Below are 57,671 nucleotides of genomic sequence, written 5' to 3' on the forward strand. Positions count from 1 at the left end.
CCACGATTTCGATTTCATTATCTACAGTCCATGCTTCGTCATACACAGGCCATTCGGCATAAGTCACTGAGCCCGAATGCCCCAGCTTCTCCCACAGCTCTTCAGCGATATGAGGTGCAATCGGGGAAAGCATTTGGACAAAATGCTCCATCGCTGCTTTGGGCAAACGATCTGTTTTATAAGCCTCGTTCGTAAAAATCATCAATTGGCTGATTGCCGTGTTAAAACGCAGCGCTTCAAAATCCTCGGTAATTTTTTTGATCGAACGATGCCAGGTACGCTTGAAGGATTCACTTCCCAAGGTCTCGTCAGAAGAAATCTTGGAATGAAGCTGACCATTATCCCCGACAAACATCCGCCAAATCCGGTTCAGGAAACGGAAGTTGCCTTCAACGCCGTTAATATTCCAAGGCTTCGTTGCTTCTAGCGGTCCCATAAACATTTCGTACATCCGCAGTGTATCCGCGCCGAATTCATTAACGATCTCATCCGGGTTAATCACGTTACCACGCGATTTACTCATTTTTTCATTGTTTTCACCCAATATCATGCCTTGATTGACCAGCTTGTGGAAAGGTTCTTTCGTTGCTACCACACCCAAATCGTACAACACCTTATGCCAAAAACGTGCGTACAGCAAGTGAAGCACCGCATGCTCGGCACCACCAATATACAAGTCCACCGGCAGCCATTTTTGTTGAAGCTCCTGTGAGCACAGCTCCTTGTCATTCTTTGGATCGATAAAACGCAGATAATACCAGCAGCTGCCTGCCCATTGCGGCATCGTATTTGTTTCGCGGCGCGCTTTCATGCCGGTCTCAGGATCTATGGTTTCTACCCATTCTGTGACAACAGCCAGTGGTGATTCTCCTGTACCCGAAGGAGCGATTTGCTCGATATCCGGCAGCAGCAAAGGCAATTGATCGACAGGAACAGTTTTCATTGTGCCATCCTCAAGATGTAAAATCGGAATCGGCTCACCCCAGTAACGCTGACGGCTGAATAACCAGTCACGCAGTCTATATGTGACCTTGCCATAACCTTTGCCGTTCGACTCCAGCCATTCAATCATCGTGGCAATCGCCTGCACATTCGTCAATCCGTTCAACAGCTCTGAATTAACATGCGCTCCGTCTCCTGAATAAGCTTCCTGCGTAATGTCTCCGCCTGTAATAACCTCAACAATCGGCAGGTCAAATTGCTTGGCGAACTCCCAGTCACGTTGATCATGTCCAGGCACAGCCATAATTGCGCCTGTTCCATAACCAGCCAGCACATAATCAGAAATCCAGATCGGTACCTTCGCCCCATTAACCGGGTTGACCGCATATGCACCTGTGAATACACCGGATTTATCCTTGGCCAGATCCGTTCTCTCCAGATCGCTTTTGTGTGAGGCTTTTTCCTGATAAGCCTTCACTGCTGCGTCCTGCTCAAGTGTTGTAATGCTCGCTACCAAATCGTGCTCAGGAGCCATAACGCAGTAGGTGGCACCAAACAAAGTATCCGGGCGAGTGGTAAATACCTTCAAGCCTTCACCTTGATGACCATCAATCGCAAATACGACCTCGGCACCCTTCGATTTCCCGATCCAGTTCCGCTGCATATCTTTAATCGACTCGGACCAGTCCAGCTCCTCCAGATCATCCAGCAGCCGCTCTGCGTACTCAGTAATTCGCAGTACCCACTGACGCATCGGCTTCCGCACGACAGGATGATTACCGCGCTCACTCAAGCCGTTAATGACTTCTTCATTAGCCAACACCGTACCCAAAGCCGGACACCAGTTCACAGCAACCTCGTCTACATAAGCAAGCCCTTTGTTATACAGCTGAATAAAAATCCACTGCGTCCATTTATAATAATCCGGGTCGGTCGTGCTGACCTCGCGGTCCCAATCGTAGGAGAAGCCTAGTGACTTGATTTGACGGCGAAAATTATTAATATTTTTGATCGTTATGTCACGGGGATGCTGTCCCGTATCCAATGCATGCTGCTCTGCAGGCAGACCGAACGCGTCCCAGCCCATCGGGTGCAGCACGTTGTAGCCACGCATCCTTTTATAACGGGAAACGATATCCGTAGCCGTGTAGCCCTCCGGATGTCCAACGTGAAGTCCGGCTCCCGACGGATAAGGAAACATATCCAACGCATAAAATTTTGGCTTGCTATCGTCCTCCAGCACTTTAAAGGATTTATGATTGTCCCAATATCCTTGCCATTTCGGTTCGATGGCCTGCGGGTTATAGCCCTGCTGTTCTTTAATTTCCTCTGTCATTCTGTTAATCCCCTTTCATTATGTCCAAACAAAAAAGCCCCTCATCGCTAGCGCAACGGCTAGGGACGAGAGGCGTGCTTCCCGTGGTACCACCCTAGTTAACATCGAGCATGCTTTGCCCGTGTTCACTCTTCCCCTTAACGCGGGGGCAACGATCCGGTTAGACTTGTGTGTGCTCTGTTGACGTCTTCAACATCAGCATCGTTCAAGCATTGACCTTCTGGCTCCAAGACGAGTTCACTCTTCCCATATGCCAGCTCTCACCCTAACACTGACTCTCTGAAAAATGGTACGTAGCTACTACTTCCTATCACTGCCGCTAGTTCATATAAGGCGATTATATGTAAAAAACGGCTGCTGTGTCAAGTCACGCCTGCTTGTACACACCGTTTTTTCAATAAAATAGCCATTTGATGATGGCAAGAATGAATAAATGAGCAGGATAAAACGATAACCAGAGCCACCGTGGAATCGTAAAGGGGATTGGTCTCGCTTTGGCTCCCCAAATCAGCCAGATCGTAGATACCATGCTAATATATTGATAAATCACGCCGCCCGTCCAGTAATAGTACAGGTTCAAGAAAAAATGCAATAGCAAGGCAAAATAGGAAGATGTGTACCTGAAGATCAAAATCATCATCAACGCGTAGGTGCCGTAATCCGTTGGAATCCAGCTAAACAACAGGAAAGCCGCACAAGCAATCAGGATTTGCAATAAAATAATCCGCGTACGCTCCATCGCAATCAAGGTCAAAATGCATATAAAAAAAGTACCGATCACATTGACTTCTATATAGTCGAAGGCCCACATAAATGGAAATTGGGAAATGAGCGCTAATAATCCCAACCGCAGCACGTATTTCTGAATATTATGCGTGTAGAGATATCCTTGAACGATACCAAAAGCATACAGCGGAAAAGCAAGACGACCAATAAAACGCAACACCAGAAATTGATCCGGATATAAGGCTGCTCCAATATGATCAATGAGCATGGTCAGCATGGCTACAATTTGGAGCAGTTCCCGCTGCATCCCCAAAGGTTGCGCCTTAACCAAGGGCTGCACAGTGCTGTTTTCATCGCTCATTAGGGTTACCCCCGCTTTCTCAATTAGATAGTGTCCTTCATGCCGTGAATAAACCTCGATAACCACTATATATAGCGGATCGAGGTCTATTTGGCGATAGTCAGCATGATTAGAGAGCTTCCCAAATGGAAAAGATAACAACATCAGCTGTCAATGGAACAACTACAGCAGCTCCGATCACTCAGGAACGAGGTGGGTCATATGTTGGGTATCATGAACGGAATTTTGTTAGCTTTACCACTATGGGGAATCATTTTATGTATATGGAGTCTGCTTATGAAGCTGTAGCAGCGCATAAGCGTTGGTTCAGATTAAGTCCAACTACTTCCTCGCTATAAAAAAAGCACGCTGCGTTGAATCTGTTGCTGGCTTCCACACAAAATCACCGAAACAAAGCACTTCTTTAAAACCAACCGCCAATAGCTGCTGCTTTAGCCATGAAAGCGAATAAGCACGCTGCGAATGATATTCCTCCAAACGCTGGAAATAGCCTCCTTGCTCATAGCCAGATTTTCCAATGCTTGCAGGAACCTGACTAAAGATCGTTAGTGAATGCTCAATTTCACAGCGTTCCTCATCCAGCTCACTCGTCCAAATATAAGCAATATCGTCTTCATTTAGAAAAAAAGGCTGTTCCTCCGCATAGCTTTCCAGCTGAAGGGGAGTGTGGACATCGAACACAAATATACCCTCGTCTTTGAGACCATCGTATGCCTGTCTGAACGCCTGCTGCACATCCTCTTCCTCCAGCAAATAATTCATACAATCACATAAGGAGATGACCGCATCAACCTGGACCGGCAAGGACCAGTCGCGCAAATCCTGCTGCAGCCAAGTCACTCTACCTTTTCCCTGAAAAAAATGCTGAGCTTCAGCTTCCTGCGCCTTTTGCTGTGCTACCGCCAGCATATCCTCAGACAAATCGATGCCATAGACTTCGTAACCTTGCTGCGCAAGCGGCAGCGCTATACTGCCTGTACCGCACCCGAGATCTGCAATCGTTTGTGGAAGCCCATATTGCTTCCAGCACTGCTGCAGAAATTCAAGCCATTCAGCGTAAGGCATGTCCACCATCAATCGGTCATAGTAATAAGCAAATTGATTATAAGCCACACTCATTCAACACCTTTACTAATTGACAATTCACAGCTATTTATTCTCCGTCCGACTGACTCTCAGTCTTGAGCTCCTGATTATCCTCAGGTTGTTGCCCCTGCTTCAGATGAGTCCAGCTGCCTTCCTGATACACAAGGCCTTCACGCATTAATTTACCAATTGCCCGCTTAAAAGCCGATTTACTGATCTGAAACCGTTCATTAATGGCATCCGCCGGGGACTCGTCCGAATAAGGCATGGAGCCGTTTGGTCTTTCACGCAAAAAGGCAAGAATCCGCTCCGAGTCCTCATCCCGTCCAACCTCTTTCACAGCCTTCATTGAACAGTTCACGTTGCCATCCTCGCGAACAAAGCTTATCCGCACATCAACCTGCTCACCGAGACGCAGCTTTCTGGTACGGTCCGTGGAGTGGATCATACCAATGACACCAAATCCAACAACGCCTCCGTCACAAACAACAAAGGTACCCATCTGCAGCGGCTTGTATACTCTTGCGCTAACCCAGGTATTCTTCCAGCTGGTTGGAGCGTCAAAGCACATCGGCTTAAGCTCAGCCTCACCGGCAACTCTGGCCAGCAATCGGCCTTGTCGGTCATGGGCAAGTTCAACGAACACCTTATCCCCCACTTGAGGTCGAAGCTCACGCAGATCGGGTTGTTCCCTGAATGGAAGCAGCAAATTGCGGCCTAAGCCCATTTCCAGAAAACAGCCGAACCGCGGGTGAATATCGACAACTTCCAGAAGTGCAATCTCACCCAGCTGGATCAATGGCTTTTTCATCGTACTGGCAAGACGATCCTGTGTATCATAGAACAAGAACACATCTACCGAATCACCTGGCTTAATCGTTCCTACGACCTCACTGTAATGGAGCAATACTTCCTGAGTGCCATCCGTTACAAAATAGCCGTGTGGAGCGATTTCCTTGGCAACCTTCAGTTTATAAGTTCTTCCTGCATCCAATATCATACGCGTTCTACCACCTTGGCATCTGACCAAAGACGCTCTATATTATAATATTCCCGATCTTCACGATGGAAAACATGAACAATCACATCGCCTAAATCAACCAGTACCCAACGTGCTGTATCCATACCCTCTAATCCACGTACGCGACCACCATTTTGTTCAGCTTTTTTACGAATTTCCGTAGCAATAGCCTGAACCTGTGTTTCTGAATTACCATGGCATATAACAAAATAATCCGTAATCAGCGAAACCCCCTGTAGGTTTAACGCGATCAAATTCATTGCTTTTTTATCTTCAGCCGCTTCGACAACAAGGTCTACTAATTTTTCTGGTGTAAGACTCATTTCATTTCCTCCTCGATCTCACTGTATGGCAATTTCTACTTAGCTGGGTTTACTTTCAATTCAATCTATCCAACGGATTTCACTTCATCCACTAGACCGTTTCTTGCTTCTATCGTTAGCGGATACACCTTTTTTCCCTTTTCCAGCAAAAAAATGATCGTTCCATCAAACGCCATCAAGAGAGCTTTCTCCATACTATATTCGGCGATTTCTCGAATCTTATGCACACCCGGAAAATCTCTTCCAGGTTCGATATAATCTGCGAGACAAACGATTTTTTCCAGCTGGGTCATATGTTTACGCCCAGTTGTATGATAACGGATTGCATTCAATACCTCTTCGTCGTCAACCCCGTAATCCCGCTCTGCAATGAAAGCACCCGCATGCGCATGCCATATTTCCTTATCATACTCTAGTAAATCGGCAGGCAAGCCATGATCGCGAATCACATTACCCTGATCCTTGACTGGCCAATATTTACAAACATCATGCAGTACGGCAGCCAAATGCGCCTTGTCCGCATCACCTTGATAGCTCCTCGCGAGTAACACAGCCGTTTCCATCACACCTAACGTGTGCTCCCAACGGGCAGCAGGCATTTGTACCTTTACCGCATCAATCAGCTGCTTGCGATTCATAAATCCGATTCACCACCATATATTCATTTACTCGATCTGGCACTAAATAGCGAACCGACTTCCCTTCAGCCTGACGCAATCGGATCAAGCTGGATGAGAGCTCAATCAAAGGCATTTCCACAGCAAGTACCGCTTTACGAATAGCTTCTGGCAGCAGGCTCAAATCCCAAACATAACCTGGGCGCTGTAGGCCGATAAATGTAATGTTCTGCACCAACTCATCAATTCTGTACCATTTGGGCAAATACTGTACCATATCCGCACCAATTATATAGGCAAAATGAATGTCGGGATGGATTTGAAGAAGCTCGGTTACCGTATCAATGCTGTATGAAATACCGCCCTTCCTTAGCTCAAAATCAAAAGGACGAAAATGGGGGTGGTCCTCGACCGCACGGCATACCATGTCCCAACGCTGTCCAGGCGTAGCCATAGGGCCTTTTTCCTTATGAGGGGGCACATTGGTTGGCATGAACCAGACCTCATCCAAGAGGGCCTGCTCACACGCGTGTTGGGCAGCAATCAAATGTCCGATATGAATAGGATCAAAGGTACCTCCCATAATTCCAACCTTCATGCTCTCACCTCTTCTAGCTCAAAAATCTATACCGGCAGCACAATTGTTTTGTGATCCTTGGACTCTTTATACAGTACGATGATTTTACCAATAACCTGCACGAGCTCAGCATCCGCTTGTTCAGCCAATTGTTCACCGACTTCTTTGCGATCCTCGCCACTATTATTAAGCACCGTAATTTTGATCAACTCGCGTACTTCCAATGCTTCGTTGATATGTCTGATTAAATGCTCGTTCACCCCACCCTTGCCCACCTGGAAAATAGGGTTCAAATGGTGCGCTAAAGCGCGTAAATGTCTGGTTTGTTTGCCTGTTAGCATAATTATCGTTATCCTCTATTCTTGAGTAAATATAGTTATCTGTGATCGGGCTTAACATGAATTCAAAAATACAGCAAGCTCCGACCCTTATTTACGTGTTAAATGAATCAATGACAGCCTGACGCATAGCCGCTACAGGGGCCGAAGCACCTGTCCAGTACTCGAAAGCGTACGCACCCTGATAAATAAACATACCCAGGCCGCTGTGAATGGTTGCACCCCGAGACTCGGATTCACATAGAAACTTTGTCACCAGCGGGTTGTAAACCAGATCGCTGACCACGGTAGAATCAAGGATCAATGAAGTATCCATGGGTACATCGTTGATATTAGGGTGCATGCCAACCGAAGTATTATTCACGATCAAACCAACCTTACCGACAATGTCACCAATCTCATCAAGCCCTAAACCAGTGGCAGTGGTGAAGCTGGACATGGATTGCGCCAGTTCTATGGCTTTATCACGGGTGCGATTGGCAATATAGATATGAGCCGCGCCCTCCATGGCTAGTGCATATCCGACTCCACGTGCTGCGCCCCCTGCTCCGAGCATCAGTATATGTTTACCACGTAAATCGATTCCGGTTTCTTCTTTCAAGGATCGCACGTAACCGATACCATCGGTATTATGGCCAATAAGACGACCGTCCTCATTGACAATCGTATTGACTGCTCCGATAATCCGGGCGCCTTCATCGATTTCGTCCATGTAATCCATGACCTCTACCTTATGTGGAATCGTAACATTAACACCACGAAATTGCAGCGCACGGATTCCATCGATAGCAGACTTAAGCTGGCCCGGCTTAATATGAAATGCCGCATAAGCCGCGTTAATTCCCGATTCCTCAAAAGCGCGATTCAGCATAATCGGCGATTTGGAATGGCGAATCGGATCCCCGAATACACCATACAAAATCGTGTTGCTGTCCAGTTTCTGTTTCCCCATTATTTCTTCGTTCCTCCCGCTTTATATCATTGCCTCACGAACAGCAACCTTAACTCCCTTGGGAACATGAATAGCCAGATCGGCACCACTGTCACTGTTTACTTTAATCCAGCCGAGGCCTGATATCGAAACATCGTATATTTTACCCTTCGGAATACGTACAGGTACCTTATTCAGCTTCGGCAATAGCTCCAAAGCCTCAAGAGTCGGTGGTGCGAGCATGACACCTTTATGCTCTGCATACAGCTCATCGGCACGCTCCAGCTTGGTCCGGTGCGGGGTGATTGCATTGGATACATAAAAGGTAAACGATTGACGTTCACCTTGAATAAAATCAAATCGCACAAAGCTGCCGAAAAATATCGTCTGCTTTTCATTTAATTGGAATACGACCGGCTTGACGACTTTATCAGGCATTAACGTAGCCAAATCCTGCTTGTTCACGAGCTCTGTCAATCGATGCGGGTAAACAATACCCGGTGTATCGATAATAAAGGTACCGTCATCCATTGGTATTTTCACCAGGTCCAGCGTCGTTCCCGGATATTGAGACGTTGTCAATTCTGCTTCCAGGTCACTGTAATCACGGATCAGACGGTTAATCAATGTCGATTTGCCAACATTCGTGGCTCCAACAACATAAATATCACGGCCATCCCGATGCTCGTCCAATGCCTTGATCACACGGTCAAAGCCCAAATTCACTTTGGCTGAGCACAGCACAACCTCAACAACCTTAAGACCAAATTCACTAGCCTGTTTACGAATCCAGTTAATAATTCTGTTGTAATTCGTTACTTTCGGCAGCAAATCAATTTTGTTAACGACAAGCACAATTGGATTGTCTCCGACAAAACGCGGCAAGCCGCTGATTAAGGTGCCTTCAAAATCGAAGATGTCGACAATATTGACGACCAGCGATTTTGTATGGCCTACGTGACTCAGCAGCTTCAAAAAATCATTGTGGTCTAAAGTGATGCCTGAGGACTCGTTATAATTTTTCATACGAAAACAGCGCTGGCATATGATCGGCGAACGATCCAATGCTTGCGCCGGAACATAGCCCAGCTTGTCCGCATGCTCCATTTGCAGTTTTACACCGCAGCCGGCACAGGCTTTTGCTTCTGCAATCTTTTCTGTCATGGTTTACCTACCTTTTCATCCAACTTGTAGCTACTTTCTCGAGCGAGCGATTGACAACTTTCGTAAAAAAACCTTCATCTCCCTTTGCAATTGGAAGAACCAGAATTGTAAACAGCCCCATTCGGTTCCCGCCAAGCACATCGGTCATCATCTGATCCCCAATAACTACTGTCTGACTTGGCAGCAGTTTCATCATACCAAGTGCTTTGTGAAAGGCCGCACTGGTTGGCTTTTTGGCCCGATAAATAAAAGGCAACAGCAGCGGTTCAGCGAATTTGCTAACCCGCAGCTTATTATTGTTGGAAACAATCACGACTTGAAATCCAATCTGTCCGACAACCTTGAGCCACTCGATTAATTCCGGTGTAGCCAGTGGTGCTTTGGCTCCTACGAGTGTATTATCCAGATCTGTAATAATACCACGCACACCTTTGGCCCATAGTTCATTGAGATCAATATCATAAATCGTGTTGACTTGTAATTGTGGAAGCAGCCTTTTTAACAAAGAAATCACCTCGGGAACGATCATACCTACATACGTCAAACTATACCACAGCCAGTTAGGCGTGGCAAAATAATAATAAAGATAAGCAGTCAAAAGCCTGACAGCAGGCTGTCAGGCTATAGCTTCATGAACTTAACAAGTTCACTCAATCTATCTCTAAATCAAAATTGCGAACGCAGCTTTTCGACCAATTGGGTTGTGCTTTGCCAGTCATCTTCTGTTATTTCTGCATTGCTGTACTTCGCTTTCTCGAAGATGGACAACACCTGCTCCAAATCGGCCTTCATCCATTTGCTCTGCTTGATCCATCTGCGGGTTGCTTCCCGCAGAGTCTCATGCTCATCCCGGGTATAGCCATTACGTCGGCAAATCCGCAGCATTCGTTCACATTCTACGATGACCTTTTGCTTCAAGAGTGAAGCTCTCCGGCGTTCGATCCGCTCTTTGACAAGATCGACTACCTGCAGCTTCCATATCAGAAAAGCAATTAAAGCAATAACAAGCAGAACCAATCCGCTGATACCGGCAATATGACCTGAATTCGAAAAAACGGCCGCCTCTTCTGTAGTTTCCGGAATCTCAGGTAATGTCGAAGGATCAATCACGGTTTCCTGTAATTGCGCGGCACGCGGCAGCACAAAGCCTGAGGTAGGCTCAAAAGGAATCCAGCCATATCCGCTAAAATAAATTTCAACCCAGGAATGCGCATCCGCATTACGAACGGTATATATACCTGCAGCATCAGGGTCCAGCATGCCCTCCTCAACCGACATATTCAAATATTCATCAGGTACTGTCGTAGAGCCAGAGGCATAGCCTTTCACCCAACGAGTAGGAAGTCCGGACGATCTGGAAAGCACGGCCATTGCCGATGAGAAATAATCACAATAGCCTTCCTTGATTTCAAACAAGAAACGCTCTACAAAATCGCGACTTTTTCCTTTGGTGAGATCAGGCTTATTCGTGTAGGGATACGTTTGACGCAAATATTGTTCGATTTTCTTTGCTTTCTCATAAGGACTTACCGTATCCTTCGTAATATCTGCTGCCAACAGACGTACACGATTAGGTGTGTTGTCAGGCAGCTGTAAGTATTCAGCCAGCTCCGCACGGTTCGGCAGCTCCGCAGGCGCTTGACGCAAAGCCTCTTCATCCACAATCGGCATTTGTGAGACGATGGTGTACGACTTAGGAAAAGCCTGACGCTGCTGTTCGTTAAAGCGCAGCTCGGATTGCGATGGCGCCCAGAGCAAAGGTTCAAAGCCTGTCTTGGCACCACCCAGATCGACTACCTTTTGCAAGCTGAAAGCTCCGAATAATACAGGATATTTTTCCTCAGACAAAATCGTTACCGTTTGAGTAACCTCTATGGTTTTCAGCTTGCTGCCGGCAGCTCTTGGATCAGTAGCCAACGCAACATCCGCTCGTACCGTACTCACAGGAGCACGTCTGTCGCCTTCCCCGAGCTCCCAGCCCTTCCCACTGTAAAAGCTGCGTGTTTCGCCACGCCAATAGCTTCGATGTGAGGTTTCTACAGTCATAACCGGAGTGAAATCGAATTCAAATCCCCCGCCAAGAGCCGTGTCGTTGCGACTGTATCCGGAAGAAGCATCACCCGAAGCCGTAGCAGTTGCAACCTCAACACCTTTTCCCGTGGTAAAATTAACCGGTTGGCCTTGAAAATTGCGCCATGCTGTATAGGGATCGGTCAATACAGGACTGACTTCCGGCATGATGGAGCCAATTGATAATGTCAAACAGACCAAGGTAATAACCGGAACCGAGATTGATGTCGGATAATCAGCGAGGTAGCTCCATGCAGTCGGATCTTTTTGACGCAGCCGCTGAAAATGACACAAAATCAACAGGAACAACCCGCAGCCCACCACCATCACTACCTGAGGCCACAAATATACATTTGAGAAGGAATCACGGATACACATGGCGAGAACACTGACGATCATCAGCAAATAAACTCTCCACTTGACCTCTACCCACCAGATCAATGCCAGATAAATAACCCAGGTGCTGAGTGCAAACCATAAATAGGGCGTCAATTGATATAAATTCAGAAAAAGCTGCGAAGAAAAATAGCTGGATACCGACACATCTTCAATGATTTTATAATCAAGTAAAACATGAGCATTAAGAGCAATCACAACTATCATTTGTATCAAGCCGCGCACTAGCCAGTGAAGCCTGGGGATATGTTCCAGAAGAAAGGTTACTAGCAGTGTTAGTTGAACGATGCGTACTGTCTCCGGGAGCCATAATCCATTTTCTTTTGTAATCCAGCTAACAAATTGCAGTAACAGCAAGCCAACCAGCAAAACCGTCAACCGATGCGGCCAATCTGTCAAAAGCATGCGTCGCCACACAGGTGTCCTCTCAACCATCAGCTCACTCATCCACTTCTCCCTCCCAGCACAACCGGAAGCTCATGAAGTGAATGGATCGGATACCCAACCACACCAACCGATTGCAGTCTTTTCAGCCAAGCCTCTTGATCGGTAGCGCCAGAACATATCCATAGGTGACAAGGATTCAACTGAAGCTGCTTAAGCCAATTAAATATTTGTATGATCGGCTCACCATACTGCGGAGTTATTAAGGTAATAAAGCTGCCGGGAACCAGATGCTGCACCTTTTCCCTCAATACTTGACGAAGATTGTAAGAGCCGTCAGCCTCCACATGAATAAAATGCTGTTGAACCGCTTTTAACAGATTTTGACCAGGCTTGGGCTCGAAATACACATCATCCGCTCCTGTAGACACCAGGCCCAGAGCCAGACTGCGACCGGCCCCGTATTGGAACAAAGATGCGGCAACAGAAACAGCGAGTTCAAAATCCTCCGGATCTCCATATGCTTTGCGGCTACGATCCAGAATCAGGTAGGTTTTGGGCAAAGACTCCCGCTCAAATTCCTTTGATTTCCAGGTTCCTGTTTTGGCTGTCGCATTCCAGTGAATACGAGACAAACGATCCCCATAAATATACTCGCGAACGCCATTGATCTGCGTAGTTTCACGCACGGCACGAGTCGTTGTAGAATGGTGATTTGTGCCTTTCATCATTTGATGATATTGCTGCCATTCGCGGATTTGCACGGTTTGCGGCAGGACTACAATGCTATTGGGCAGCTTTAGAGTACCACTATGCTCAAATAATCCAAATATATCTTCCGTTACACATTCGGTCGTACCAAAGGTATACGAACCTCTGCGCAATGCAGGAGTCCGGTATTCCCACTCTCCGCGACGTCTCCAATCGGGAACTATCGTCGATTCAAATGCGAGCTCACTGCCGTTCTTGTGAGTCAAGCGATCTTTAACGAATATATAAGGCATTGGCCAAAATCCAGGAATTTGCAATTGAATCGTGACTGTGAGTGAGCTGCCCGCTTCCATCGTACTGGTCGTTTCGGCATTATGCAGTGTCCGTGCACCCTGTGTCCGTTTGATGCCGCTCCACTGTCCGAGCAACAAATAGATGCTTAAAACGAGCATGACCACAAACAGCATAAGTGCCAGCTTCCCGCCTTGAAACAGCAGAAAGCCCAAACTTCCCAGCAAGCTAAGCAGGACCGCCCAAAATTGTTTGCTCATACGTGGTAATTCGGTAAGCTTCTGAACGATGGCTTCTCGCATCCTGCTCACTTCTCCATTCGTACGGGTACTCTCACCTGTTGAAACACAGACTGCAGTACGGATTGCACCGTAGCGCCGTCCATCCGGGCTTCAGCATTCAGAATGAGGCGATGCCCCAACACGTATGGAGCCAAAAACTTGATGTCGTCCGGGATCACATAATCCCTTTCCTGCAGTAATGCAAAAGCTTTAGCTGCCTGTACCAACGCCAGGGTCGCACGAGGACTTGCGCCAAGAAAAATCGAAGTGTGCTCACGGGTTTGCCTTGTGATCGAAACGAGATAGCTGGCGACGGCATCATCTAAATGTACGCGCTTCGCTCTTTGCTGCATCCCGAGTATGTGTTCAATATCCGCTACAGGCTCCAGCTTCTCTATGGGATGTACGATGCTTTGTGAAATAATCATTTTCGTTTCAGTCGCCTCATCCGGGTAGCCCAGACTGAACTTCATCATGAAACGGTCCAGCTGCGCTTCCGGCAGTGTATAGGTTCCTTCAAAATCAATCGGATTTTGCGTAGCCAACATCATGAAAGGCTGCGGCAGCTCATGCGTGTCACCATCCACGGTAATATGGCGTTCTTCCATTGCTTCCAGCAAAGCTGACTGGGTCTTGGTGGTGGCCCGGTTAATCTCATCTGCCAGTAAAATATGTGTCATAATTGGACCAGGTCTGAAGATGAACACTTCATCTTTTGGATGATATATCGAAACTCCAGTAATATCGGTGGGAAGTAAATCAGGATTGCATTGAATACGTCGGAATTGACCACGGATTGATTTGGCTAATGATTTGATTAATATCGTTTTCCCTGTTCCGGGTACGTCCTCCAAGAGAACGTGTCCGCCTGCTAACATGGCTGTCATAAGTAATTTAATTTCATCTGTCTTACCGAGGATGCAAGACTCCAAATTCGCTTGTATGCGCTTTAGCACTCCTATATCTTCACTGACAATGGCCTCCATGTTCCTGATCCTCCTTGGGGTGTGTATAATAAGTGGGCAGAGCGTTTCTCTTTCTATTTTACAGGATTAAAAAAAGGCCGTATACGTGCAAATACGCTAAAATTGTTTGTAAAATTACACATTTGGAGACATTTTGAAAACAGAAAAACTCCAAAGGACTAGCCCCTGGAGCGTAACAGACCTTATTAAGGATACGTACAATACTTGCATTTGGTTTCATCAAACGGGAACTTTACCCTCGCGGCCTGCAAACGAGAGCGGCCAAAAATGAAAAGATAATCGCAGATGATATACCGGCGCTTGTCACATTAAAAATACCTGTGATAATACCTATGGCACCATCCTCTTTGAGCTCCTGTAGAGCTCCGTGAACGAGTGCATTCCCAAAGCTTGTAATTGGTACCGTCGCGCCGGCACCCGCGAAGCGAATTAACGGATCATACCAGCCGATTCCATCCAACACCGCGCCGCTCACAACAAGTGTACTCATGGTATGTGCAGGGGTAAGCTTACCCACATCCATAAGCAATTGACCAACCACACATATCGCGCCACCGATAATAAACGCCCAGACAAAATCCATAAACGTTTCCAAACTTAGTTCACCCCACTTTCAATAGCTACAGCATGAGCGATACAAGGTATGCTTTCCCCTTGTTGAAACGAGAGCGGTGACAGCAGAGCGCCAGTCGCGATGATCAGAACTTTACGATAATCGCCTTTAATCAGCTTTTTAAGAATATGACCATAGGTCACCACGGCCGAGCATCCACAGCCGCTTCCCCCTGCTATAACAGGCTGCTTCTCACGATCATAAATCATCAGGCCGCAGTCGTTATACGTAGTTTGATGAATGGGTATCTTGTGCTTAATAAGCAATTCATTGGCAATATCATAGCCGACCTTGGCCAAATCACCTGTTACAATCAAATCGTAGTATCCAGGCTCTCTGTCAAAATCCTTAAAATGCGCCTGCATCGTATCGACCGCGGCAGGTGCCATCGCTGCCCCCATATTAAACGGGTCCTTTATGCCCATGTCCACTACGCGACCGATGGTTGCACCAGTGACAACCGGTCCCTTTCCATGTCGTGAAACTACAGCTGCACCTGCACCTGTTACCGTATATTGAGCAGTGGGAGGCTTCTGTGAGCCGTATTCGGTCGGGTAACGGAACTGTTTCTCTGTGGTGCAATTATGACTGCAGGTGCCAGCCATTACATCATTGGCATAACCTGCATCCGTCAGCATGGATGCTACCGCTAACCCTTCCATTGAGGTAGAGCACGCCCCGAAAATACCGATGTATGGGATTGCTAGCGTTCGTGCGGCAAATGTACTGCTTATAATTTGATTCATCAAGTCGCCGCCTACGTAGAACTGCAGCTTTTCTTTCGTCAGTCCTGCATTTTCGACAGCGAGCTTGGCAGCTTCATCCATCAATTGACGCTCAGCCTTTTCCCAGCTATCCTGCGCAAGAATCATATCCCCGTGAACAATATCAAAATCATCACCTAGTGGTCCGGAGCCCTCCTCAGGGCCAACGACAGTGGCAACACCCGTTATGACGGGTCGATTCTGAAATGCCCAGCTTTGATGTCCCTGAAGCATCGCTCATCCTCCTATGTTAAAAACTAAATGAACCAGTCCGACAACAAAGGCAGCCACGATGCCGAACACAATAACAGATCCGGCTAATTTAAACATGTTTCCACCTACACCTAACACAAAACCTTCACTTTTATGCTCGAGAGCTGCCGAACACATCGAGTTGGCGAAGCCTGTTACCGGAACGGCTGAACCGGCACCAGCCCATTGCGCAAGCTTGTCATACCACCCAAAGCAGGTAAGAATGACAGACAATAAAATAAGCACGGCCACTGTAGGATTACCCGCCTTTTCTGCAGGGTACCCAAATGCGTGAATGAACATTTCAGTTAAGCCTTGACCAATTACGCAAATAATCCCACCGACTAAAAAAGCCCTTAGGCAGTTTTTCAGAACTGGCCGGGATGGCTCCTTCTTTTTGGCCAATACTTGATATTCCTGTTGTGTCCAGGTCAATTTTTGCTTGGTTTTTGAAGCCATTTCATCGCTTCCTTTCTTATCTTTTTAATACGGGCTCAAGCAGTCTGATTTGCTTTTGCAGCTGCAAGGTACAGTCCTCGTACATTTTCTTCGCGGATACATCTACTGTTGATAAGCCGTATAAGGTTAAATCTGCCTCGCATTTTTTAATCGTAGCCCACAGCAGCCTTCTTTCGTTATTTACTGGCAGCTTGAGCATATCGTCATACAAATCGACATACAGCGCTCCATACGAATCAACAGTCCCCAGAAACACATTGTCCACAGTGACGCCGATTTTCTCCAATTCCGTCCTGAGCCATCCAGGATTTAAACCTATTGTTGCGAGCGGCTCTTCCATGATATTACCGTCCATGATAACAGCCTGTGAAGCCTGTTCAGGTGCAGTTTGAATACCAAGGTGCTTGGCGGTAAGCGGCTGATTCTCTTTCTTCAACATGACGCTCAGCTCTCCACTTGCCTCCAGCATTGCAAATTCAACCTCCGCCGGATTAAATACGCTTTTGGTTCGAAGCTGCTCCAGCAATTCATCCACCGTATAACGTTCCTTCTTGAGGTTTTTTTCCATGACCTTGCCTTCTTTGATCATGACTGTTCCTTTTCCATCGAACCAGCCCCTCAGCGTAACGCTCTTCAGCGTAATTAATTCCACACCGAGCGGTACCAGAGACCATACCAATAAGGCAACAACACCGTGCATATAATTATTTTCAATATCGGTCGATATAAAACCAGCAAGCTCACCCAAGGTTATACCTGTTATATATTCAAAAAAGGTGAGCTGGGAAATCTGCTTTTTCCCTAATAACCTTGTCAGTATAAACAGCATCGCGATAGCTCCAAGCGACCTGACAACAATTTGAACCCAATCCATCCCCACTCTCTCCTTCCCGGAATAAACCTCACCATAACATTATTTGCATCATTGCTCAGACTTATGGTTTCTAAATTATTCCAGTCATGATTTCAAAAATTGTGAGCACAATGTAAAAGGTGAAACACAAGGAGGTGAACAATCATGACTGTAGCATCAAGCGTAAAAACAACATTGGCCTCTTTAAAAAGTGCACAGGCGAGCTTGGAAACATTTGCTCTGAGTACACAAAATCAAGAAGCCAAGCAGATTTTTGAACAAGCTGCTCAAACGACCCAACAAGTTTGCGATCAAATCAGCGGACGTGTTCAGCAACTGGAAAGTGAAGAACCTCAATACAAAGGCTTTTAACTAATTGGAGCTTGTAGGCTGAACGCCATCCACGAAATTGATTAAAGCATGTCCAAATATAAAAAGCCTTGTGACTGTCAACTTATGGCAGTTCAAGGCTTTTTATATGAATTACATACCATTTTGGGTCAACCCAATATCCATAAAAATATAAGTAATAAAATGTAAAGTACAAGTACTAAGATAAGATTAGTCTGTTTTTTCATATGAACAGGCTCCCATCTACCCATAATGTTCCCGATCTATCCTATGTCACGGTATTTTGTTTGGAATGTGTATATGCCTATATGGAATTTAATGATATAATACGTTCATTGTTCACGTTAACATAAACTTATTTTGCGGGAGGGTTCTCTTCTATTATGACGATTCGTTCGAAGGAGCATCTGTATTCATTTGTTACGGAAACGGTAAGGAATACACAAGTAACCGATATTCACACACATTTATTTGCAGAATCGTTCGGTGACCTGCTTTTATGGGGTGTCGATGATTTATTAACGTACCATTACCTGATTGCCGAAACCTTTCGTTTCAAACCCGAATTATCTTACGATGTATTTTGGGCTATGAGCAAGCAGCAGCAGGCTGATTTAATATGGCAAACTCTATTCATTGAGCACTCACCTTACAGTGAAGCATGTCGTGGTGTTGTCACCGTGCTGAACAGACTCGGCTTTGATTTAAGTACGCGGGATCTGAACACGTATCGTGAATATTACAACAACGTCAGCGCCAAAGATTATATTACTCGCATATTGGATCTTGCCAAGGTTAAAACTGTCGTCATGACGAATGATCCATTCGATAGCTTTGAACGTGAGAAATGGTCTCAAAATCATCCACAGGATCCTCGTTTTCTTGCTGCGCTTCGAATCGATCCTCTGCTGAATGCGTGGGATACGAGCTGGACTCTGCTTGTAGAGCAAGGCTATGAGGTCAAATCCGACTTTTCAGGAAATACAATTACTGAGATTCGTCGTTTTCTAACCGACTGGATTGGGCGCATTAATCCATTGTACATGGCGGTTTCACTGCCTAATGACTTTGCCTATCCTGAGGATTCTTCGCGTGGACGGATCATTGATGAATGTATCGTTCCTGTTGCGCGCGAAGCTAACATTCCGTTTGCCATGATGATCGGTGTTAAACGTCAGGTTAACCCGTCTTTGAAGGGCGCTGGTGACAGCTTGGGAAAAAGTGATATCGGAACAGTGGAACGCATCGTCAGCAAGTATCAGGATGTGAAATTCCTAGTGACTATGCTTTCTCGTGAAAATCAGCATGAGCTCGCCGTTACTGCGCGCAAAAACCGTAATTTATTAATTTTCGGCTGCTGGTGGTTCCTGAACAATCCAAGTCTTATCGAAGAAATTACCCGTATGCGCTTCGAATTGCTCGGTGGCAGCATCATTCCACAGCACTCCGATTGTCGGATTATTGACCAGTTACTTTACAAATGGGATCATTCCCGTGAAATCATTGCAAAAGTATTGTTTGAGAAATATGATGATTTGTTGACGGCCGGTTGGCGCTTGGAGGAAGAAGAAATTCAGCGGGATGTAGATGATTTGCTCGGCGGTACCTTCTGGAAGTTTCTTGGGAAGCCAGACCCGGCAGCTGTGAACTAAATCCAATTTGTAATAACCAGCAAAGGAGCACCTATCCCGTTATAATAGCGGGATAGGTGCTCCTTTGCTTATTGCAGCAACTCTTTATTTATTAGTTCCGTTACTTCCCCTGTGCATTTTTGAGAGCAAGCTCATCAACCGGCAGCACAGCTCCATTATTCAGAGCAAGCAGCCTTTCAATGATCGTAATCGCCTGAGCTCTTGTAGTCGTTTCCTGTGGTGCCAGTTCTCCGTTATTAAGTCCTTGCAGGATTCCTTTTTGGACAGCATTTAGCATCGCATAGGAGCTGTCTACAACAGCAGCCGCATTTTGAAGTTCTTTGTTAGTAACGCGCACAGCGATTTTCGCCATTTCTGAACGGGTAATCGGTGCGTCCCAAATGATTTGGGTTTCTCCTGGACCATATAGCCCCGCTCTGACAAGTGCATCGACATAAGGTTGATACCACACGTTATCTGTCGATGATTGGGCTGGTGACAGTTTAAGTGCAGCTGCCGTCAGCTTGGCAAATTCTGCTCGTGTAACCGTCCCATCAGGCTTAAAGGTTCCATCCGGATAGCCGTCTGAGTAGCCTTTCTCAACGGCTGCAGCAATTTCCGTGCTGGCCCAATGACCATTTGTATCACTAAATCCGTTGGCAAATCCGGATACGATCGCTGGTGTCAAGCGGTTTTTGTAAGAACCATCACCTAATTGACCAATCGTATTTCCTCCCCAAGTCCATACCGCTCCATCAGCCGCCAAAGCGACGGAATGAGCACTGCCAGCAGAAACAGCCTGTGCACCGCTAATCGCTTTTGCTTGAACAGGCATCTGCCTGTTGGTGGTCGTCCCATCACCCAATTGACCATAAACATTCAAACCCCAGGCCCATACAGTTCCATCCTTTTTTACAGCGAGGGAATGATAGCTGCCTCCAGCAATGGCAGTCACTTCGTAAACACCACCAACCTGTGTAGGAATTAACCGATTGGTTGTAGAGTCATCTCCAATTTGACCATAGCCATTGTAGCCCCATGCCCAGACCGTACCATCATTTCTAAGTGCCAGAGAGTGATTGCGGCCTGCCGCTATTGCCTTTACATCGTTTAACCCTGTCAGTTGTACAACTGAGCGACGTACCGATAATGTGCCATCGCCCAGCTGCCCATTGATGTTGTCACCCCAGGACCAGACGGTACCATCACTGGCCAAGGCCAGCCCATGGTTATATCCTGCCGCAATAGCCTTGATCCGCTTCAAGCCGGGAATCTCGATTGGAACTCCGCTTGAATTGGTCGTTCCGTCCCCCAGCGCACCGAAGGTATTATCACCCAGAGCCCATACCGTTCCATCCTTCTTTAATGCGATTGTAAAGGAATTTCCAGCAGCAATGTCTATAATATTCGTTAACAAGGGTGCCGCGGCTGGTGTATTCTTGTTCATTGCCGCGTTATCAGCCAGCTGGCTGTTACTATTCAAGCCCCAGCTCCATAATGTCCCATCGGCTTTTAGTGCCAGAGCATGCCCGGTTCCAGTTGCTATTGAAACAATTAGGTCCGACATAGCCAAGGCAATCGGTGTATTCGTACCACCGTTTCTGCCGATACCCAGCTGACCAAAGGTGTTCTCGCCCCATGTCCATAGCTTGTTGTTTTTCCAAACCATTGTAAAGCTGTCACCTGACGCAAGCTTCCGTGATTGCATCTCACCATTAAAACTTCCCAATGTAGGGTCGGTTATCTCGACAGTTAAGAAAAATCTAGGGACTAGGGCAGGAATAATTCGGCTGGTAGCAGCTCCGTCACCCAATTGGCCCAATGTGCTGTTACCCCAAGCCCATAGCGTACCATCTGCTTTGATCACCATGGAGTGGAACGATCCCGCTCCAATAGCAGCTGTATTTTTCAGACTGTCAATTTTCAATGCAACAACACTATTTTTATAATTCCCTGTTCCAAGCTGCCCATAGTTGTTCAAGCCCCAGGCACTGACTGTACCATCCTTATGTCGAACCAAGGCGTGTGAGTTTCCTGCTGCAATGTTCACTGCGTCATTAACACCAACCACACCGGAGGCGAAGTTCCGATCCGTAGTATTCCCGTTGCCCAGCTGGCCGGCAGCGTTAGAGCCCCAGGTATATACCGTACCATCTTCCTTGAGCGTCATCGAAAAATTGCCACCAGCGGAGATGGCTTTAGTATCGTATGTGAAATTGACTCGTGTCGGTCTGTTAACAATTTCACTGGTGTCTGCATCGCCCGCTTGGCCAAAGGTGTTGTCACCCCAAGCAAGAACATTATTATCCGAAATCAGAACCAGCACATGATTAGAGCCGGAGGAGATCGCCTTCACATTCGTAGGATAACCCAGTTGTGATGGCTTACTCCTGCTCGTAAAGGTGCCGTCACCCAATTGGCCTCTTGTATTATCCCCCCAGGTTACAATGGTACCATCACTTTTTAAAGCGATAGAGTTATTGCTGCCTGCGGAGATGGCAACGACATCTTTTAAATCTTCGATCTGAAATGGGGCCAGACGGTCGTTTAAAGTTCCATCACCTATTTGACCTGCGTTATTTTGACCCCATGCCCATACCGTGCCATCTTTGCGCAGCGCTAGAGTGTGGTTCATACCGGTCGCTATCGCCGTAATATCGAATAGTTCCTTCACCTGTGTAGGGGTGTATCGGGAAACGCCAGCACCTGTTCCGAGCTTGCCATGCAAGCTGTCACCCCAAGTCCATACCGTTCCGTCACCTTTCAGAGCGACCGTATGACTTAAACCACCCATCACCTGGGCGACACCAAGCATAGACGCTGTCGAAGTTGAGCTTGTGGCATTGAGGGCTGAGGATTCTACGCCAGAACTGACGCTAGTTGGAGCAGCCTCAGCAAAAGCAGCACCCGGTATAACCAGGCTTTGAAGCAGAAGTGCCCCTGTCAGTGAAAAAGAAAGCCAGCCTTTAAGCTTATGTTTAAAACGGTTTCGAACCATTATACAATCTCCTCCATCATGATTTATGCGGTTTATACCCTGCTAGACAAGCTATGACTATAATTTGGTTGGCAGGGCTGGAGGGGATTGCCGCTTCCATTTACTACGAAAGAAATCCATCATGCCATCCATTAAAGTGTACACGACAGGTACAAGCAATAATGTAACCATAGTCGATATCGTCAGACCGAAGGCAACAACGGTTGCCATGGACGCTTGCGATTCAGCCCCTTCACCAAAGCCGATAACAAGCGGCAGCATCGCCAATACAGTAGTCGCAGTAGTCATCAGGATCGGCCTTAATCGTACTCTGGCGGCTTCAATTAATGCATCGAACAACGTATAGCCCCGCTTACGCAGCTGATTCGTATAGTCAACTAACACAATTGCATTATTGACCACGACCCCTATGAGCATAATCATTCCCATTACGGAGTTCATATTGATTGTTCTATTCGTTAAATACAAACCGAGAATGGCACCAATAAAAGTTGGCGGCAGCGAGAACATAATAATAAAAGGACCGTACAACGATTCGAATTGTGCCGCCATAACCATGTAAACCAAGACGACAGACAAGATAAGCATCATGTACAGGCTGCTGAATGTACTGTTGGAATCAGCCTGCGAACCCAATGAGATTGCATAGCCATCAGGTGGTTGAATCGTGTCCAGACGTTCTTGAACAATTTTGGCGACATCGCCCACGGGTGCACCTGTAACAAAGGCTTGAACCGTGGTTAAACGCTGCTGATTGATATGTCTGATCTGTGAGGGACCTGAGCCCGGCTCAACTTTCGCAATGGCACTAAGAGGAATTTGTGTCCCCGTAGATGTAGTCAACACGATCTGATTCAGGTTCTCCAGATTGTTCGTAAACTCTGTTGGATATTTAACCAAAACAGAGATTTGGGTATCCCCAGTTTTGAAATTGGTTGCAACCGATCCCTGATAAGCGGTCCGCAGAGAAGTCATAACCTCTCTGGACGAAATCCCATAATAGGTAGCCGCTTCACGATCTATCGTCATCTCATAGGCTGGTATTGTGCGTTCAAGTGTATTTTGTACGTTTCTGAGTGTCGGAATGGCACGTAATTCCTCAGCCACCATATCACCCAGCTTACTCAATACAGCCATATCGGGTCCATTCAGATTAACTTGAATATCGGCACCACCACCTCCACCAATACCAGGAAGACGGATTGAGGAACGGGCGTTAACCGAGATTTGCGCACCTGCATTACCATTAGTCAAATTACGAATTTGTTCAACAATTTGCTCTGTTTTCAATTTCCGCTCGGCCAATGGCTTCAGCGTAACGGAAATATTGGCAGAATTCGTTGATGCGCTCTGAAAAGCGCCTCCCCCTGCACTACCTACATTTGTGAAGATCGATTCAATGTCTGGAATGTCCTTGATAAGTGCTTCGACCTTGGAAGTCAATGCGTTTGTTATTTCAAATTTGGTCCCTTGTGCCAATGAAATATTAATAAATAGTTGGCCTTCATCTGTTTTGGGGGTCAGCTCAGAGCCTACAAATTTAGCCAAATACACACTTCCACCCAGCATCGAAACCGTAATCAGCACAATAATCAAGCGATGCCCAAGTGACCAACGCAGCACTTTTGTATAGCCGTTTGTAAAACGGTTCATCCCTCTGCCAAACCATACAGCCGGGTTGTAAGAACGTCCTTCAGGAAGCTCTTCTTCATGATTTTTCTTCAAAAGCTTCGCTGCCAGCATAGGCACCAGGGTAATGGCAGCAATCAATGCCGCTATATGTGAAAAACTCACGGTGAGCGCCATGGGAGCAAAGAAATTTTTGATAATGCCCGAAATGAATACAGTAGGAGCAAAAACAGCAATTTGTGCCAGTGCAGATGCCAATACGGCTGTTCCCACTTCGGCTGTTCCCTGTTTGGCCGCTTCGACCGGAGACAGTCCTTCCGCTTTTTTGCGGTATATACTTTCAAGAACAACGACCGCAAAGTCAACGAGCGAGCCCAGACCGAGCGCCAAACCACCAAGTGTGATCGTATTGATCGTCTGATGGGAGAAATACATCATACTAAAGGTACTGATGATAGAAATCGGAATTACAACACCAATAATGAGCGTTGCTCTGACACTGTTCAAAAACAACATAAGAATAATAATCGAGAAAATGGCACCTAAAAGTGTATGCTCGATAACCGTATTAATCGAGTTGCTAATAAATTTGGATGAATCATTTAAAATGCCAAGCTTTACGCCTGGAGGCAGCTTGCTTTGCAGCTCTTCCATCGACTTACGAATATTTTTGGCGACGGCAACAGTGTTACCATCGGATTGCTTCAGTACGGATAAACCGACGCTTTGCTCCCCATCACGACGGGAATCAAAGGTTACATCTTGATACGTATCAATAATTTTACCTAATTCACCAAGCGCAATGGACTGGCCGCGGCCTAAGGTGACACGTACCTTTTCAATTTCACTGACGGATTTAAACTCTCCGGCAATGCTTAATGGTACGAGCTGATCACCCTTGTAGACAAAACCTACATCTGTTGATTGATTGTCATTGCTTAAAGCCGAAGTCACCTGACTAAAGGTCAAACCGTATTGGGTCAGCTTGTTCTGATCAAGCAGCAATTGGATTTGTCTGACCCGTCCACCTGTTACGCCAACGGAAGCGACACCATCAGCACGTTGAACTGCAGGGCTAACAATATTATCTGCCAGGTCACGCAAAGTGACCAGATCCACGCTGTTACCGTAGAGCGCGAGGCTCAGAATAGGCTGACTGTTCGGATCCGAGCGTGATACGACAGGAGCATCGGCATCCGTAGGCAGCTGACGCTTTACCCGGTCCAGACGGTCCCGCATCGTTAAAGTTGCATCACTGATGTCCGTTCCAAAGTTGAATTGCACAGTGACGGTGCTCCCTCCCGTTCGAGAGCTTGAGGTCACGGATTGCACGTTGGCTATAGTTGCCATGGATGCTTCTATGCGCTTGGTTACCTGTGTTTCTACCTGTCCAGGGGAAGCACCTGCCCAGTTAACGGAGACCGTAGCCGTCGGAATATCCATATTCGGATACAAATCGACCGGGAGAAGTGGGGCTGCGATAGAACCAATAATGATCATGGCGATCATCATCATCGTTATCGTTACCGGCCTGTTGACTGAAAAATTAGCTAAATTCACTGACCGCCACCCGCTCTCCCTGCTTGGCCGGTTGTTCCGGTATTGGGATTAGCTGTAGCTGGAGTTTGCGAGCTGTTGCCTGCTGGAGCGGTGCCGCCAGACTGCCCTCCCTGATTGCGTTGTCCGCCCTGTCCTTGAGTTCCCTGTTGGCCACTTTGGCCGCCTTGCTGCTGATTGCCACCTTGTCCGGCACCCTGCTGGTTTTGTCCATTTTGGCCTCCGCCTTGTTGACGTTGTCCGCCTTGGCCACCTTGTTGTTGTCCTCCTTGCTGCCCACCCTGCTGCTGAGCACCTTGCGGCTTCTGACCTTCCTTGCCTGGTTGGACGATTTGCACGGCTGCCTTGTCTGAAAGCAATTCTTGTCCTTTAACGACCAACTCGTCGCCTTCGGAAAGACCACTCGTAATCTCAAACATTGCACTCGTCAAACTTCCAACTTTTACAGAAACTTTCTTGGCGCGTCCGTCCTGAATAATAAAAGCAGCTGAACCGCTCGGTTGACTGAGTACAGCATCAGCTGGAACCATAACCGCTTTACGTCCTTCGCTCTTTAAGCTCGATGTTGCAAACATACCCGGGAGCAGTTCTCCATTGGGATCACTGACTTTAATATCAACATTATAAGCTTTAGTTACAGGATCCAATAATGGCTTAATCGTTGCAACGGTTCCGTCAAACGTTTTATTCAAGGTTGGCACGGTAACTTTCATTTCCATACCGATTTTGATTTTCCCAATGTTAGCTTCGGAAATATTTACTGTGGCTTGCGTTGGATCCACAGTTGCAATGGAGAGTATGGCTGCTTGAGTGCTTGCATTTTGTCCTACCGGAATGCTGACCACGGTGACTACTCCATCAATTGGTGAAGATAGTACTCCGTCCTGAAGCTGCTCATTAAGCACTCTCAGATTCGTTTCGGCTTGCTGGTATTGGGCACTGGATACGACAACAGCATCTGTTGATTGTGCAGTCAACAGCGCTTGCTCGGACTGAGCAACCTGCGCTTTAGTAACGTTGAGGTTTGTTTGTTGAGACGCAACAGAATTGGCATAAGAAAGCTGATCCTTTTGCAAGCTTTGTTGATTCGTGTCGAGGATGACCGATAGTGTATTTTGCGCGTTGGCTAATGCAACCGTGTCGCGATTTAATGTTTCCTGGGCAACCTGAACCGTCTGTGAGCTTTGAGCTGCTGCCAAATCCCCTTGTGCTTTAAGCAGGGCTGCCGTTGCCGAGCTGAGCGAGTTCGGTGTAGTCTGTTGCGCTTGATCCAAAGCTAGCTGGGCTGATTGCACTTTTGCCAAAGCTGCGTCTACTTCGGTTTTTTTAGCGCCGGAGGCAGCCTCCACGTTGTTTAAGTTCACGATGGCCTGCTGAAGTGCAAGCTGCAAGGAGGCCTGCGAGTTATTCGTGCTAACCTGCGAGGTTTGAGTCGTGTCCTGCTGGGCATTCAATGTATTTTGCGCATTAACTAGCGTCGTATTATATGTGTTTTGAGCATTGTTTAAGTTTTGTTGCGATATTGCGACCTGCTGCTTGGCAGACGCGATGGCATTTTGCTGATCGCTGATCGCTTTATTATAATTGGCTTGTGATAAAGCCAGCTGCTGTTTGGCTGTTGTTATCGTGTTTTGTTGATCTGCTATCGCTTTTTCCAGGTTTGCACGTTGAATGGTTAATTGCTTTTCTGCCGTTGCCGCGCTGTTAGCCTGATCGTTAGCAGCACGCTGAAGCTGAGCAGCACTAACAGCCAACGAAGTTTCGGATTGAGCAATCTGCTGCTGCAGGGTGCTGGTATCAATCTTGGCTAATGGCTGTCCGACCTTGACCCTGTCACCAGCTTTGACCATTAAATCGGTTACCCTGCCGCTAACTTTGGAGGAAATATTCGTTGTATAGATAGGTGTAATAGAGCCGGTAAATACTTGTCCGCCGCCAACTTCCGCCATTTTTACCAGTTGAGTTTCAACAGGGAACTGTCGGGCTGCAGCCGCGCCACGCTGCTGGCCTGCACCAGGTGCATTTGGCTGAGCTGCTTGAGTACTATTTAAGCCGCCCCAATTCAGAAAGGAGGCTCCTACAACAGCAATCACCGCAATGATCGCAATTGCGGTAATCACCCATTTTTTTGATACATTTTGGATCCACCTGATCATTTCCATACCTCCATGTAGTCTTATCCGTCTCTTCCTTGTAAGGTTAACGCTCCACAAAGAAGCCCTTGTTGTCAAGGCTTTCGTCTAACGGCTCCGGATGCTTTCTTGCAGATGCTCCAGTATAAGATCAACTTAGCGTATATTCATGATTAAACTATGATCTAAATGTAAAAAAACTGTGAATATCAGCTTCAAATAGTACTTTTGTCTGATATGTTTAAACACAAAAAGAGACCCCTTTCGGGGTCTGCTTAGCGATGAAAGGATATAGGTCCAATGTCTTAAGCTCTTTCCAAAAGCCGGGTCAGAAACCTTGGTCACTTTAATGCAGTACGAGTACTACCCTAACGTGTCTTTGGCACATCCCTCCGCTTCTATCTGGAGTCAAGCAACAAATTTCCACGATGTTTCGTTGAATGGTTCAACGGAATCACGCCTCTCTTTTTCATCGCTAATCATAGAATGCACCGTCACTAAGCTTTTTATACATGTACTTCATATCTAATTTATTTGATAATCACTTTAGTACCTAACGGAATGTGACGATAAAGCCATTCTATATCCCTATTGTGCATACGTACACATCCAGAAGAAGCATGACTGCCAATCGAATAAGGGCGATTTGTCCCGTGGATTCCGTAGGTATAACCTCCGGTTCCAGGCACATTGATACCGAGCCACCTTGTCCCTAACGGATTGCGGGGATGACCACCCGGAATTTGCTTGCGCATGTACCAAGGCTTGACGATTTTGGTGACAATATGAAATTCGCCCTCAGGTGTCAAATCATTACTGCGACCTGTAGCTACCGAAAACCGGTAATTCGCCCTGCCATTTACGTAAACGGTAAGCAAATTGCTTTTTTTGTTAATTTCGATATAAACGCCTTCTTCGTGCACCGCTTCAAGCGGCAGCGGAGCTACTGCAGCATTTACTGTAGAACCGCAGATCAAGCTCAACCAGACACTGACAAGAACAATGATCGTACAATTGACAAGCTTCATGAAATCGCATCCTTTGCTAGCCATACGAAGTTATAGTTGCCTGATCGGTATCGATTTATGTGCGCCTGCCATCATTCATCACACCATTTCCCACAAAGTTACGACAATCACTCGGCACTTACCTGATCATGATACCGGACTCCATGTGCGACTTTACCAACCAATGGCTAAACCGTCACCGCGAGGGTCCGCAGCACCGCTATAGCTTCCATCCTTATGAATCATTATCCCTTGCGACTGTCCAACGATTGGATCCCACGGCAGCAGCGTCTCTACAGAATGTCCTCGATGCTCCAGCTCACGAAGCGTCATTTCAAGACCGCGATTCTCGATTTTGAAGGTATCACTATTCTCACCCCAGGTACGACCGTATACCCATCTGGGTAAATTTATCGCCTCCTGAATCGTGCATCCATAATCAAGCACACCGGTCAACAGGGAGATCGTCGTCTGCGGCTGTCCTTCTCCACCTTGTGTGCCCAGCAGTAAATAGGGTTTACCTTCACGCAGTACCATTCCAGGCATCAACGTATGAAACGTTCTTTTGTCTGGAGCCAATACATTCACTTCAGATGGATTCAGCGAAAAAAACGAGCCGCGATTTTGCATAATTATTCCAGTATCCCCCGCCACATAGGCGCTGCCAAAATCAAAATAAAGACTTTGTATGAAGGAAACCGCGTTACCCTCCTCATCAATCACAGCCGCATATGCAGTATCCTGTCCCATTGCTTTGGACAAGTAAACTTCCCCTAATGGCGATGACTTCTGGATTTCGTCGTACAATTCCTGGGCATGTTCTTTGGACAATAGCGTTTCCAATGGAATATCGGCAAAATCAGGGTCGGTTAAATAAGCATCCCGATCCCGAAATGCCTTTTTGATCACCTCAGACATGAGATGGTAAAAATCTGCCGAGCTGCGTGGAATCTCGGAAAGCTCAATAAGCTCCAGCATATTCATCATTTGCAGCGCTGAGAAGCCTTGAGAATTGGGAGGCATTTGAACAAGTGTGCTGCCCCTGTAACTCGTTGAAATAGGGGTTACCCAGTCACTATGATGGGCTTGGAAATCAGATTCGGTCAACCCGCCACCATCCTTGTTCATGGCTTCAACCATCCGATGCATCAATTCACCTTTATAAAAAGCATCTCTGCCTTCCAGGCTGACAGCTCTTAACGTTGCCGCCAACTCCGGCTGCCGAAGCTTGTCACCCATCTTCATAGGAAGCCCTTGCGGCATGAATGTTCGGGCCAATGCTTCTTGTGCCAACAAAAGCTCTTGATCTTTGTATATCCAACGCTCCAGATCACGTGAAACCGGAACCCCTTGTTCAGCATATTGAATCGCCGGCTCCAACAGCTGAGACCAGGATAAGCGACCATGGCTTGACCAGACCTGCCACCACGAATCCACCATGCCCGGCACCGTTACAACACTGTGTACGCCACGTTGAGGTATCATCGTGAAGCCTTGACGGGTAAACCATTCAGGACTCATGTTAGCACCTGACCTTCCAGTACCGTTCAAGCCTTTAAGCGCTCCCTGTTTAGCATCGAATAGAAGAAAAAAGCTATCTCCCCCAAGACCTGTCATGTGCGGATAAACAACCGACAAGGCTGCACTGATCGCAATGGCCGCATCAAAAGCATTCCCACCTTGCTGCAGAATAGAGCTGCCGACACCACTAGCCAAATAATGGGGAGTAGCTACCATTCCTCGATAGGCAACCGGCATCACATTATTCATCGGCCTCCCCTCCCATATACATCAAGTGCAGCTTGGACCGCTTCCCCCGCCGCAGTTCTAAACCCCTGTCGAAGCAAGCAAGCCTCGAGTGCTCCCAAAGTGAGCAGTACATTTCTTTTGTTGCCGCTAAAGCCCATGGAGCCAATCCTCCATATGGTCCCTTTTAAAGGACCGAAGGAGCTTGCAATTTCAATTCCAAAGTCTTGAAGCAGTTGACCTCGAACCTGCTCTCCATCAATTCCTTCAGGAATCTGAATGCACGTCACCATTGGCAGCTTGCATTCGGAATCACCGAATTGGCTAAGTCCCATCGCCTTAATCCCTGCTTCAATCGCCTTACCATGAATAAGATGCCTGGAGAACCTCTCAACCAACCCTTCTTCAAGCACAAGCCTCACACCTTCACGCAGAGCATACAGCATCGACGTCGCTTCCGTATGATGATTAAGACGAAGCGGGCTCCAGTAATCCTGAAGCTGGCTTAAGTCAAAATAATTGCTGCGGATGATCGAACCCTCTGGCAGTGCATCACTTAAAGGATCACGCAAGCCACGTTCTATTCTTTTTCTGCGCATAAGCCTTGCTTCAACGCGGTCATTGTAGGTGATAGGCGCCATTCCCGAAGGAACGGATAAACACTTCTGCGTGCCGCCAATCACTGCATCGAGCATCCATTCATCGGTTTTCACCTCTGTACCGCCAATCGTCGCCACTGCATCGATAACCAATAGCGCATCAATCTCCCTGCATGCCTGTCCGATACCCGTAAGCGGTTGCATCCGCCCTGTTGACGTCTCCCCGTGAACGAGCGCTACAAGCTTTGGACGTGTTTTATGAATTTGATCTATAATTTCATTGGGGTCAAATACGGAGCCCCATTGCTTTTCCATCGTCAATATCTCAGCACCACAGCGCTCGGAAATTTCAGCAAGCAGATAGCCAAATCTTCCATAAATAGGGATGAGAACCTGATCACCCGGCTCAATCAGGCTGGTCAGTACCGCCTCAAGTCCTGATCGGGAGGTACCATCTATTGGAAAAGCCCATTGATTATCAGTTTGAAATAACTTGCGAAGCATGCCCATCGTTTCATTCATAATATCTGTAAATTCAGGATCAAATTGCCCAAGAATCGGAAACGACATGGCACGCAGCACACGTGGATCCACTTCTACCGGTCCAGGAGTCATAATGGTTCGAATCGATGGGGCCAAATCGCGATAAAGTTTCATAGTCTCTCCCCCTTGTAAGCCAATAAGTATAATAAATCAACCAGAACCAGAATGCCAGCGGCAAGATCCTCCGGCTTTGTATATTCTTCAGGTGAATGGCTGATACCACCCCGACTGGGTACAAACATCATCAGCGTCGGACAAATTGGAGCTATTAATTGAGCGTCATGACCTGCCCCACTGTACATCAGCTTGCTGTGTAATCCTCTGGAATCGCATAAACCTCGTGCCAAATTCGTTAATGCACCGTTCATCAAGCTTGGTTCTCCGTCCATCCATAGGCTGCTGTTCAAAGTCAGTCCTGAACGCTCAGCAATAAGCTCAAGCTTTTCCTGTATCCCGGAGCAAAATACTTCAATAATCTCCGGCTCCGGATGACGAACATCCAGTGTGAAGGCTGCAGAACCTGCAACCACATTCACTGTACCGGGATGCACCTGTAAGCGTCCAACAGTAGCCACCATCGGATCACCATAAGCGATAGCCTCATCTCGAATAGCTAAGATCATTTCACTTGCTCCGCAGAGAGCATCCTTCCGGTATGACATGGGCGTCGTACCTGCATGGTTGGCCTCACCACCCACTTCAAAGGTATACCGCCTTTGCCCGACAATGCCCTGTACAATTCCGATCTGCTGCTGCTCTCGTTCCAATACACTGCCTTGTTCAATATGAAGCTCCACAAAAGCGGACCAATCAGATACCGAATTCGCATTGCCAGCAGTAGGACTCCCTTTCCCAAAACCTGCCGAATGCATAGCCGCCTCAAGCGAAATACCCTCGGTATCCTCAATGGATGGCGGAGCGCTTGTTGTATACCGACCTGTTACATTTCCAGAACCCCAAAAGGTTAATGGAAAACGGCTGCCTTCCTCTTCCGCAAAGGAAACCACTTCAATAGAAAGCTGCGGCAATCCAAATACTTCTTGTAAATAGGTAGCTGCGATAATACCCGCTATGATTCCATAAGCACCATCAAAGCGCCCCCCATGTATGACCGTATCCACATGTGAGCCTGTTACAATAACACCCTTACCCGTTCCTTGCAGCCGCCCGAATACATTTCCGGCATCATCATGGTAGGAGAAAAGTCCAATCGACCGCATTCGCTTCGCAATAGCCGACTGAGCTTGCTGCCATGCTTCGGTATACAGAAGTCGAGTCACACCTCCGCTGGGTTCAGCACCGAATTGCGCCAGCCATTCCAGCAGTTCTGCTGCTTCCGTGGCGAATCTGTTGATGAGGACTTCCTTGGACGAAGCATGGTGATTCAGATGTTTAATCATGTGCTCCCTCCTAAACGTTAAGACTTCGTTTGCAAGAGCCGGATTTTGTTAAAACACGGTATCGAATAGCCCTTTCCGCCTCAGGCGCCACCAGACAACCAAATCCCTTGAGGATCAGCGGCAATACGGCCCTTGTTTTCACTTATCTGATCAGCCGCATTGAGCTCATACACCAGTTGTCCACGGACCCATGTAGACATCACCCGGCAGTTAAACCGCTTGCCTATATACGGACTATATGCATGACGCTGTTTCAAATGGCTATTCTCCAGTGTATAGGAATGGTCCAGATCCATCAGAACGAGATCAGCATCTGCTCCCAGCGCGATTTCCCCTTTTTGAGGGTGTAGTCCAAAGCGACGTGCCGGATTCAACGAAAGCATTGCGATTATTAAAGGTAATGGGAGTTTGCGTTGTATATGCCCCTCGTCTACCATAAGCTCCAGCGAGCTTTGCGCACCGGCAATGCCACCCCACGCTTCAAAAAAATGACGTTGCTGTTTCAATTCAAGCGGACATGGCGAATGATCCGACGCAATAATATCCACACATCCAGCAGCCACAACCTCCCACAGCTTCGTTTGCTCATTCATACTTCTTAACGGGGGTGCACACTTGGCCACTGCTCCCTGTCTGACCATATCATCCACCGTTAGAGTTAAATAGTGTGGGCACGTCTCTAAGGTAACATCCATCCCCTTCAACTTAGCCTCTTGGATCAGCCAAACCGCTTCAGCACTGCTGATGTGAACAAAATGCAACGCACAACCGGTTTCCTCAGCCATCAGCAGTGCCTGTCGGACTGCGGCGCATTCGGCAGAAATGGGTCTGGATTCAGCAAAATCATGAGCATCCGTTTTTCCTTTACGGATCGATTCTGCTGCCAGTGCAGCAACCATTTCCTCATCTTCCGCATGAAGGGCAAGAATACGACCCAGCTTGGCAATTCGTTTCATTCCTTCTAATAATGTCGTACGATCCGCACGCTCAAACCGACCAATACCATCGCCTCCGGGCTCAGACATGAAAGCTTTAAAGCCAATGACACCCGCTTCTGCTAATGACTCCAACTGATCAAGATTGCCCGGCACAAGCCCACCCCATAGCGCATAATCGACTAAAGACCGATTCGCCGCTTGCAGCTTGACATTAAGCGCAGGTACGGAAACCGTAGGTGGTAGTCCATTTAACGGCATATCGATATACGTCGTACAACCGCCAGCTGCCAGGGCTGATGATCCACTTTCGAAGCCCTCCCAATGTCCCATTCCTGGTTCGTTAAAATGCACATGCGCGTCAACCATCCCCGGTAACATATATAATCCAGCTGCATGAATGTGCTGTTTGGCCTCCATAGCCACAGTATCGCTCAAACTTACGATCTTTCCGTTCATTACACCTATATCCATACGAGCAACCTGCTGCTTCATGACAACAAAAGCACCAGTGATTTTCAAATCGAGCATTCCCATCCCCCCTTCCACCTAAAACTAGCTGCCTCGGTACGTGCTATATCCACCCGGAGCTACCAGCAGCGGAACATGATAATGCTCCTCAGTATTAGTTATACTGAACCGAATCGGAACCTGCTCCAGAAACATCGGGTCACTCCACTGATCACCGGTACCCCGATAATAATCACCAACATGGAACAGCAGCTCATAGACGCCAATCAGCATGTCGTTTCCAATCAGGAGCGGCGCATCCAGTCTTCCATCCCTATTCGTGACAGACTCGGTCAGCTTGACAATGCCCTCCCCTGCCGTGACTAGAAATAGCTCCACGCGAACTCCTTGAGCCGGACACCCCTGCGATATGTCCAGTATATGTGTTGTCAGACGCCCGCTCATCGTGTAACCCCTTCTTTTTTCCGGGCTTCAATCAAGTCCTCCTGAGTCATCGAGAAGCCTTGAAAACCATAAGGCGGACGTGGCTCTGTATAAACCTGGCCTTCAGAGCCGCTAATGGAATCGATCACTGTTTCCCAGGTTCGGTTATTGGATTCAAACCATACCTGCTCCAGCTGAGGAAACCGCTCCAGTATTTTCAGCCCGATTTGATAAATCAAGCTTTGGATGGAAGCACTGATTTCCTGATGAAACACCGTATGGGCAATATCGCTGATTTGCTCGGGGGCTACATAGCGATAATCGTCTCCTGCTTTGGCATCTTCTGGATCGACATAGATCCAGCCGATATTGAGATAAATAAATAAAGGACGATTGAAGCTTTCCGGCAGGGTCGTGTACTCATCGCGAATAAAATTGGCAAACGAGCTGCCGCTGACTTTGATCAGATGCAGATTGGACATAACCGCTGTCTGTTTGACCAGCTCAATGCCTGTCTCCGAACGTTCTAGCTGTAATGCAAACACACCACTTTCATTGCGTGATTGCCGATACACAAGTCCACTTTCCGTTAATTTCCCATCAACGCCAGGGACCTGTACGGAATCGAAAGGAAGACGTTCAGCCAACAAATCTATCCCCTGCATGTGGGAGTAAGTCTCCAAAAACCTGGCAGCTATATAATGTAGGAATCCTTCAACGGTACTGCCTTCGAAGCCTGCCGCATGTCGCAAAATAAAATTTTTCATCGAGTCGGTCGCTACAACCATGCTATTGTCACCTTCAGTAAAGGAAGTAAGAAAAGCAGCGCCGCTGACAGCGACTTTGATATTTAGAGCAAAGATCACATTGTCCGAGCCGGTATAGGCAGATTCGGGAATCGGCTTGACCTTCAGTGGCAGCACATAAGTCCGATATACGAGCACATCACCTTTCCCGTAGTACATCGTCCTTTTCTTATCCGATTTCTTAACCTCCCCTCCTCCTTCACTATGGATGATGTCCTGAATTCGAAATTTGGTAATTTTAGCGATCTCAAGCAGGGCTTGCCGAATCTCCGCTTCACTATCATTATGAATTCTCAGCTGCATAGCTGCCAAAATCTGATCCTTTGTACTGCCTTTCACAGCCATAATAAAAGGAAACCCAAATTTGTTAGTGTACTCTGTATTACAAGCTGTAAAAGCCGCCAGTTCTTCTTGCGTCAGATCGGTTAATCCAGCACCTCTTTGTTCCTGTACCGATGCGTCACTCATTTGCAAACGCCCGGCCAAGTCGGGATGTGCCCGCAAAAGCGATAGCTGCTCATCACGATGAGCCAAATACACAGCCTCAAGCATCGTCCGGTGCAAATGGTTGCTTGCCTTGAAGGGACGATAGGCATAAACTCTTTCAGCTACCCAGGGTGAGTGCTCAAATATGGAGCCGAGGGTGCTCATAAAAGCATCCCGATTCATCGTATTAATTTGCTTGATCGAATATACATTCATCTCGTATGCCCATCCCTTTCTTTATTTTTTGGCAATCGGACAGCCGGTTTTATTGCGTACAGCTGCCTCCGCCGCACGCAGGATACCTCCGTAGCCGGTACACCTGCACAAATTTCCAGATAGTCCTTCCTCAATCTCGTCAAGAGAAGGCGTCGTATTGTGCTCCAGCAATCCCACCATGGAAATCACCATACCCGGAGTGCAATACCCACACTGAAAGCCCCCTTCATCCAAAAAGGCTTGCTGAACCGGATGCAATTGATTATCCACAGCCAACCCTTCAATAGTCGTCAATTCTCGCCCTGCCACCTGATAGGCCATCAGCAAGCAGGCGTTCATCGGCTTACCATCCACAAGGATCATGCAGGCTCCGCATCGGCCAATCTCACAGGATAGCTTGGTCCCGGTCAACTCCAAATCATCTCGCAATATATCGACAACGCGACGTTCAGCAGGTACAGTAAGCTCTACTAGTTGACCATTAAGTGTCAGTTGGATCGCCACATCCATTTCATCAGGTAGCTGCTGTTTCATGATCCCATCCCCTCCCCCAAGCTGCAGGTTGATCGGACAATAAATCCTCCGGTTTAATCGGCAGCTGCTGAATCCATTTACCGACAGCTTGATAGACGGCTGCTGCGATAGCGGGAGCGACGGCTACGGTTCCAATCTCGCCTACACCACGTGGACCGAACACATCACCTTCGGGCAGTTCATCAATCGCGTCCAACTGGAATCCTTTAGGTGTATCCTTGACAGTGGGAATCAGGTACGAATCAAAGTTATTCGTCTTGTAGAGTCCATCCTCCATAATGGCATCCTCGGTAAGCGTAAAGCCAAGTGCCATACTGCTGGCCCCTTCAACCTGGCCAACAAATCCCATAGGATTAATGACTGGCCCAGCTGCTACTGCATGATATTGATCCGTTACCTTCACTCGTCCTGTTAACAGATTGACCTCGACCTCAATCGCCAGAGCCGTGTAGGTATGGAGATAATGCGCCCCAAAAATTTCATCAGGTGTTGTTGGAAACTGAAATTCCGTTTCGCATTCAATAGGTGTACTCACTCGTTCCGATAGCTCCAGATAGCTGATTAACAGTTCCCCGTTGTTGGCATATACACCACCAGGTCCAGTGGACAAAGCGTCAGCAGATCGGTCAGTCATCAGGGAAGCCTCTTCCAGGAGCCTACGGGAAAATTGCGGCCCCATCCTCGCTAGCGATTGCCACATCATACTTGTAGCCCGGGACGCGGTAGTTGAACCGCTGTGCGGAACACGGGCTGTGTCCCCAATCACAAGCTCCAGATCATCCTTGTGGCAGCCAAAACGTTCTGTCAGCATGATTTGAAGAGCTGCGAGAAGCCCCTGTCCAAACTCCTCATAACCAAAGGAGGCTTCGATCTTGCCGAGTTCGTTCAGCTTTAGCCGTCCACCTGCAGGGTCGGGCAATCCAAACCCGAGACCTGAACCATGCATGGCGATTGCCGCTCCTACTCCACGACGAATCCAGGGTAAATCCGTCCTGATAGCAAGCTGCTCACGACCGCTCATCAGCTTCGAACCGGCGACAGATTCCCATACTTGCCTGGCTCCTTCCGTTGGAACGATCTTCTGTCCGAAAGGTCCCGGTGAATCCGCCGCACGCAGGTTGCGGTGTCTAAGCTCCCAGGGATCGATCCCGATGGCCTCTGCCAAACGATCCAGTTGACCTTCCAAAGCAAAAATCACCTGATTGCCGCCAAAGCCACGAAATTCACCAGACACTCCATTGTTCGTATACACCGAAACACCTTCCAACGACACATTCGGAATCAGATAAGGCCCTTGTGTATGCTCTGTGGCAAAATTCAAAACTGGAGCTCCAAGCGTCGCATAGGCACCCGTATCCGCGATAATCCGCACTTCATGAGCGATCAGCAATCCATCCGCATCGATTCCGGTTTTCATCGAAACCTTCATCGGATGTCGCTTCAATCCGGTTCGAACGGATTCAAACCGTGAATGATGGATCTTGACCGGACGGCCACTTTTCAGAGCGAGCAGCGCACCGTAGGATTGAATATTCAATTCATCCTTGCCTCCAAACGATCCCCCAATTGGGCTGGAAACGACGCGAATATCAGCTTCAGGAATAGCCAGAATTCTTGCCAGCTGCATCTGATCCTTGAAGCCATGCTGCGTTGGAGCATATACGGTCAGGCATCCATCGGCCTCCGGTACGAATAACCCGCCTTCCGTTTCCATATAGGCATGCATTTGACGTGGGGTTACATACGTATTCTCAGTTACATAAGCACATTCGGTAAAAGCATTATTGCACTCCCCCCGCTTGTATCCCGTGCGGTGAAGCACATTGCCGTCAGGATGCAGCTTAGGCGCACCCCCGAGCAAACCTGCTTCCGGGCTATCAATTACGGGCAGAGGCTCATATACGACTTCTATTAATGACAGTGCATATTCAGCCAGCTCTTCACTTTCGGCTGCCACAGCTGCCACTGCATCCCCTATATATCGTACGCGATCCTCACACAGAACAGGTTGATCGGGAAAAGCGATCCCAAAGCGGTTCATACCCGGAACATCTTTATGGGTAATGACCGCAAATACCCCCGGCAGCTGTAAGGCTCGTTTAGTGTCAATGGTAATAATCCATGCATGTGCATGCGAGCTTCTTAATATTTTACCGTAGAGCATGTCAGGCAGTTGCATATCCGTCAAGTAAGTCAGCCGACCCGTTACCTTATCCGGACCATCCGGGCGTACGTGCCAGCGTCCACCCGCCGAATGTTTATCTAGCAGCATGATGATCCCGCCTTTCATCTGAAAATCGCAGAACAAGTTAAATTTAATTTAACGTTAATCGATTCCACAGCAGCGCTACAATTAAATTAGCCGCTGTACGTTTACGATAGATTGCCGATGCAAAGGAATCCGAACCACCTTCAAATTGCATCATGACAGCCTGATGAACGGTCTCTGCTAATCGTGTACTCCAGATAGCACCCTCCAATATCTCTTCCGCCTCTTTCAAGCGCTCCGCCATAGCAGCGGCACTGCCGGCTGCCAGTCGAACTTGATGAAGCCTTCCGGCTGAGTCGACATGAAATCCTCCCGCTATTGTAACTATCGATGGACAAAAACCTTCCCTACGCCCAACCTTTTCATAAAAAAACCGTGATGTTTTGTTGATATCCTCAGCTTGTCGGCTCCAACGAATCGCTGTGAGAATCCGTTGTTCTTTTACGATTCCAGCAGCTTTTCTGTGTATCGTCCATACTTCAACAGGTTCGACAATGGACGATATACCGTCGTACCATACCAGTTCCGCACCACTTACCAGCAAGGCAGGAAGTGAATCTCCTGCCTGCGACAACACATTACCACCTAATGTACCCATCCGCCGTATTGATGGAGCTGCGATATGACGACATGCTTCCTTTAACAATTGCGGCGTATCCGCCCCATATCGACAATTTTCCAAGCTAACGCCTGCTCCGATATGGATTTCCCCTGCAGTGCAGCTGTGTTCGCCCAGCTCCGGGATCTGTTCCAGGCTTAAAAGGTGCGGCGGCATCCAGGCCGTACCTGACTCCCACTGAGTTCGCAAAAGGGTGCCGCCTGCTACAACTACAGCCTGATCCTTCAAAGCTTGCTTCAAGCGCCAGGCTTCCGCTAACGATTGCGGCTGCCATACCCGCTTATGAAATTCAGCAGCGGGATAGTTACCCACAGCCATAGGCTCACACTCCTTATCTTCTAATGATTCTATAGCTCAGCAGCCGAAGTCTATTCGAATAATCGCATACTTCCACACTTTGTAAGCTTACCCTATCTAGATTATCGATCGATTTAATGTCGCTGCTCTCTCAAATAAGGAACTCCAAGCGCTTCAGGCTGACCCGAAGGACGATTGCGCGTTTTCCAGCCTACATACATCAAAACGAGAATTGTGATCACATACGGCAGCATTTTCAAAAAATACGAAGGAATGGGCGTTCCCAACAGTTGAATCCGGAAACCGAGAGCATCCAGGCCACCGAATAAATAGGCAGCAAACAAAGCACGTACCGGATTCCAACGAGCAAAAATGATAAGTGCTATCGCGATCCACCCCCGTCCAGCCGTCATTCCTTCAACCCAGCTTGAGGAAAAAGCGAGCAGCAGATAAGAACCCGCCAGCCCCATCAACATCGAGCCAATAATGACATACGTATAACGAAATAAGGCGACTGGAATACCCATAACATCAGCAGTACCAGGACTATCACCAACCGCTCGAAGATGAAGACCCCACGATGTGCGATAAATAAGCAAATGGAACGCGATAACCAGTACAAAGCTGGCCCATACCATAACGTCCTGATGTGCGAGCATTTTGCCAAGCAGCGGCACACTGTCGAGCCATGGCAAATCGAGCTTTGGCAGTTTTCCCGGAACCGGAATACCACTGGATGGCTTGCCCAGATACGCACTTAAGCCAGTCCCAAACAACGTAATTCCCAATCCGCTAACCGTTTGATTCGCGTGTAAGGTAACCGTCAGAAAAGCGTGCAGCACCCCCATCATGGCTGTGCCCAATAAAGCTGCGGCAAGGGCAACTACCAAGCTTCCTGTTTGTATATAGGTCATGCAGGTAAGTACAGCGCCCATCAGCATGATGCCTTCCGTCCCTAAATTGATGACGCCGGAACGTTCCGATAAAATGCCACCAAGTGCCGCAAGCAAAAGCGGAGTTCCCGCAGAAATGGCTGCAACCAGCAAGCTCGTCATAAAATCCACGTCACTATCGCCTCCCTTCCACATTGCTGATCTAGAGGATTACGTCCCACATACCCCCTACTGGAGTCTTGTTGCTCACACAGAATGCAGGAAGGAATGCAACTTCACGCTGTATCTTTTTCGTATCATCTGTAGGCTACACCTTCATTCTGAACTGACTGTGGTGCAGTCGATAACGTCCCAGATGATCGCCAGCAATCAGGAAGAAGAGAATCGCGCCCTGCAGCATTAGTGACAGGGAAGCAGGTAAACCAATCGTTTGTACGCTGTACCCGCCCACGATAAGCCCGCCGAACAGAACCGAAGAGACAATCAATCCCAGCGGACGCAGCTTAGCCAGCCAAGCGACGATTATGGCCGTATATCCATATCCCGGCGATAATCCATACATCAAGCGGTGCGTCACACCGGATACTTCACTCATCCCTGCTAAGCCAGCCAAGCCTCCGCTAATGAGCATTACGAGAATAATATGCTTGTTGACCGCTATCCCTGCATAGGTTGCGGCGTCAGGATTGGCGCCCAATAATCGAAGCTCATAGCCCCACCTTGTATATTTCATACAAATCGCGTACAGCACAACGGCTATTAATCCAAAGATCAATCCCATATGAAGCCTGGATGAACCCAAGGTGAGGAGCTGTTGACCTAAAGAAAAAATCGGTGTACCCGGAAAATTCATCCCTTTGGGATCCTTCCAAGGGCCAAACACGAAATAATCCATGCATAAAATAGCGATATAATTCAGCATTAATGAAGTAATCAGTTCATTGACCCGAAATACCGTTCGGGGGATCGCCGTGAACAGCCCCCATAAGGCACCACCCGCCATACCCGCAGCCATCATTACCGGAATCGACCACATTCCTGATAAACCCGGCCAATAAATCGTAATGCCTGTAGCGGCAATCGCTCCCGCAATGAATTGTCCTTCCGCTCCAATATTCCAGATTCCAATGCGATAGGCGATCGAAACCCCAAGGCCACATAACAGCAAAGGAATAGCTTTGACCAAGGTTTCACTGAAGCCATAGGTTGAACCGAAAGCTCCAGTGAACATTTTCGCATAGACCGTAATCGGATTGGTTCCATTCAGCGCAATAAACATGCCACAGAAGAGTAAGGCCAAAACGATGGAAACGATGGGCACCCACCATGCTGTGGAGGCGTTAGGATTCAGCAGCCATTGAAACTTTGGCTTCGACTTGCCATGAATGCGGTCAGCCGTATGACCCGATGATATGGCCTCAATAGAAGCAGGCTCCTTATTCACACGGCCTCCCCTCCCACTTCACCAATCCCCGCCATTGCCAACCCGATCTGATATCGGTCGTATTTGTCAGCTGTAAACTCTCCTTGAATGCAGCCGTTATATAGCACGATCACACGATCAGCCAGCTTGAGAATTTCATCCAGATCCTCCGAGATCAGCAGAATCCCAGTCCCCCCATCAGATAAGTCAAACAGCATTTGGTGAACACTGCTCGTCGCTCCAACATCCAGCCCTTGTGTTGGATGTACGGCAATCAGAAGCTTGGGCTTCTGCTCCGCTTCTCTGGCGAGCACAAGCTTTTGTTGATTGCCTCCCGATAACTGTCGAACCGGGGTATCCAAGCCAGCTGTTTTCACCTCGTAGGCTCGAATAAGATCTTCCGACCATGCACGATTCGGCTTGTGAAGCAGGAAACCGTACCTGGAGCGCTGAGAGGTTCTGTACGACTTCATCAGCAAGTTATCCATTACGCTCAGAGGACCGGCCAAACCGCTTTTCATCCGGTTTTCAGGAATGTGTGCGACACCATACTCGATCAATTTGCTTACAGATGGTGCATTCAGCTTGAACTCGTCATAGTGGATCTCGCCGCCAGCCTCCCAGGACCGAATTCCTGTCAATGCTTCAGCCAACTCCTTTTGCCCATTGCCAGCGACCCCTGCCACCCCAACAATTTCTCCACGACCTACATGAAAGGATATCCCTTGCAGCGCTTTACCACCGTTATCCGCATTCACATGCAGCTCCTGCACGGTCAATGATCTTCCCATAATCTCCCGCTTCCGATTAAACGTCATCGGCTCCAAGGTTCGACCCACCATCAAATGTGCAAGCTCTTGTTCCGATGTATGCTCTTTAAGAACGGAAGCGATCATGGAACCTTTGCGCATTATCGACATCACATCCGCAACTGCCATTACTTCTTTTAGTTTATGAGTGGTAATGATGACCGTCTTGCCCGCCGCCTTCATCGATTTAAGCGTTCGAAACAGCTCATTCACCTCACCCGGTGTCAATACAGATGTGGGCTCATCGAGAATGATGATGTCGGCACCACGGTACAAGGTCTTTACAATTTCTACGCGCTGCTGCTCACCAACGGATAATTGCCAGACAGGAACGGTCAGTGGTACCAGAAGTCCGAATTGTTCACTCCATGCACCCAGCTCACTTAACTTTCTCTGCATCCATCCGCTTCCCCGCCATAAACTCCCGCGCTCGCCTAACACGATGTTTTCCGCTGCCGTCATTGCAGGAACCAACCGAAAATGCTGATGAATCATACCGATACCAAGCTTCATCGCATCCTTGGGACTCCGAATATGCACTTGTCTGTCACAGATTCGAATTTCACCCTCATCCGCACGATAAACTCCGGAGAGAATGGACATCACTGTGCTTTTACCTGCTCCATTCTCTCCCAGCAACGCATGAATTTCTCCATGACGGGCTGAGAAATCGATATCGTCATTTGCCACAACAGCTCCGAAGCGTTTGACAATACCTCTCATTTCAACGGCAAATTCACTCATCGAGCCCACCTCCTTTCCTTAAAGCAAATCCCCTCATTTCCATGAAGGGATTGATTGGGTGTATCACGCACGTCAGCTTGGATTATTTGGGAATCGTTCCTTCAATACCTTTGACAAACCAGTTGGTGCTCAATATATCCTTGTCTTCCAGCACTTTACCTTCGGGCACTTGCACGGCTCCGGCTGCATCTGTAATCGGGCCTTTAAAGACATTAAGCTCTCCGCTTGTCACCTTTACTTTTGCCGCTTCAACCAGCTTCTTCACATCGTCGGGCACATTCTTACCCAGAGGTGCAATATCTACAATACCGTCCTTCATGCTTCCCCAGTACTGCTCGGATTTCCAGGAACCATCCATCACGTCCTTCACAACCTTGGAATAATAAGGACCCCACTTCCAAACTGCAGATGTGACATAGGCCTCAGGAGCAAACCGCGTCATATCGGAATCATTACCAACTCCAAAAGCACCGCGCTCCTGAGCAGCCTGTAGACTAGCCGGTGAATCCTGATAAGCGGCAATCACATCCGCACCTTTATCAAGCAAGCTGACTGCAGCCTGGCGTTCGGTGGCCGGGTCGTACCAGGTATTGCTCCATACCACGTTCAGCTTCACGTCGGGATTGACGCTCTGGGCCCCTAATGTGAATGCGTTAATATTATAAATAACCTCGGGAATCGGGAATGCACCCACATAGCCGATCAAGTTCTTTTTGGTCATTTTCCCTGCGGCTATACCGGCCAAATAGCTGGCTTGATAATTGCGTCCGAAGTACGTACCCATATTTTCTGCTGTTTTGAAGCCTGAGGCGTGCATGAAAATCACTTTCGGATATTTTTTAGCAACATTTAATGTGTAATCCATATAACCGAAGCTCGTCGTAAAGATCAGATCATGATTTTGCGCCAGCTCTGTTATGACACGCTCCGCATCAGCGCTTTCCGGCACATTTTCCACAAAATCCGCTTTGATGCCCAGCTCTTTCTCCATGTACTTCCGACCTTGATCGTGCTCATAGGTATAACCGCCGTCACCTGGAGGTCCGATGTAAACGAAGGCAACTCGCGGCATTGTCTTCTCAGCCGGCTTAGCCGATGCGTCGGCAGGCTTGGGATCAGCTGGTGCGGGTGCAGCAGGCTTCGGTTGGGCGCTTTCTTGTGAACAGCCCACTAAACCCACGAACATGGCCACAATAAAAATCAACGTTGTCATCCATAAACGGTTCGTACGTTTCATTCGAAATCCCCTCCACTTTTCTGTATCGGATTGTTGACCTCTATAAGCTGTTCTTTCGATTGACTAAACTATAATCAAATGTCACTTTAACGTCAATATATTTAACATTAATTTGGTTTTTTTAATAAAATACCGAAATGATTTTGTATTCTATGCACGAAAATATTAAATTTGTCATTTAACACGCCATATAGTTAACATTGAATTAGCGTGTTGGCTATATCATTTTCAAAAAACTTTCTACGTTTGCAGGTGTATCCAGATCAAGGAACAATCCAGACTCCGTTGCAACCAACTTCCCTCGATAATCCGGGCACCTCAGCAGCCATCGCGCACCTTCGTCACCCTTCAAGCTCATGATGGCATCAAACATCGAGGCCGCAAGCAGCACAGGAGGCTTCGCTATCCCGGAATCCCCTGCAGCTACATAATCCAGCTCGGGGTTCATAGTGAACTCCATGATTAGACGATTGATCAATTCAGCGTGAATCATCGGCTGATCGGCCAACAGAACAACAACTGCACTCACCTTGTCATCATCACCCTCCGATAAGCCTATCGCAGCCGACAAACCCGCATGCAGGGAGTAGGCCATCCCACGAGAAGCTTCAGGAGCAGCCACGAATGCACAGCGATCCCGGACGTCAGATTCTTCAGGAAACGGAAACCATTCTGGGCATCCCTCATACCGGGATACAACCACAATTCGATCCAGACCCGAACGTACCGCTTCCTGAAGTGCCAGCCCTCCAAGCATTCCATCATTGCCGAGCGGAATAGTAAGCTTGGGCCTCCCCATTCGCCGACTTTCACCCGCTGCCAAATAAATTCCCATGATTGTTGGACGCATGAATCACCCTCCTGACCGATCCACCCGCTGACTGCCTTCGGACTGCAATTAATTCCGCCACAATGCTCACCGCTATTTCCATCGATCCATCAGCCCCAATGGACAAGCCTACCGGCCCATGCAACCAAGCCGGAGACATCCTTCCATCCAATAGCTGCTTTGCTCGTTTTGTCGAACCCAGCAGCCCCACATAACGGGGAGATAATGTCCATAAAGCATCCAGACATTGACGATCCCTCTGCAATTGATGACTCATAATGACCACATAATCTGAACCATTAACACCAAGTTGACCTATAACTTCTGCAGGTAATCCAACCATCGTATCGCAGCCTGCAAAATCCCCCGAACAGCATAGCGCCTCTCTCCAATCGCTCACCACGACGCGAAACCCGACACTACCCGCCATAGCAGCAATCGGCTCTGCATCCGCTCCAGCGCCAAAGAGGATTAATCGTGGTCTTGGCTCACAATAAAGCAAGAAGCTGCCCCCGCCATCGTTAACATGCGGAAACAAGGAAGCTTGACCCTTTTCCGTTATATACGTCTCCGACTTATGCACCTTTTCTATCCGGTATTCAAACCTGCCATCGCCATCCCACAAACGCACAAAACAGCTTTCTTCCCCGCGATTTAATCGCATGAGGAATTCTGATAAATGGACGCTTAAGCTCTCTGTAATGGTCTCCAGCAGAACACGAATACTGCCTCCGCAGCCAACCGCTTCACCCCAGGCAAAGTCATCCGCATCCCGCATATCATATTCAACGACCTGCGAAGCTCCCGTTACCAGCATTTCACCGACGCGCTCCGCCAAGTCGGATTCCAGACAACCAGGACTGATCCCTCCGATTCGCTCACCGTCCTCATAGATCAGCATGGAAGCCCCCGATTTGCGATAGGAGTGCCCTTCAACTGCAATAATCGTGGCAAGCACAGCTCTTCCTTCTCGCCGACTCCAATTGTCCAGTAATTCATGGAATTCCATGCCTCCACCCCCTATCGGTTCGTTTGATCCACAAGCATCCTCCTGAACATGAACGCAAGCTTCAAACGCAGCAAGTCATTAATTTTTTTGAAATCCATCCCAAGAACCTCACTCATTTTTTCCAAGCGATAAGCCGCGGTATTGCGGTGGATGAACAAATGCTTTGCCATCTCATTAACTTGCCCGTCATGCTCCAGGAAAGCTTCCAGCGTACGCAGCATTTCCTGCGAATACTCGGGATCCTTGGCCAGCAGCTCCGCCAGCACCTCACTGCTGTAAGCACTCATCTCGGCAGCAGGTACATGCTTGAACAAATAGGCCAGTTCAATCGCACCAAATTGCACTACCTTATCCTTCATCCCTAAACGCTGCGCAAGTCCAAATACCTCCGAGCATTCCGTATAAGCCTGCCTGAGCACCTCCGGCTTCATTTTTTTACTGCTGACCGATAGCTGAATATGTTCAACAATCTTTTTGTTAACAACGGAATTCAAAGCCTGGTTCAACAGCTCCATCAGCTTCGCAGAGCTATCCAGCCCATCCGCACTAAAGATCGAAAACACACCGTCCTCCACCAAAAAATGTACAACCTGCAAATCACGAAATACGAAATTGTATTCATATTCCTGCCGAATTTCCTTTAACAACGAAGAGCGTATGGCATCACCCGAGCTCGATACTATCTTTGTCCACACACACTGGTAGGAGCCTCTCAGAACACGCACTCCAAGCTCCTCGGTATAATCAATCAACATCCCCACATCTATATTTTGGTTCAAATAACGAACAAACAGATCACCCATGTCCTTATTCAACGAACGCTGCAGCACATCCCGATAAATACAGCTCAGGTGATAGGCCAATATTTCCGCGGTTTGGTAGAACAAACCTTCTTCTTCCTTAATAAGTACAGAATCAGCCGGATAAAACATCGCAAACCCGATGCATTCTCCTTCAAATTCAATGGGTATCCGCGAATACCCGCCATGCTCCGCCCGAACCCAGGCAGCCTCTTCCCGCCAAGGCCAGCCTTGAAGCAGCTGCTGCTCCCGATAACAAGTTGCGTTATATACCATATGCCCGCGCGAGCTGACAACCGCGAATGGAGTCTCAACAATCCCGAGCACCTGATCAAAAAAACGGATATCCGATTTGGATCTAAGCGCAAATTGCATCAACCGCTTTTGCTTATCCAACAAATCATGTAAGGATGAGGTATTGCGCTCCAATTCAGCAAGAAACAAACCATTCATTTGATCAGAAAAAGTAAATTGATAAGGAAGCTCAATCAGCGGAAAATGCAGTCTGTCTGCCTCTTCCATAATAGACTCCGGAATACTCGACCAGAACCGCCCCAGCTTAATTCCAAGCCCTGCCGACCCTCTTGCATCCAGCTTACGCATAAGCTCAATAGCTTCATCGGGGTGGTCCTTAATAATGTAAGCCGTCGTAAAAAGCATTTCACCTGTTTTGATCCATTCCGTAATATCCGGAGCATCCATCACATTAACCGACTTCACGATGCGCGATGCCCCATCTTTTCCAGCTACCAGCCGCCCTTCAGAAAGCGGATAAATCAGAAGCGCCTGCTCAACGGTTATATGCATGCTATTCACCTCCGAATTATATGTCACTATACTTAACATTATATTCGCTAATTTGAATTTGAACAATTGAATTTATTAAAAAATTCCCTCCAATCATGTGATTTCGGCCATAAAATACGTTAAATCAACACATTCAACAGTAATAACTCTGCTAACACACTTCATTGTGTTATATTATATAACATTAAATAACATCCTTTATCCAGCACAAAAAACCAAACCCGACGCGCTCTACATTTTGAGCGAGTGCCTGATTTGGTTTTCATTCCCATCTTCATTAAAGATTTAATAATTAAATAGATATAGTCATCCATGACTATCTGCTGCGATGCTTTCTGTAGGCAATACCGGTACGTCTGGAGGCTGTCTCTATCATCCGAGCTGCAGCCGACTGCGCCGCTTCTGCGATCCGCTCTTCATGGATATGAACAAGCCTGCCATCCTTCACGACCACCTTGCCGCCTACAACGGTCATATCCACGATCTGACTAATGCCAGCAACAACTGGCAGCGCAGTATCATCGAATAAAGCTCCCGCAAAATCCAGCCTTCGTGTATCGATCAGGAAAAAATCAGCCGCCTTCCCGACTTCCAGCGAGCCTATGGCATCCTCCCAGCCCAACACCCTTGATGAACCAACGGTTCCAAGCCACATGCTTTCGTGAGCGGTTAGCCCCTGAGCCCCGGATGTAAGCTTATGCAGCAGGTAAGACTGACGAACCTCACCGAGCAGATTGGAGGCATCATTCGAAGCAGAGCCATCGACACCGAGGCCTACCTTGACTCCCCTATTCAGCATTTTGCGAATCGGCAGCACACCTGAAGACAGCTTCATATTGCTTGACGGACAATGTGCCACACCGCAGCCGCACGAGCCCATCCGAAGAATTTCAGCATCATTGAAGTAAATACCATGCGCGAACCAGACATCATTACCGACCCAGCCTGTTTTTTCCATATATTCGAGTGGACGCATTCCCTTCTTCTCCAGACAAAAATGCTCTTCATCCATCGTTTCTGCCAAATGGGTATGCATGCGCACCTGTGACCTTCGTGCTAACAATGCACTTTGCCGCAGCAATTCCTCCGAAACCGAAAATGGCGAGCAAGGTGCAACTCCAACCCGTGTCATCGCAAATTTGGATCGATCGTGATAAGCTTCAATGACCCGCTGCGTATCTTTTAAAATGACATCTATAGGTTGAACGACCTCATCAGGAGGAAGACCGCCTGCCGAGCGCCCAAGGTCCATCGATCCTCGAGTCGGATAAAAACGAATGCCCAGCTCACGCGCCGCTCGTATTTCTTCGTCAATCAGTTCCCCGTGAATACCGTTCGGAAAACAATAAAAATGATCGGAAGCTGTCGTACATCCGGTTTTCAACAGCTCGCCCAGGCCGACAAGCGCGCTTAAGTACACATCCTGCGGCTGCATTTCGCGCCATATCTCATACAACGTAATTAACCAATCGAACAGCTCACAATCCTGAGCCCAAGGAATATTGCGCGTAAACGTTTGATACAGATGATGATGCGTATTAATGAAGCCGGGATACACATTTTTACCTCGCGCATCAATGATGACATCTGCCGTCTCATACGGAATGTTTACACCCAATGCCTTGATTTCCTGCTCCTCTGCATACAGGCTTCCGCCAGGAAACTGATTCTTATCAGCATCCATGGTGATGATATTACGGGCATTTTTGATTAAGATACTCGCCATCCACACACCCCGATCCACAACCTCTATTTGTGGTTAAATGTAACACTCCGCAAAATGAGGTACAATGTGGAAGGGCAGAATTTGTGCATATGACCAATAAATCCGATTGTTTTTGTGCGTGCTGCAATATTATCGATTCCAGTTAAATCCTGTTTCCTGTAAGAAAGCACGCGCTATCGCCATATGCCCCACCAGATTCGGATGCACACGATCCCATGCCAGCGTAGCCGGATAAATGTGCTCCAGCACAGGTTGAAAAGCGGCTTGAATGTCGATAAAATGAGTGTTATTCTGATCAGCGATTTCCTTAACAACCTGACCGTACTCATCCATCGTCCGGCGCATCGGATCATTGACGTTAGGCTCCAAATAAAATGGAGTCATCAGGATTAATCCCTTGACTGATGGTAATGTCTGTTTAACCAATTCATCGAGCGTAATGCGATATTCATCTATGTATACATGTGATTCCTTAATTGTTGGCTGATCGTACTGACGCCATACGTCATTGATTCCGATCATAATAGAAACCCAGTCTGGCTCTAGATCCAGTACATCCGTTTGCCAGCGTTCCTTAAGACTGCGAACCGTATTGCCGCTAATACCCATATTGATCACCCTAAGCGAAAGCTCCGGATATACAGAATGGAACAGCGCATTGACTGCGGCTACATAACCTTTTCCAGTAGAGTCATTGCGACCTTCGCCATGCGGCCGTTTGCGTTCCACGTCTGTGATCGAATCGCCTATCATAACCAGCTTATCATTTTTGTTAAAAATCATGTACATAATCTCCCTTTTAATAAATATGAAATAGATTCCAGTTTGATTTTACCTGATTTCCGCCTCGACTGCATCAAAAAATCCCGACCCTGAGGATAAGGACCGGGATGGACACCTGAATCACGCGGAAATGCGCGGGGATGCTGGTTTGGGAGCTGCAAATGAGGGTACATACTTGCGCAGCTTAAGCACAATAAAGCTTGCAACCAGTGCCTTCAGCAGATCGGGTAGCATGAAGGGATACACAGCCAGGGTCATCGCCTTGGAAAAAGATACGCCCGCTGTATATGCAAGCCATGGAGCGCCACCAGCGTACAGCAGCAAGGACCCAAATGCTTCTATAGTAACGAACAACAGCAAGAAAGCCATTATACCTTCACCTCGTATACGGCTGGACACCCAACCAATGGCCCATGCAGCAACTGGGAACATCCATATAAATCCACCTGTTTTGCCGATTATAAGTGAAATTCCACCTTGCCCGTGAAGCAATGGCAGACCGATAGCTGTAAGTATAAATACCGTAAATATGCTATAAAAACCATACCGCGCTCCCAGCAGTCCACCAGCCAGCATAACAGCAAAGCTTTCTAACGTGAAGGGTACCGGATTAATGCCGAGCGAGATTTTGATCATACTAAATACGATGAAAAGTGTTGCGAAAAGGGCACTGAATACGAGCCCCCTGACATTCCATGCAGATGAATTCATTGATTTTCCTCCTTTTATTTGTTAACCTGTTATTTGTGAATCAGGTTGACAATTAGGAGTATAGCACATCTTATTCCTCTTGTGGAAGAGGCAATTTGAATTTTTGAAAGTATACAGGTGAACCCATAATGGCAGGTAATGAACTAATAATGAGCAAGGTAACGGTTTATAGAAATCAATCCAGGCATAGCCTCCCCGTGCTCAACCATATCGATTTGCGGATTGCCGAGGGGGAGTGGGTGAACATTGTCGGACCTAACGGAAGTGGCAAATCAACACTCGCCCAGCTTATTGCAGGGATTCAGAGCACTCATTCCGGAAATTTTGAAAGAGGTTTTCTTCCTGAAGTTGTGCCTTATGTGATGCAGCAGCATTATTGTATCGGCGATACGCCATGGGAGGATATCATCTTCCAATTGGAAATGCGTGGTGAGGAGCCGCAGCAAATCCCAGGCATTGTTCATCAGGCACTACTGGCAGTAGGTTTGGACAACCTCATGCACCGTCCATTTGCCGAATTGTCTGGAGGACAAAAGCAGCTGGCTGCCATTGCCGGATGTATCGCAGCAAAGGCCCCGCTGCTGCTGCTCGATGAAGCGACGTCCATGCTGGACTCAACTTCACGCAAGGATGTGCTTAATACTGTCCAAGCCATTCACCGGCAGGGAGTTTCCGTGATCTGGTTGACACATCATATGGAAGAGCTGGCAGCAGGAACTCGTGTCATCGGACTGATGGATGGGAAAATCACGTTCGATGGTCCAACTGCTGCTTTCTTCTATGGTGACGAAGGTTCGCATGATTCTCCGCTGCAACCTGAGTTGAGTCCCGAAACTAGCACGGGTATGACTCCCTGCGAGCAGCTCGGGTTTGAGCCAACTTATCCGGTTCAGGTGGCCCGAGAGTTGATCAGACAAGGTATACATTTGGATAGACTGCCGCTTACTGCCGAGCAGCTTGTAGAGGTGGTGCACAAGCATGTCCGATGATTTGATTATTAGCGAATTAACATCGTTCACAACCAACGGGAACCGTCTGTCCAATCCTTTGAATCATCAGTTTCTTGCAGGCACGCTAACTCTTATACTGGGGCGCAGCGGAACAGGTAAAACTATGCTTCTCGAGATGTTATCGGGGCTGCGCGAGCCTTCCTCCGGTCAGATTAGCCTGGGAAGCACCTCACTCTGGACAGGTACCTCCAAACGGAGAAAACCGAATCGTCAGGCGCTGCTGCGATTAGGTACAGCTTTTCAACATCCGGAGCAGCAATTATTCGCCAATACCATCAAGGAAGAATTTCAATATACACTTCGACCCTTTAAGCTATCCCCTGCAGAGAGTAATCAACGTATACAGCGTGCACTTCGTCTATTTCCGGGAGAGCCCGAGTCATGGCTGGAGCGAGATCCTTTTCAATTAAGCGGAGGGCAGCAGCGGCGATTGTCACTTGCGCTGCTGCAGGCAGCAGCTCCCGACTGGCTGCTTCTCGATGAGCCTACAGCAGGTATTGATGCCGAAGGCGCCTCCCTGCTCTATGAGCAGCTGCACCAGCGAAAAGCCGAAGGTCTCGGTACAATCATCGTCACACATGATCCGGAAGCTTTGTTGACGATTGCCGACTCCGTACTTATTTTGTATGACGATTCTTTTTGGCAAGGGTCGCCTTCTGAGCTGGCAGAACAGAAACATGTATGGACCAACGCCGGGCTTGCTCTGCCTGTCCAGTTGAATACGCTGAACCTGCTGCAAGCATCAGGAATTCCGGTGCCTATCGCGAGCTGGCCCGATGCAAAAGCAGCGGCAGCTGCCATTAAATCTGCACTAACGGTCCATATGGCAGCAGGAGCACTGGAAAATCTGGAAAATCTGGAAGAGCAGACGAGGCAGACGAGAATGGATACTAACTCTGCTGAAGAAAGCTATCCTATAAACGGACCCAAGGCAGAGCAGGTTAAGATGCTCTCGCAGGGAACATCTGAATGCATAACAGGAGCTGCTCCTGGGCCCATTGCTGAATCAACACCTGTACCCATGCCTGCTGGCAATCATACTTCCGACTCCATGCATACAAAGAAATCAGGCTTTAAAGCCTATGATCCTCGTGCTGTATGGGTTGCTTATATGCTTATATCGCCGGGTATCCTTGTCCAATCCCATTGGTTTGGCTGGATAGCTGCTTTCATTGTAACGCTGGCCGTCATACGTTATGCGCGAATACCGCTGATGGAATGCTTAAAGCCTGCTGCTGGTTTGATCGTTTTTACTTTTATTGCCTCTGTCTTGTCTGGACTAGCTGTAGAAGGAGCTGAAGCCCCACTCCCAGGCAGTGAAAGTGAAACAGGCGGAATGATAGGGTCGTTTCCCTTTAACCTGCGTTTTGCAGTGAGTCCGGCTGTCGAGACGTTTTTCAGACTGAGTATACTGGTCTTGATCATGCTCATTGGGTTTGTACTGCTATCGGGAATCAATCATTTGCGACTAAAACGGGGGTTGGAGCAGGGACTTCATTGGTTAAAACGAATCCGTGTTCCCGTTGACCCTTTTGCCCTAACAGCCTCGTTGATCATTCGGTTCATTCCAATGATTATTGACGAATGGCAGCGGTTTGCAAGAATCGCCGCTGCGCGCGGCAAGCACCCTTTTCGTCCTGGGCAGATCCCCATATTCCGGATGCGAATGACGATGATTCCAATTCTCATTTCACTTCTGCGCCTTGGCGAAACCTTGTCACTGATTCTGATTGTACGAGGTGTGGGGCGTGCGGATAGCAAACCGACGATCGCCTTCCGGCTTCGCTTTAACCGTTACGATTATTGGCTTATTGCAGCGGCAGCAAGTATATTATTGGTTTTGTTAGTGCTGAACTATATAATATTCGCATAATAGAGTCCAACAAATTTGATAACGATTATCATTGTTCATTATAATAATGATGTGTAACCGAATATAACCCACTTTGGAGGTACAACATCTCATGCTGTTTATTGATAATAAAGACATTACCGATCCGGCTGTTAATCTCGCCCTGGAGGAATATTCGCTGCGCAACCTGCCCATGGACGACAGTTATTTACTGTTCTATATGAATGAACCTTCCATCATCATTGGCAAAAATCAGAATACCATCGAAGAGATCAATACGGATTACGTAGAGCAGCAGCATTTACATATCGTCAGACGTCTTTCCGGTGGCGGCGCGGTTTATCATGATTTGGGCAACCTCAATTTCAGTTTTCTGATGAAGGATGACGGGAATTCCTTTCATAACTTCGCCAAGTTCACCCAACCGGTTATCGAGATCCTTCATCGACTTGGTGTGGAGGCCGTATTGACTGGGCGCAATGACATTCAGGTCGGCGAGCAAAAAATTTCCGGCAACGCTCAGTACATATCCAAGGGACGAATGTTCAGTCATGGTACCCTGCTGTTTAATTCAGCAATGGAAAATGTAGCTTCTGCTCTTAAAGTCAAGCCTATTAAAATTGAATCCAAGGGCATTAAATCCGTTCGCTCGCGAGTCGCCAATATCTCTGATTTTCTAAGTGAGCCGTTGACGATTAAGCAGTTTAGAGACATTTTGCTGCAGCAATTATTTGATTGCTCACTTGCAGATGTACCCCAATACCATTTAACCGAAGATGACTGGGCTGCTGTTCATAAGCTGGCTGATGAGCGCTACCGCAGCTGGGATTGGAATTATGGCCGTTCACCAAAATCGAATATCCAGAATATATTTAAATTTCCTTCCGGTATTATCGATGTGCGTCTCAACGTCATTCAGGGTAAAATAGCGTCAATCCATATTTTCGGTGATTTCTTCGGCACCCATGACGTGGCTGAATTGGAACAACAGCTCACAGGCATTCAGTATGAACAGCAGGCTATTTTTAATGTTCTTAACAACATCGACATCCATCATTATTTTGGCAATCTTACAATTGAGCAATTCATGGCCCTATTATTGCTGCAGGAGATTCCACAATAACCGATTTTCAATGGAATACCCATATTATTTACTGCAACTAAACCTCCCGGCTTTTACTGAGCTTGGGAGGTTTAGTTTTATCCTAGAATACATTTAAATATTTCTTCATTGTGATTATTATCACATACATAGGATCAACGACATGTTAAATTAAGGGTGTAAGATAACAGAAAGACAACAAACGGAAGGATTGATGGAAGATGACAACACAACCACATAAACGATCCCGTAGCTGGCACAAGTAAATCAACGTTATTTTTTAAATTATGATGTGAATATTTTCACAATAAAATTAGGAGATGATACTCATGTTTGGACAATGGCTAAGAGAAAATAAATATGCAGCAGGTATCCTGCTTGTCATCAGATTGTTCATTGGTTATGAATGGCTCACTCACGGATGGCAGAAGTTAACCGCAGGATTTGATGCAGCAGGCTTTCTGAATAACGCAGTCACCAAACCCGTGATCGACAAAGCAACCAATGAACTTGTTTATCCAACCTTCACTGCATTTATCCAAAACTTTGCTTTACCCAATGTCAAGATCATTAACTTCTTGATTCCGCTCGGCGAGTTCCTGGTAGGTCTTGGCTTGATTCTCGGCGTTCTGACTACAGCGGCAGCGTTCTTCGGACTAATAATGAACTTCATGTTCATGTTCGCAGGCACTGTAAGCACGAATCCTTGGTTCATTCTTATCGGTGTGATCTTGTTCATGGCAGGAGCGAACACTGGCAGATTCGGCGTTGACCACTACCTGATGCCATACCTTCGCCAATGGTTCACACATAAGAAAAAACCTACGGACGGAGCAAAAGGAACAGGCACGAAGCCTCATACTGCACACGCATAATCTACAATATTGTACAGGAGCAGCTCCATACGAGCTGCTCTTCGGCTATCCAGGAAGTAGCGGATGATACTCCAGTGGTCCTAGCAAATCAGAAGGCTGCTTTGCCTAAATTTGATAATTGTCAGAAAATTTGCTATGCTGATCAAAGCAACTACAAATTCATACACAAAAACCCTCACTATTTTCAAATAATTGAGGGTTTCGCCGCTTGTACAAGATCCACCTTGTACAAGCCAGCTATGAAATTTGTGTTGTATTCTGCGTAAAGGAGGTGCCTGACTATGGCTAAAGACGTATTATGTGAAGTGAATTCCTGTCGTCACTGGGCTAATGAAAACCAATGTACCGCTTCGTCCATTTACATTACAAACCATCAACCCAAACAAGCACACAGCTCTGCAGAAACAGATTGCAAAACGTTTGAATCGAAATAAGCTGCGATTGCAAGAAATTCAGAAATGAATGTACGGGAACCTTCGGGTTCCTTTTTTCTTTGTGATTATGGCTTCATTCTATCAATAATGATAATTATTATCAAGTGATTTTTTTATTCTTCACCAGGATGAATCATCAGCTCCGGTTTCACCAGACGATCAAATTCCTCTTCAGTCAAAAGCTTGCTCTTAACGGCTGCCTCTTTTAGCGTAGACCCTTCTTTATGGGCAAGCTTGGCAACAGCAGCAGCATTTTCATAACCAATATGAGGATTTAAAGCAGTAACCAGCATAAGCGAACGTTCCACATTGTTTTGAATTACTGCGTAATTCGGCTCGATACCAATTGCACAGTGGTCATTAAAGGAACGAATGGAATCCGCGAGCAGCCTTGTGGATTGCAGAAAGTTATAAATAATGACCGGCTTGAACACGTTCAGCTCAAAATTGCCTTGACTGGCCGCAAAGCCGATAGTGGCATCATTCCCCATAACCT

49 protein-coding genes (2 of these 49 cut by a window edge) are annotated in these 57,671 nt (G+C 47.5%); 7 read left to right on the forward strand and 42 right to left on the reverse strand.

What is annotated here, in order from left to right; genetic code table 11:
- The 18 genes from leuS to NST47_RS24795 form a co-directional block, all read right to left on the reverse strand.
- A protein-coding gene (gene leuS, locus NST47_RS24710) for a leucine--tRNA ligase (RefSeq protein WP_341157503.1) crosses the window boundary here: on the reverse strand, positions 1–2,278 show its 5' portion. Its footprint begins 173 nt before the window's first position; 2,278 of the gene's 2,451 nt are visible here — the first part of the coding sequence; its start codon is at positions 2,276–2,278; its stop codon lies beyond the left edge, outside the window.
- 394 nt (positions 2,279–2,672) lie between these two features.
- Positions 2,673–3,365 (reverse strand): TraX family protein, encoded by a 693-nt coding sequence (locus tag NST47_RS24715; protein WP_341157504.1) that lies wholly within the window; start codon positions 3,363–3,365, stop codon positions 2,673–2,675.
- A gap of 321 nt (positions 3,366–3,686) precedes the next feature.
- Positions 3,687–4,484, reverse strand: a complete 798-nt coding sequence (locus NST47_RS24720) for a class I SAM-dependent DNA methyltransferase (RefSeq protein ID WP_341157505.1) — start codon at positions 4,482–4,484, stop codon at positions 3,687–3,689.
- A gap of 34 nt (positions 4,485–4,518) precedes the next feature.
- Positions 4,519–5,451, reverse strand: coding sequence for a CvfB family protein (locus NST47_RS24725; RefSeq protein ID WP_076230076.1), 933 nt, complete (start codon positions 5,449–5,451; stop codon positions 4,519–4,521).
- Positions 5,448–5,795 carry a ribosome silencing factor gene (rsfS, locus tag NST47_RS24730; protein ID WP_076230075.1) on the reverse strand — a complete coding sequence of 116 codons (348 nt, stop codon included), beginning with the start codon at positions 5,793–5,795 and terminating at the stop codon, positions 5,448–5,450. The genes NST47_RS24725 and rsfS overlap by 4 nt, the downstream gene beginning before the upstream one ends.
- 65 nt (positions 5,796–5,860) lie before the next feature.
- Positions 5,861–6,433, reverse strand: coding sequence for a bis(5'-nucleosyl)-tetraphosphatase (symmetrical) YqeK (gene yqeK / locus NST47_RS24735; protein WP_341157506.1), 573 nt, complete (start codon positions 6,431–6,433; stop codon positions 5,861–5,863).
- On the reverse strand, positions 6,411–7,010 hold the full coding sequence (locus NST47_RS24740) for a nicotinate-nucleotide adenylyltransferase (protein ID WP_341157507.1): 600 nt from the start codon (positions 7,008–7,010) through the stop codon (positions 6,411–6,413). The genes yqeK and NST47_RS24740 overlap by 23 nt, the downstream gene beginning before the upstream one ends.
- A gap of 26 nt (positions 7,011–7,036) precedes the next feature.
- On the reverse strand, positions 7,037–7,330 hold the full coding sequence (gene yhbY / locus NST47_RS24745) for a ribosome assembly RNA-binding protein YhbY (protein ID WP_076230072.1): 294 nt from the start codon (positions 7,328–7,330) through the stop codon (positions 7,037–7,039).
- 91 nt (positions 7,331–7,421) lie between these two features.
- Positions 7,422–8,279: a shikimate dehydrogenase gene (locus NST47_RS24750; RefSeq protein WP_341157508.1), complete on the reverse strand. Its 858-nt coding sequence runs from the start codon at positions 8,277–8,279 to the stop codon at positions 7,422–7,424.
- 21 nt (positions 8,280–8,300) lie between these two features.
- Complete coding sequence (yqeH, locus tag NST47_RS24755) at positions 8,301–9,422, reverse strand: ribosome biogenesis GTPase YqeH (RefSeq protein WP_341157509.1); 1,122 nt, start codon at positions 9,420–9,422, stop codon at positions 8,301–8,303.
- Positions 9,423–9,429: 7 nt separating this feature from the next.
- Entirely contained in the window at positions 9,430–9,927 is a 498-nt protein-coding gene (locus tag NST47_RS24760) for a YqeG family HAD IIIA-type phosphatase (protein ID WP_240417088.1), read from the reverse strand.
- Between the two features lie 161 nt (positions 9,928–10,088).
- Positions 10,089–12,335 (reverse strand): transglutaminase domain-containing protein, encoded by a 2,247-nt coding sequence (locus NST47_RS24765; protein ID WP_341157510.1) that lies wholly within the window; start codon positions 12,333–12,335, stop codon positions 10,089–10,091.
- Positions 12,332–13,576: a DUF58 domain-containing protein gene (locus NST47_RS24770; RefSeq protein ID WP_341157511.1), complete on the reverse strand. Its 1,245-nt coding sequence runs from the start codon at positions 13,574–13,576 to the stop codon at positions 12,332–12,334. Before NST47_RS24770 ends, NST47_RS24765 begins: the two co-directional genes overlap by 4 nt.
- 5 nt (positions 13,577–13,581) lie before the next feature.
- On the reverse strand, positions 13,582–14,541 hold the full coding sequence (locus NST47_RS24775) for an AAA family ATPase (protein WP_076230067.1): 960 nt from the start codon (positions 14,539–14,541) through the stop codon (positions 13,582–13,584).
- A gap of 232 nt (positions 14,542–14,773) precedes the next feature.
- A complete protein-coding gene (gene spoVAE / locus NST47_RS24780) occupies positions 14,774–15,124 on the reverse strand; it encodes a stage V sporulation protein AE (protein WP_076230285.1) in 351 nt (116 codons plus the stop codon).
- Between the two features lie 14 nt (positions 15,125–15,138).
- Complete coding sequence (gene spoVAD, locus NST47_RS24785; protein ID WP_341157512.1) at positions 15,139–16,152, reverse strand: stage V sporulation protein AD; 1,014 nt, start codon at positions 16,150–16,152, stop codon at positions 15,139–15,141.
- Between the two features lie 3 nt (positions 16,153–16,155).
- Entirely contained in the window at positions 16,156–16,629 is a 474-nt protein-coding gene (gene spoVAC / locus NST47_RS24790) for a stage V sporulation protein AC (RefSeq protein WP_341157513.1), read from the reverse strand.
- Positions 16,630–16,645: 16 nt separating this feature from the next.
- On the reverse strand, positions 16,646–17,503 hold the full coding sequence (locus NST47_RS24795) for a DUF421 domain-containing protein (RefSeq protein WP_341157514.1): 858 nt from the start codon (positions 17,501–17,503) through the stop codon (positions 16,646–16,648).
- A gap of 144 nt (positions 17,504–17,647) precedes the next feature.
- Between NST47_RS24795 and NST47_RS24800 the strand changes: the two genes are divergently transcribed.
- Complete coding sequence (locus NST47_RS24800) at positions 17,648–17,854, forward strand: DUF1657 domain-containing protein (protein ID WP_076230063.1); 207 nt, start codon at positions 17,648–17,650, stop codon at positions 17,852–17,854.
- 362 nt (positions 17,855–18,216) lie between these two features.
- Positions 18,217–19,485 carry a glucuronate isomerase gene (locus tag NST47_RS24805; RefSeq protein WP_341157515.1) on the forward strand — a complete coding sequence of 423 codons (1,269 nt, stop codon included), beginning with the start codon at positions 18,217–18,219 and terminating at the stop codon, positions 19,483–19,485.
- 100 nt (positions 19,486–19,585) lie between these two features.
- On the opposite strand, the gene NST47_RS24810 is transcribed toward NST47_RS24805, so the two are convergent.
- From NST47_RS24810 to NST47_RS24920, 23 genes are all read right to left on the reverse strand, one after another.
- On the reverse strand, positions 19,586–22,462 hold the full coding sequence (locus NST47_RS24810) for an RCC1 domain-containing protein (RefSeq protein ID WP_341157516.1): 2,877 nt from the start codon (positions 22,460–22,462) through the stop codon (positions 19,586–19,588).
- A 57-nt stretch (positions 22,463–22,519) separates the two neighbouring features.
- Positions 22,520–25,651, reverse strand: coding sequence for an efflux RND transporter permease subunit (locus NST47_RS24815; RefSeq protein ID WP_341157517.1), 3,132 nt, complete (start codon positions 25,649–25,651; stop codon positions 22,520–22,522).
- Positions 25,648–27,804 (reverse strand): efflux RND transporter periplasmic adaptor subunit, encoded by a 2,157-nt coding sequence (locus NST47_RS24820; RefSeq protein WP_341157518.1) that lies wholly within the window; start codon positions 27,802–27,804, stop codon positions 25,648–25,650. The genes NST47_RS24815 and NST47_RS24820 overlap by 4 nt, the downstream gene beginning before the upstream one ends.
- A gap of 506 nt (positions 27,805–28,310) precedes the next feature.
- A complete protein-coding gene (locus NST47_RS24825) occupies positions 28,311–28,808 on the reverse strand; it encodes a L,D-transpeptidase (RefSeq protein WP_341157519.1) in 498 nt (165 codons plus the stop codon).
- Between the two features lie 153 nt (positions 28,809–28,961).
- Positions 28,962–30,557 (reverse strand): gamma-glutamyltransferase, encoded by a 1,596-nt coding sequence (gene ggt / locus NST47_RS24830; RefSeq protein WP_341157520.1) that lies wholly within the window; start codon positions 30,555–30,557, stop codon positions 28,962–28,964.
- Positions 30,554–31,789 carry a pyridoxal-phosphate-dependent aminotransferase family protein gene (locus NST47_RS24835; RefSeq protein WP_341157521.1) on the reverse strand — a complete coding sequence of 412 codons (1,236 nt, stop codon included), beginning with the start codon at positions 31,787–31,789 and terminating at the stop codon, positions 30,554–30,556. The genes ggt and NST47_RS24835 overlap by 4 nt, the downstream gene beginning before the upstream one ends.
- The gene (locus NST47_RS24840) at positions 31,786–33,075 is read right to left on the reverse strand and encodes a M20 family metallo-hydrolase (RefSeq protein ID WP_341157522.1); all 1,290 of its coding nucleotides are present in this window, start codon (positions 33,073–33,075) and stop codon (positions 31,786–31,788) included. Before NST47_RS24840 ends, NST47_RS24835 begins: the two co-directional genes overlap by 4 nt.
- A gap of 80 nt (positions 33,076–33,155) precedes the next feature.
- The gene (locus tag NST47_RS24845) at positions 33,156–34,547 is read right to left on the reverse strand and encodes an allantoinase (protein ID WP_341157523.1); all 1,392 of its coding nucleotides are present in this window, start codon (positions 34,545–34,547) and stop codon (positions 33,156–33,158) included.
- A gap of 18 nt (positions 34,548–34,565) precedes the next feature.
- Positions 34,566–34,925: a hydroxyisourate hydrolase gene (gene uraH, locus NST47_RS24850; protein ID WP_341157524.1), complete on the reverse strand. Its 360-nt coding sequence runs from the start codon at positions 34,923–34,925 to the stop codon at positions 34,566–34,568.
- The gene (gene pucL, locus NST47_RS24855) at positions 34,922–36,412 is read right to left on the reverse strand and encodes a factor-independent urate hydroxylase (protein WP_341157525.1); all 1,491 of its coding nucleotides are present in this window, start codon (positions 36,410–36,412) and stop codon (positions 34,922–34,924) included. The genes uraH and pucL overlap by 4 nt, the downstream gene beginning before the upstream one ends.
- Positions 36,413–36,433: 21 nt before the next feature.
- A complete protein-coding gene (locus NST47_RS24860; RefSeq protein ID WP_341157526.1) occupies positions 36,434–36,946 on the reverse strand; it encodes a (2Fe-2S)-binding protein in 513 nt (170 codons plus the stop codon).
- Complete coding sequence (pucD, locus tag NST47_RS24865; protein ID WP_341157527.1) at positions 36,927–39,218, reverse strand: xanthine dehydrogenase subunit D; 2,292 nt, start codon at positions 39,216–39,218, stop codon at positions 36,927–36,929. Before pucD ends, NST47_RS24860 begins: the two co-directional genes overlap by 20 nt.
- A 43-nt stretch (positions 39,219–39,261) precedes the next feature.
- The gene (locus NST47_RS24870; RefSeq protein WP_341157528.1) at positions 39,262–40,152 is read right to left on the reverse strand and encodes an FAD binding domain-containing protein; all 891 of its coding nucleotides are present in this window, start codon (positions 40,150–40,152) and stop codon (positions 39,262–39,264) included.
- Positions 40,153–40,265: 113 nt separating this feature from the next.
- Positions 40,266–41,186: an ABC transporter permease gene (locus NST47_RS24875; RefSeq protein WP_341159747.1), complete on the reverse strand. Its 921-nt coding sequence runs from the start codon at positions 41,184–41,186 to the stop codon at positions 40,266–40,268.
- Between the two features lie 145 nt (positions 41,187–41,331).
- The gene (locus tag NST47_RS24880; protein ID WP_445667480.1) at positions 41,332–42,411 is read right to left on the reverse strand and encodes an ABC transporter permease; all 1,080 of its coding nucleotides are present in this window, start codon (positions 42,409–42,411) and stop codon (positions 41,332–41,334) included.
- 53 nt (positions 42,412–42,464) lie between these two features.
- The gene (locus NST47_RS24885; RefSeq protein ID WP_341157529.1) at positions 42,465–44,000 is read right to left on the reverse strand and encodes an ABC transporter ATP-binding protein; all 1,536 of its coding nucleotides are present in this window, start codon (positions 43,998–44,000) and stop codon (positions 42,465–42,467) included.
- 82 nt (positions 44,001–44,082) lie between these two features.
- Positions 44,083–45,237 (reverse strand): BMP family ABC transporter substrate-binding protein, encoded by a 1,155-nt coding sequence (locus NST47_RS24890; protein WP_341157530.1) that lies wholly within the window; start codon positions 45,235–45,237, stop codon positions 44,083–44,085.
- Positions 45,238–45,454: 217 nt separating this feature from the next.
- Entirely contained in the window at positions 45,455–46,087 is a 633-nt protein-coding gene (locus NST47_RS24895; protein WP_341157531.1) for a nucleotidyltransferase family protein, read from the reverse strand.
- Complete coding sequence (locus tag NST47_RS24900) at positions 46,047–47,075, reverse strand: XdhC family protein (RefSeq protein ID WP_341157532.1); 1,029 nt, start codon at positions 47,073–47,075, stop codon at positions 46,047–46,049. The genes NST47_RS24895 and NST47_RS24900 overlap by 41 nt, the downstream gene beginning before the upstream one ends.
- An 11-nt stretch (positions 47,076–47,086) precedes the next feature.
- The gene (locus NST47_RS24905) at positions 47,087–48,682 is read right to left on the reverse strand and encodes a PucR family transcriptional regulator (RefSeq protein WP_341157533.1); all 1,596 of its coding nucleotides are present in this window, start codon (positions 48,680–48,682) and stop codon (positions 47,087–47,089) included.
- Between the two features lie 316 nt (positions 48,683–48,998).
- Positions 48,999–50,408, reverse strand: coding sequence for an 8-oxoguanine deaminase (locus tag NST47_RS24910; protein WP_341157534.1), 1,410 nt, complete (start codon positions 50,406–50,408; stop codon positions 48,999–49,001).
- Positions 50,409–50,537: 129 nt separating this feature from the next.
- On the reverse strand, positions 50,538–51,191 hold the full coding sequence (locus NST47_RS24915; protein WP_341157535.1) for an SGNH/GDSL hydrolase family protein: 654 nt from the start codon (positions 51,189–51,191) through the stop codon (positions 50,538–50,540).
- Between the two features lie 120 nt (positions 51,192–51,311).
- Positions 51,312–51,902 carry a biotin transporter BioY gene (locus NST47_RS24920; RefSeq protein WP_341157536.1) on the reverse strand — a complete coding sequence of 197 codons (591 nt, stop codon included), beginning with the start codon at positions 51,900–51,902 and terminating at the stop codon, positions 51,312–51,314.
- Positions 51,903–52,051: 149 nt separating this feature from the next.
- Here NST47_RS24920 and NST47_RS24925 point away from each other — a divergent pair, with 149 nt between their 5' ends.
- The 5 genes from NST47_RS24925 to NST47_RS24945 all read left to right on the forward strand — a co-directional run bounded on the left by NST47_RS24925 (position 52,052) and on the right by NST47_RS24945 (position 57,175).
- Entirely contained in the window at positions 52,052–52,891 is an 840-nt protein-coding gene (locus NST47_RS24925; RefSeq protein WP_341157537.1) for an energy-coupling factor ABC transporter ATP-binding protein, read from the forward strand.
- The gene (locus tag NST47_RS24930; protein ID WP_341157538.1) at positions 52,881–54,785 is read left to right on the forward strand and encodes an ATP-binding cassette domain-containing protein; all 1,905 of its coding nucleotides are present in this window, start codon (positions 52,881–52,883) and stop codon (positions 54,783–54,785) included. The genes NST47_RS24925 and NST47_RS24930 overlap by 11 nt, the downstream gene beginning before the upstream one ends.
- Before the next feature lie 91 nt (positions 54,786–54,876).
- A complete protein-coding gene (locus NST47_RS24935; protein ID WP_341157539.1) occupies positions 54,877–55,887 on the forward strand; it encodes a lipoate--protein ligase in 1,011 nt (336 codons plus the stop codon).
- Positions 55,888–56,195: 308 nt separating this feature from the next.
- Entirely contained in the window at positions 56,196–56,741 is a 546-nt protein-coding gene (locus NST47_RS24940) for a DoxX family protein (RefSeq protein WP_341157540.1), read from the forward strand.
- A 281-nt stretch (positions 56,742–57,022) separates the two neighbouring features.
- Entirely contained in the window at positions 57,023–57,175 is a 153-nt protein-coding gene (locus tag NST47_RS24945; RefSeq protein ID WP_076230034.1) for a DUF1540 domain-containing protein, read from the forward strand.
- Between the two features lie 113 nt (positions 57,176–57,288).
- Here NST47_RS24945 and fumC read toward each other — a convergent pair whose 3' ends face one another.
- Positions 57,289–57,671: the end of a class II fumarate hydratase gene (fumC, locus tag NST47_RS24950; RefSeq protein ID WP_341157541.1), read on the reverse strand. Its footprint extends 1,009 nt past the window's final position; only the last 383 of its 1,392 coding nucleotides appear in the window; its start codon lies beyond the right edge, outside the window; it ends in the stop codon at positions 57,289–57,291.

Origin of the sequence: Paenibacillus sp. FSL H8-0034, from assembly GCF_038000305.1 — a bacterium.
Classification (GTDB): Bacteria; Bacillota; Bacilli; order Paenibacillales; family NBRC-103111; genus Paenibacillus_S.

Bases quoted from the DNA above. Each gene is read 5' to 3' on its own strand.
- NST47_RS24800 (WP_076230063.1), top strand. From the start codon at position 17,648: ATGACTGTAGCATCAAGCGTAAAAACAACATTGGCCTCTTTAAAAAGT.
- NST47_RS24940 (WP_341157540.1), top strand. From the start codon at position 56,196: ATGTTTGGACAATGGCTAAGAGAAAATAAATATGCAGCAGGTATCCTG.
- NST47_RS24870 (WP_341157528.1), bottom strand. From the start codon at position 40,152: ATGGCTGTGGGTAACTATCCCGCTGCTGAATTTCATAAGCGGGTATGG.
- NST47_RS24820 (WP_341157518.1), bottom strand. From the start codon at position 27,804: ATGATCAGGTGGATCCAAAATGTATCAAAAAAATGGGTGATTACCGCA.
- NST47_RS24805 (WP_341157515.1), top strand. From the start codon at position 18,217: ATGACGATTCGTTCGAAGGAGCATCTGTATTCATTTGTTACGGAAACG.
- rsfS (WP_076230075.1), bottom strand. From the start codon at position 5,795: ATGAGTCTTACACCAGAAAAATTAGTAGACCTTGTTGTCGAAGCGGCT.
- yhbY (WP_076230072.1), bottom strand. From the start codon at position 7,330: ATGCTAACAGGCAAACAAACCAGACATTTACGCGCTTTAGCGCACCAT.
- spoVAE (WP_076230285.1), bottom strand. From the start codon at position 15,124: ATGGATTTTGTCTGGGCGTTTATTATCGGTGGCGCGATATGTGTGGTT.
- NST47_RS24725 (WP_076230076.1), bottom strand. From the start codon at position 5,451: ATGATATTGGATGCAGGAAGAACTTATAAACTGAAGGTTGCCAAGGAA.
- NST47_RS24860 (WP_341157526.1), bottom strand. From the start codon at position 36,946: ATGAAACAGCAGCTACCTGATGAAATGGATGTGGCGATCCAACTGACA.
- NST47_RS24795 (WP_341157514.1), bottom strand. From the start codon at position 17,503: ATGGATTGGGTTCAAATTGTTGTCAGGTCGCTTGGAGCTATCGCGATG.
- NST47_RS24750 (WP_341157508.1), bottom strand. From the start codon at position 8,279: ATGGGGAAACAGAAACTGGACAGCAACACGATTTTGTATGGTGTATTC.
- NST47_RS24890 (WP_341157530.1), bottom strand. From the start codon at position 45,237: ATGAAACGTACGAACCGTTTATGGATGACAACGTTGATTTTTATTGTG.
- NST47_RS24715 (WP_341157504.1), bottom strand. From the start codon at position 3,365: ATGAGCGATGAAAACAGCACTGTGCAGCCCTTGGTTAAGGCGCAACCT.
- NST47_RS24770 (WP_341157511.1), bottom strand. From the start codon at position 13,576: ATGCGAGAAGCCATCGTTCAGAAGCTTACCGAATTACCACGTATGAGC.
- NST47_RS24945 (WP_076230034.1), top strand. From the start codon at position 57,023: ATGGCTAAAGACGTATTATGTGAAGTGAATTCCTGTCGTCACTGGGCT.
- NST47_RS24915 (WP_341157535.1), bottom strand. From the start codon at position 51,191: ATGATTTTTAACAAAAATGATAAGCTGGTTATGATAGGCGATTCGATC.
- NST47_RS24925 (WP_341157537.1), top strand. From the start codon at position 52,052: ATGAGCAAGGTAACGGTTTATAGAAATCAATCCAGGCATAGCCTCCCC.
- NST47_RS24840 (WP_341157522.1), bottom strand. From the start codon at position 33,075: ATGATTAAACATCTGAATCACCATGCTTCGTCCAAGGAAGTCCTCATC.
- NST47_RS24930 (WP_341157538.1), top strand. From the start codon at position 52,881: ATGTCCGATGATTTGATTATTAGCGAATTAACATCGTTCACAACCAAC.
- NST47_RS24910 (WP_341157534.1), bottom strand. From the start codon at position 50,408: ATGGCGAGTATCTTAATCAAAAATGCCCGTAATATCATCACCATGGAT.
- NST47_RS24895 (WP_341157531.1), bottom strand. From the start codon at position 46,087: ATGCGTCCAACAATCATGGGAATTTATTTGGCAGCGGGTGAAAGTCGG.
- spoVAC (WP_341157513.1), bottom strand. From the start codon at position 16,629: ATGGCTTCAAAAACCAAGCAAAAATTGACCTGGACACAACAGGAATAT.
- NST47_RS24845 (WP_341157523.1), bottom strand. From the start codon at position 34,547: ATGGGAATGCTCGATTTGAAAATCACTGGTGCTTTTGTTGTCATGAAG.
- NST47_RS24720 (WP_341157505.1), bottom strand. From the start codon at position 4,484: ATGAGTGTGGCTTATAATCAATTTGCTTATTACTATGACCGATTGATG.
- yqeH (WP_341157509.1), bottom strand. From the start codon at position 9,422: ATGACAGAAAAGATTGCAGAAGCAAAAGCCTGTGCCGGCTGCGGTGTA.
- uraH (WP_341157524.1), bottom strand. From the start codon at position 34,925: ATGAGCGGGCGTCTGACAACACATATACTGGACATATCGCAGGGGTGT.
- pucD (WP_341157527.1), bottom strand. From the start codon at position 39,218: ATGCTGCTAGATAAACATTCGGCGGGTGGACGCTGGCACGTACGCCCG.
- NST47_RS24835 (WP_341157521.1), bottom strand. From the start codon at position 31,789: ATGAAACTTTATCGCGATTTGGCCCCATCGATTCGAACCATTATGACT.
- pucL (WP_341157525.1), bottom strand. From the start codon at position 36,412: ATGAATGTATATTCGATCAAGCAAATTAATACGATGAATCGGGATGCT.
- NST47_RS24875 (WP_341159747.1), bottom strand. From the start codon at position 41,186: ATGACGAGCTTGCTGGTTGCAGCCATTTCTGCGGGAACTCCGCTTTTG.
- ggt (WP_341157520.1), bottom strand. From the start codon at position 30,557: ATGAATAATGTGATGCCGGTTGCCTATCGAGGAATGGTAGCTACTCCC.
- NST47_RS24900 (WP_341157532.1), bottom strand. From the start codon at position 47,075: ATGGAATTCCATGAATTACTGGACAATTGGAGTCGGCGAGAAGGAAGA.
- spoVAD (WP_341157512.1), bottom strand. From the start codon at position 16,152: ATGCTTCAGGGACATCAAAGCTGGGCATTTCAGAATCGACCCGTCATA.
- NST47_RS24885 (WP_341157529.1), bottom strand. From the start codon at position 44,000: ATGAGTGAATTTGCCGTTGAAATGAGAGGTATTGTCAAACGCTTCGGA.
- NST47_RS24775 (WP_076230067.1), bottom strand. From the start codon at position 14,541: ATGGAGGCCATTGTCAGTGAAGATATAGGAGTGCTAAAGCGCATACAA.
- NST47_RS24905 (WP_341157533.1), bottom strand. From the start codon at position 48,682: ATGCATATAACCGTTGAGCAGGCGCTTCTGATTTATCCGCTTTCTGAA.
- NST47_RS24935 (WP_341157539.1), top strand. From the start codon at position 54,877: ATGCTGTTTATTGATAATAAAGACATTACCGATCCGGCTGTTAATCTC.
- NST47_RS24920 (WP_341157536.1), bottom strand. From the start codon at position 51,902: ATGAATTCATCTGCATGGAATGTCAGGGGGCTCGTATTCAGTGCCCTT.
- NST47_RS24740 (WP_341157507.1), bottom strand. From the start codon at position 7,010: ATGAAGGTTGGAATTATGGGAGGTACCTTTGATCCTATTCATATCGGA.
- NST47_RS24825 (WP_341157519.1), bottom strand. From the start codon at position 28,808: ATGAAGCTTGTCAATTGTACGATCATTGTTCTTGTCAGTGTCTGGTTG.
- NST47_RS24810 (WP_341157516.1), bottom strand. From the start codon at position 22,462: ATGGTTCGAAACCGTTTTAAACATAAGCTTAAAGGCTGGCTTTCTTTT.
- NST47_RS24765 (WP_341157510.1), bottom strand. From the start codon at position 12,335: ATGAGTGAGCTGATGGTTGAGAGGACACCTGTGTGGCGACGCATGCTT.
- yqeK (WP_341157506.1), bottom strand. From the start codon at position 6,433: ATGAATCGCAAGCAGCTGATTGATGCGGTAAAGGTACAAATGCCTGCT.